The following is a 44,349-nucleotide window of genomic DNA, read 5'->3' as shown; positions in this document are numbered from 1 at the left end:
CCGAGGCAAACTACTACCGGCAACTCGCCAGTCAGGCAGCCACCGTGGAGGCCTGACTTAAACCAAACAGCCTCCACGGAACACGGGGCGGTTCATCCCGCCAAGTTCGATGGCTTGCCTGCACGCGTGATGCTTGCTGCCATCGGCATGCAGGAGTCCGGGTTCTCCTATCGCCAGCAGGTGGGCGGCCCGGCTCGTGGCTACTGGCAGTTCGAACAGGGCGGGGGTGTCCGTGGGGTGCTGACGCATCCGGTCACCTCCGCCTACGCCAAGAGCGTGTGCCAGCTTCGGGCTGTTGCGCCCGTCGAGAGTGACGTCTACGCCGCGCTCCTAACGGACGACCTGCTGGCCTGCGCGTTCGCCCGACTGCTTCTGTATTCGGACTCTGCGCCACTGCCATCCGTGGGCGATATCCAGGTCTCCTGGGCTTACTACCAGCGCAACTGGCGCCCCGGTAGGCCCCATCCGGATTACTGGCCTAGCCATTACATCGCCGCGCAGGCCGCGGTGGCTCCATGACGGTGCCAGAAGCTATGGACCTGACCAATAGTTCCGATGGCCATCTCCACTTACGGCTCGGGCCGGTGGAAAAGTTGGTGGCAGGAGGGCTCACGGCCCTCCTCGTGTTCCTTCTCGGCTGGGTGTTCCACAACTTCGACAACCGGCTGCAGACCCAGGCTGACACCATGAACAAGGTTGTCACCGCCCAGGCTGTCACCAATGCCCAGCTTCAGACATTGAGCACTCAGCTTGCCGATGTCCCCGGGCTCACGCGTCAGATGGCCGAGCTCAAGGTCCAGACCGAGCGAAACACCCAGGACATCCACGAGATCCAGAGCGTGAAGAGGCTCCGCTGATGGAACTGATCACGAACGCTCGCCAGTGGCACCGCCTCTGGTCGATTCGCTTTGCCATTCTGTCGGCAGTATTCGGCGCTCTGGCGACGGCCTACGCTGCATTGCCCGCCGACTGGCTACCGGCCATTCCGTCCTGGGCCAAGTTGGCCATGGCAGGCGGTACGCTTACCAGCTCAGTTGCAGCGGCGGTGGCAAGGGTTGTCCAGCAGTCTAGCCTGGCGACCACGATCACGCCGACCGTACCGCCTCCGGAGAGCAAATGATCCCGGTCAAGCTGTACGTCTACGCCGGCGTCCTGGTCGTCGTCGCGCTGTGCCTGCTCGGCGGCGGATGGTATGCGCACCACGCCGGCTATGCCTCGGGCGTCGCTCACCAGGAACAGGTTGACCAGAAGTCGATCGATGCGGCGAACTCGGCGCGCGGCGAAGCACTGGCCCAGGTAGCTGCATCCGCGCAGGCGCTCCAGCAGGTGAACGCCAATGCTGCGCTAGAGCAACAGAACGCCGCTATCCAACAGGGGCAAGTCGAAGCCGCCATCGAGCAGCTGAGTAAGGACAAGGCATCCGCCCAGTCCGATGCCGCCGCCTGGCAGGCCAAGTTCAAACAGGCATCCACCACCCCAGCCTGCGCAGGCACGCTGAAGGAGGAACTATGCCCCGCCCTGAGCGACTACTGACCGTGCACTGGATCCTTCGCACCCTGATTCTGCTGGCGGTCTGCTTCGTCCTGCTGGCCCTGTTCGGCTGCGCACCGGTGAAGCAGGAGCCAGTGACTCCGCATGTTGTGACTCAAACGGTCACCAAGTACGTGTCCGTTCCCGACGACCTGACGACCCCATGCCCCATCGATCAGCCCAAGGCGCGCACGGTGGCTGAGGCCGTGAGGGTAGCCCGGGCTCGCAAGGACGCCCTGATCACGTGCAACAAGCAGTTGGATGCGATTCGGTCGCTGGGCAAGTGATGTATGGCTGAGGCAAAGAAAGCCACTGATTGGGAGCGCATCGAAGCGGATTACCGCGCTGGCCTCCTGTCGGTTCGCGAGATAGCCGCCACCCACGGCATCTCTCACACAGCGATCAACAAGCGCGCAAAGGCTGAAGGCTGGGATCGCGACCTGTCCGCCAAGATCAAGGCGAAGGCCGAAGCGCTGGTTTCCAAGCGGGAGGTTTCCGCCCAGGTTTCCACTGAGAGAGCGGAAACCGATAGGGCGATCATCGAGGCCAACGCCGAGGTCATCGCCAACGTTCGACTGGCTCACCGCAAGGACATTGGCCGGGCGCGCACGCTCGCCATGAACCTGCTGGCCGAGCTGGAAGCGCAGACCACGGACCGCGAACTGTTCGCGAAGGTGGCCGAGCTTCTGTCAGGCGGTAGTGACGATGACCAGATCGCGTTGCCCGACAAGATGATGGACCTTTACCGGGCTGTCACCAGCCTTCCAGGCCGCACCAAGACCATGAAAGACCTAGGCGACACGCTGCACAAGCTGATCACGCTTGAGCGCGAGGCCTACAACATCGCTGATCCGAAGAAGGTGGAGGTCACCCTCCCGCCGAGCGCGGCGATGCCCACTGACCCGATTGAGGCGGCCAAGGCCTACCAGGAGCTGATGGCCGGCAACAGTTAATGCCGATCCCGTTCCCGTTCGACTTCAAGAACCCGGACTACGTCCAGGTGTTCGAATGGCGGATGGAGCGGCTGCGGCGGATCCGCGAGCAGCCCGACAAGCTGCCCGCACTGAAGGCGTTCTACCGAGACAACCCGGCGCAGTTCATCATCGACTGGGGTGTCACGTTCGACCCGCGAAACCCCGAGCGCGGACTGCCATCGACCATCCCCTTTCTCCTGTTCCCGAAACAGGAGGAGTGGGTGACATGGTTCTTGGAGCGCTGGGTTAACCAGGAGAACGGCATCACCGAGAAGACCCGCGACATGGGTATGTCGTGGCTCACGATGGCGCTGGCCTGCACGATCTGCCTGTTCCGTCCACAGATCACCGTGGGATGTGGATCGCGCAAGGAGGAATACGTCGACGTCATTGGCGACCCGGACTCTCTGTTCGAGAAAGCCAGGATGTTTCTGGCTGGACTGCCGGTGGAGTTCCGCGGCAGCTGGCAGCGCGGCGCGCATGCCTCGTACATGAAGATCCAGTTCCCGGAGACTGGCTCGATCATGACGGGCGAGGCAGGTGATGGTATCGGCCGCGGCGGTCGCTCGAGCTTCTACATCGTGGACGAGTCGGCCTTCCTGGCTCGGCCGCAGCTGGTGGATGCGTCGCTCTCTGCGACGACGAATTGCCGTCAGGACATATCCACGCCGAACGGTCGCGGCAACTCGTTCGCCAATCGACGGTTCAGCGGCAAGACCAAGGTCTTCACGTTCCACTGGCGCGACGACCCGCGCAAGGATGAGGCCTGGTACGAGACACAACGGAACAAGCTGGACCCGGTAACGCTGGCCCAGGAAGTGGATATCGACTACGCGGCCTCAGTGGAGGGCGTAGTGATCCCTTCGGCCTGGGTGCAAGCTGCGATCGACGCACATCTCAAGCTGGGCATTCCCATCACGGGACTCAGCCGCGGCGCGCTCGACGTGGCAGACGAAGGGCACGACAAGAACGCCTTCGCCGGCGGCCAGGGCATCCTGCTGGATGTGCTGGAGGAGTGGTCAGGCAAGGGCGGCGACATCTTCGAGACCGTGCAGAAGGCCTTCCTCCTGTGCGATGCCAACGACTATCCGGTATTCGACTACGACGCAGACGGCCTCGGTGCCGGCGCGCGAGGCGATGCACGAGTGATCAATGAAGGTAGGCGTGAGCGCGGGGAACCGCAGCGGCGCGCTGAACCCTTCCGTGGATCGGGCGAGGTGCACGACCCCGATGGCGAAATGGTCCAGAAGCGGAAGAACAAGGACCTATTCGCCAACCGCAAGGCACAGTCTTGGTGGGCGCTGCGGCTTCGGTTCCAGCAGACCTATCGCGCCGTCGTCGAGGGCATGGCGGTCGACCCGGACAGCATCATTTCCATTTCCAGCCGACTGCCGTTGCTGCAGAAGCTGATTATGGAGCTGTCGCAGCCGACCTACACCATCAACGGAGTGGGCAAGATCGTGATCGATAAGGCGCCGGAAGGCACGCGATCGCCGAACCTGGCCGACTCCGTGATGATCAAATTCAACCCTGGCGCCAGCGCGCTGGATGTATGGACCAGGCTAGCGGCATGAGCAAGAACCGGCAGCGTCGAAATCAGGTCGCCAAGGTTCAGGCGCAGGCATTGGCCCAGTCCGGCAAGCGCTTCATGGTTGGCGACAGCTTCGCCAACTTCGAAGCTAGGGTTGGCATTGGCACGAACAACCAGTCGTCCGGGTCGAGCTATCAGTTCGACTATATCAGCCGTAACCGCGTTCAGATCGAAGCGATGTATCGCTCGAGCTGGATCGTCGGCGCGGTGGTGGACTGCATCGCCGAGGACATGACGCGCGCAGGCATTGACCTGAACACGTCACTGAGCCCGGAGGACCAGACCAAGATCCACGCTGCCTTCGAGCGGATGCAGTTGTGGGATCGGCTGTGCGACAACATCAAGTGGGCCCGCCTGTATGGCGGCTCCATTGCCGTGATGCTGATCGACGGCCAGAAGCTGGATACGCCGCTCAACCTGGACTCGATCGGTCCGGGGCAGTTCAAGGGCTTGCTGGTCCTTGATCGCTGGCTAGTCCAGCCCACGCTGCATCTGCTGGTACAGGAATACGGTCCGGACTTCGGCTTGCCGCAGTTCTATGACGTGGTGGCGGACGCCATGGCGTTGACTCGCCAGCGTATCCACCACAGCCGCGTCATTCGCGTGGATGGTGTGGATCTGCCGTACTGGCAGAAGATCGCCGAGAACCTCTGGGGCCAGTCGGTTTTGGAGCGCCTATTCGACCGCCTCGTGGCGTTCGACAGCACGACCCAGGGCGCAGCGCAGCTGGTCTACAAGGCTCATCTGCGCACCATCAAGGTGGAAGGCCTGCGCGAGGTGATCGCGATGGGTGGCCCGGCGCTCGAAGCCCTGGCCAAGAACGTGGAGATGATCCGCCGGTTCCAGAGCAATGAGGGGCTGACACTCATTGACGCGAAGGACGACTTCGACGCGCACCAGTACACGTTCGCTGGACTCGCCGACATGCTCACGCAGTTCGGCCAGCAGCTGTCTGGCGCGGCAGAGACGCCGCTTACCCGCTTGTTCGGTCAGTCGCCCACGGGGATGAACTCGACCGGTGACGGCGAGATGAAGCAGTACCACGAGAGTGTCGGCTCCAAGCAGGAGCGGCGCCTTCGTCCCGGTGTCACCAAACTGTTGGACGTTGTGTGTCGGTCCGAGCTTGGCATGGCTCCGCCGAAAGACTTTGGTTTCGAGTTCAACTCGCTTGAGCAACAGTCGGACGCGGACAAGGCAGATATCGCCCAGAAGACGACGGCGAGCGTGCTGGATGCCTACGACGCCGGCCTGGTTAGCCAGAAGACCGCCTTGTCGGAGCTAAAGCAGTCCAGCGAGGTGACGGGCATCTGGACCAACATCACCGATGACCTGATCAACGAGGCTGAAGATGCTCTTCCGGACCCCACTGAAAAGGATGCGGGCGACGGATCGCAAGAAGAGTCGGGGGAAGGTACGAAGCCGGAAAGCGGAGACCCAGTACGCCGCGCAGCTTAGGCGTGTAGCGCGCCAAGTCGGGCATCTGATCGATGCCTTTCCTGCGGGTGATCCGACGGTCGTCCCGACCATCACGGACATGTTGCAGCGGTATTCGGAGGCGCTGACCGGGTGGGCAACCCGGACGGCGTCACGAATGCTGGTCGAGGTCGATGTGAGGGACCGCATGGCCTGGGCTGAGCTCGCCGGCGAGATGAGCCGGGAGTTGCGTCGGGAGATTCAGACCGCGCCCACCGGTGAGCTGTTCCAGGCGCTGTTGAACGAGCAGGTCACGCTGATCAAGTCCATTCCCTTGGACGCGGCGCAGCGGGTGCACGAGCTGACGATCAAGGGTCTGGAGGATTCGACCCGGGCCAGCGAGATCGCCAAAGAGATTGGGCGGTCGGGAGAGGTGGCGACGAGCCGGGCCAACCTGATCGCGCAGACTGAAGTGTCTCGGACAGCCTCTACCCTGACCGAAGCGAGGGCGGTTCATATCGGATCGCCTGGTTATTTCTGGCGAACCTCGCATGACAGTGATGTCCGTCCAGACCACAAGGTTCTAGACGGAAAGTTCATCCCCTGGAACCAGCCGCCTATTGCAGATAGGCGAACGGGTCGGCGAGCGCATGCAGGCTGCATCTATGGATGCCGATGCTATCCGGAGCCTGTGCTTCCAGAGTGAAAAGAGTCTGGCCAGGTACACAAGCCTGCGAGCGGGGGCGGAGCCCGCATATTTCATATGCCCCTGAAGAAAGGCAGCTCCAAGTCGGTCATCGAGGCCAACATCAAGGAGCTGATCGCGGCCGGGCACGAGCCTGACCAGGCCGAGGCCATTGCCTACAAGGAAGCCCGTAAGACAACGGACTTCGACGGCGCTGGTCACTCGCGCTACTACACCGTGTCGAAACTCGGCGAGAAGCGCTCGCTGACGCCCGAGGGCTATCTGCTGTGCCTGGACGTGCCGGTGGCTCGCACGGGCGAGATGCTCTACGCCGAGGGCGAGATTGCTGGCGATGACGGCGAGGCCATCCTTGGCGGACCGGACAAGCTGATCCGGGTGTCGCGAGGTGCGGAAGACCTGTTTCGCCCGGAGACCATCGCCAGCTTCGAGGGCAAGCCGGTAACGCTAGGCCATCCCGACGAGTTCGTCACACCCGACAACATCAAGCAGCACGCCGTTGGAACCATGTCCAATGTGCGGCGCGGCGCCGGCATTGAGGACGACCTCATGTTGGCCGACCTGTTGATCACTGATCGCAGGGCCATTGATGCCATCCAAAAGGACGGCATCGAAGAAGTGAGCAACGGCTACGAAGCCGACTACGAACAGCAGCAACCGGGGCGCGCGGCACAGCGCAACATCCTAGGCAACCACGTCGCACTGGTTGAACGAGGCCGTTGCGGCCCGCGGTGCGCAATCGGAGATCAAGACATGCCTGTACTGAAGAAGAAGTCGTGGAAGGACCGCCTGATGGCGGCGTTCAAGACCGGTGACGAGAAGGAGATCGAGAAGATCGCCTCCGAGGTCAAGGACGAAGACGAGTCCGAGGAAGAGCGCGAGGCTCGGGAGAAGAAGGAGCGAGAGTCGAAGACCGAGGACAGCCTCAAGAAGGTGCTCGACAAGCTGACTGCCATGGATGCCGACCTTCAGGAGCTCAAGAAGAAGGTTGAGGATGAAGAGGAGGGAAATCCGGAAGACCCCGACGGCACCATGGACACCGTCATCGAAGCCGAACAGGCTGGCAAGCTCAGCGACGCTGGCGTGAAGCTCTATACGGGCGACAGCGCAAAGAACATTCCGGCCCTGGCCGAGATCCTTGCTCCGGGCACCAAGCTTCCGACCTTCGATGCCAAGACCACGGACGCCCAGCGCGCTCTGTCGCTGTGCAAGTGCCAGCGCAAGGCCCTAGATGCGGCCTACCAGACCGACGCAGGTCGTGCTGCGATCGATCCCTTCCTGGGAAGCCATAAGGCTGACTTCGGTCGCCTGCCGCTGCCTGTCCTGAACGCCGCATTCGTCGGCGCCGCCAACCTGATGCGCGCCAGGAACAACGATGGAACGCACAAGGCAAGCCTGACCACTCGCGACTTCGGTCGCACCACCACTGTCTCCGACATCAACGCGAAGAACCGCGAGTTCTACGCCAAGCGCTGAGGAATCACCGACTATGACTGCTTACCTGTACCGCATGCCGTCGGGCATTCCCGGCATGGTTTCCCGTGAAGAGAACAAGACCATCGAGACGGTCCCGTTCGATTCCGCCGCTCCGTTCTCGGCCTTCGGCCTGTTCGGCAAGATCGTCAACGGCAAGCTGCAGCCCATCGGGGCTGGCGATGTCGCCACGGCCATCTACTGCCTGCTGGTGAAGCCCTTCCCGGCCAACTCCAGTCAGGAAGGCGTGGGCACCGCCGTTCCGCCGACCAGTGGCCCGGCCAATGCTCTCCGTCGAGGCTACGCCACTGTGCAGCTCAACGCCGGCACGGCCGCGCTGAGCGGCACGGTCTATGTCCGCGTGGCGAATGCCTCGGCGGGCAAGCCGATTGGCGGCATCGAGGCCGCTTCCGATACGACCAACACGATCCAGGTAGCCAACTGCACCTTCATGGGTGCCGCTGATGCCTCGGGTAATGTCGAGATCGCCTACAACATCTGATCCCACCCACAAGCTGCCACGCACTGAAACCGCCTTCGGGCGGTTTTTTTGTGGGCGCGTTTCGGAGACCGAACACATGAAAGAACTGATCCTTCCGCGCTCTGTGAAGCGCGCCTACACGCGCGACGGTCTGATGACCTTCGACGCGGCCACCATCGATAGCTCGGGCTCGTTCCTGATCGGCGAGCTGGAGCGTCTCGACCAGACCCTGCACATGCCGCTCGCGGCTGTGACCTGGGGTCGCGACATTCAGCTGCGTGAAGACGTCTCGATCGCCGACGAGGTGTCGAGCTTCACCAATTCCAGCTTCGCCGCTGCAGGTGGTCCGTCCCCGAACGGCAAGAGCTGGATCGGTAAGGACGCCAACGTTATCGCCGGCATCCAGCTGGACATCGGCAAGACCGCCAACCCGCTTACCCTGTGGGGCATGCAGTTGGGCTGGACCATCCCCGAACTGGAAAGCGCCCAGAAGCTCGGTCGCCCGGTTGATCAGCAGAAGTACGAGGGCATGCAGCTCAAGTACAACATGGACGTGGATGAACAGGTCTATATCGGCGACGCGACCCTGGGCTTCACCGGCCTGGTCAACAACGCTGGCGTTTCCACCACCAACGCCGTGACCGGCAACTGGAATAACGGCACCACCACGCCCAACCAAATCCTTCAGGATGTGAACACGCTGCTGGAAGGTGTATGGCAGACCTCCGCCTTCGCCCGCTGCCCGGACAAGCTGCTGTTGCCTCCCGTCCAGTTCAGCTACCTGGTCAGCACCCTGATCAGCTCGGCAGGTAACATCTCCATCCTAGAGTTCCTGAAGAAGAACTCCATCTGCAATAGCATCAACGGTCGTGAACTCGACATCCAGCCGTTGAAGTGGCTGGCCGGCCGCGGCGCCTCGGGCAAGAATCGCATGGTGGCCTACACCAACGACCGCAACCTGGTCCGATTCCCGCTGGTCCCGCTGCAGCGCACTCCGCTGGAATACCGCGGCATCCACCAGCTGACGACCTACTTCGGCCGCCTCGGCGTGGTGGAGGTGGTGTACGGCGAAACCCTGGGCTACGTGGATGGCATCTGATGGCCAGCAAACTCGTCAACATCGTGAAGGACTTCACCCTGACCATCGTTCGCGACGGTCAGTTGGTGAAGGAGGCCATCAAGGCCGGTATCCAGCGCCTGGAAGAGGACGTTGCCGAGCACTGGTACACGAAGGCACACTCGTCGGACGTTCCGGAAGGGGTGACCCAGACGGACGAAGAGGCTGAGGCCGCTGCTTCTACCAAAGCCGCCGCCGCTGCTTCCAAAACCCCGGCCAAGAGCTGAGCATGACCGTTCCCGCCTCCCAGCTACGGACCGACTTCCCTGAGTTCACGGACCCAACCGTGTACCCTGACTCGGCGGTCAACATGTGGCTGGGTGTTGCCGCTGTCACCCTTCCGGAAGATAGGTGGGGTGCATGGTGGCAGCTCGGGCAGGAATTGTTCGCCTGCCATCACCTTGTCCTGGCAGCCCAGGCCGCAGAGGATGTCACCGATGGCAACACGCCTGGTGAGGTGACGGGCGCGACCACCTCCAAGGCGGTCGACAAGGTCTCGGTGGGCTATGACGCCAGCGCCGTCACCCTCACGGATGGCGGCTTCTGGAACATGACCCGCTACGGCGTCCAGTTCCTCCAGTTCGCGCGGATGATCGGTTCCGGCGGTATGCAACTCGGCGGTTGCTGATATGGCTGTGAAGATGACCAAGGACAACGTGGCATCCGTCCTCCGGTCCATCCAGCAGCTGGCATCCAATGAGGTTCTGATCGGCATCCCGGCGACCACCACGGAACGCCAGGATGGCGAAGCCATCAACAACGCCACGATTGGCTACATCCAGGAGCGCGGCTCACCAGTGAACAACCTGCCGGCGCGTCCCTTCCTGGTGCCTGGCGTAGAGAAAGCGCAGGATGCGGCCACGGACGAGCTCAAAAAAGGCGCGGACGCGGCCATGTCGGGCAATGCGATGGGAGCCGATAAGGCGCTCCACCGCGCCGGCATCGTGGCGTCCAACTCGGTGAAGGCGACGATCAATGCAGGTGTTCCCCCGGCACTGGCCGAATCGACGCTGGCTGCGCGTCGGCGCCGCGGACGCACCGGTCAGGTGCCGCTGATCGATACCGGCTCCCTACGGAACTCCATCACATACGTCCTCAGGAAGAAGTAACCGATGCCACGTCTGAACGTCACTCGCGTGCTCAACTCACGCGAGTTCGTCGATCGCACGCTCGTGTGCCGGCGGAATGCGCAGACCGTGGGCAACGATGGCATTGCCGTGGACACGCCGACGGACACGCCGTTCTCGGGTGTCGTGACCAATGACCAGGGCGACATCCTCAAACGTTTTCCCGAGGGCTCGTACGTCACCGGCTCAATCATGGTGCATTCGAAGTTTCCCTTGGTCGCCGGGGCAGACGGACTGGACGCTGACCTCGTGCAGTGGAATGGCGGCTGGTACACCGTGTTCAACATCTCCGACTGGACGACGTACGGGCCCGGTTTCACCGTCGCCCTGTGCACGCCAGTCAAACTCTCTGGCAGCTGATCCATGGCAAACGATTCCTCGACCGGCGGATACATCCTGCCGGCGGGTAGCCCTGCGCCTTTGGAAGACGCGGCGCTTGATGCGCTGTTTCAGCAGGTCGTCGTTGGTGTCACAGGACTGCCTGGGGCCATGGTTCGGCCGCGCTGGCAGCCGACAGCGCCGAAGCAGCCTGAGCCATCCGTCAACTGGTGCGCCATAGGCGTGACCCACATCGACCCGGATGATTATCCGGTCGAGGTGCACGATGGCACTGGAAATGGACAGGACGACTACGCAGTGCATGAAGCGCTGCTCGTCCTAGCCAGCTTCTACGGCCCAAATGCCATGTCCTTCTGCAAGGTCATGCGCGACGGACTCTACATCGCGCAGAACCGCGAGGCGCTGACTCCTCAGGGCATCACGTTAACCGATGTGGGCAAGCCCGTCGCGGCGCCCGAACTGGTCAACCAGCAATGGATCCGGCGTTACGACGTCGAGATCCGGTTCCGCCGCAAGGTGGAGCGCACTTACCCGATTCTCAACATCCTGTCGGCTCCCTTCGAGATCGACACGGATACTCACGCCTAACGGAGCATCCCCATGTCGCAAGGTCTTTCCGTCAGCGATGTCGTCAATGTCACGGTGAACATGTCGCCACTGGCGGCAGCGGTTCGCAACTTCGGCGCTCTCCTGATCCTTGGTTCGTCGCCAGTCATCGATACGGCGGACCGCATCCGCCAGTACAGCGGTATCGATGGCGTTGCCGCGGACTTCGGCAACACGGCACCAGAGTACCTGGCCGCGTCGCTGTTCTTCTCGCAGTCGCCTCAGCCTTCCGTTCTGTACGTGGGCCGCTGGGCCAAGACCCCTACTTCCGCCCAGCTTCTGGGTGGCACCCTGTCTGCTGCTCAGCAGGCACTGTCGAACTTCACGGCGGTAACCTCGGGCGGCATGAAAATCACGGTGGATGGCACGCTGAAGTCACTTTCTGCCATCAACCTTTCTTCCGTGACCAACCTGAACGGCGTTGCGTCCGCGGTGACGACCGCCCTGGCTGGAGCAGCTACGGTGGTATGGAACGCCAACTACCAGCGGTTCGAGGTGACCAGCGCCACGACGGGCACCACGTCGACGCTGACCTATGCCTCCGCTCCGGCTTCGGGAACTGACATTTCGGCGCTACTCGGCCTGGTCCAGGGTGTGGCATCGACCCCTGTCGCTGGTATCGCCGCTGAAAGCCTTTTGAGCGCAGTACAGGCCTGCGCGCCGTTCGGGGATTGGTACGGACTCACCGTGGCGGATGCCACTGTTGTCGCGGCCGATCACCTCAGCGTCGCGGCCTACATCGAGGCAGCCTCCCAGAGCCGCATCTACGGTATCACGACGCAGGATCCGACCGTACTCACGAACGCCACGACTGACATCGCGTCGCAGGTGCAGGCGTTGAATTACAAACGCACCTTCACGCAATACTCGTCCAGTAGCCCGTACGCCGTGGCCTCCTTGTATGGCCGGGCATTCACGGTCAATTTCACGGCCAACAACAGCACCATCACCCTGAAGTTCAAGCAGGAGCCCGGTGTTGCCGCCGAGACGCTGAACGAGACGCAGGCGGCCACTCTTACCGCCAAGAACTGCAACGTCTTCGTGAACTACAACAACTCCACGGCGATCATCCAGCAGGGCGTCATGGCCAATGGCTACTTCTTCGACGAAGTACATGGCCTCGACTGGCTTCAGAACGAAGTCCAGACCAACGTCTACAACCTGCTCTATACGAGTTCGACCAAGATCCCTCAGACCGATGCTGGCACCAACCAGATCGTCGCGGCGATTGAACAGGGATGCGAGGCAGGCGTGAACAACGGTCTGGTCGCTCCCGGCGTGTGGAATGCCAGTGGTTTCGGTGCCCTTTCGCAGGGCCAGACCCTTACCAAGGGCTACTACGTCTACATGCCGACCATTTCGAGTCAGAGCCAGGCAGACCGGGAAGCACGTAAGGCGCCGACGGCTCAGGTCGCCGTGAAGCTCGCCGGCGCCGTCCATTTCGCCAACGTCATCATCAACGTCAACCGCTAAGGAGTCACCATGTCTGCATATAGTTTCCTTGACATTCAGGCGACCATTGCTGGCCCTGGTGGATCTTTCGATCTGGGCTCTGGCGCTGGTGTCGCGGAAGAGGGCATCACTATTGAGATGTCTGGTGACAAGAACACCATGACGATTGGTGCCGATGGAGAGGGCATGCATAGCCTTCATGCCGACAAGTCAGGCAAGGTGACTATCCGTCTGCTTAAGACGTCGCCCAAGAATGCTCAACTCATGGCGATGTATGACCTCCAGGCCACGAGCGCGTCACTTTGGGGCCAGAACATTATCTCGATCAATAGTAGCGCCGTAGGTGACAACAATGGCTGTCGCGAAGTCGCATTCACGAAGAAGCCAAATATCGCCTACGCGAAAGATGGCGGCACGGTGGATTGGGTTTTTGACTGCATCAAGATCGACACCATCTTGGGTACGTACTAATGGAATTCGAGATCAGCGGTCAGACCTACCAGAGCGGCAGGCTCAACGCTCGCCAGCAGTTCCACGTCGCTCGCCGCTTGGCGCCCGTCCTGGGCGGCCTGGCTGACGCCTCCGCCGCGGGTGCCGAGTCCTTCTCGAAGTTCCTCCAGCCCATCGCCGAGGCCATTTCCGGGATGTCGGATGGCGACTGCGACTACGTGCTAGATACCTGCTTGTCCGTAGTGAGGCGTCAGCAGGGCCCCTCGTGGGCCCCCGTCATGTCCAGTTCCAAGGCCATGATGTTCGACGACATCGACATGAGCGTCATGCTCCAGCTTGCTTCGAAGGTGATCCAGGAGAACTTGGGTAATTTTTTTCCCGGAGGCAGCGCCGGCCCACTGAGTCAGGCGACGGCGACAGCGTAGCGTGGGCAAAGCTGCATGACGGCGAGGACTGGCTAATGCGGCCGGTCACGAAGGGCTATTGCCGTTTGGAAAGCCTTCTGGACGGCTCGCTGGACCTAGAAGCCATTGCCTGGGCCAATGACGCTATCGACGTTATGGAAGAGAACCGGATCAAAGCGGAGCGACTGAGGAAATGAGCACCGAGACGATCCGAGAGTTTTTGGTCAGCCTGGGCTTTAAGGTCGACTCTTCGGGCGAGCGCCGTTTCACAGATGGTGTCAAGAACGTCTCCAAGGAGGTTGCAGCCCTTGGTGCTGTCGCAGTGGCTACGGCAACGGCTGTGCTCGCCTCCGTGTCGAAGATGGCGAACGGTCTGGAAGACCTCTACTTCGTCAGCCAGCGCACCCGTGCATCCGCCGAGAACATCAAGGCAATCGGCTTCGCGGCCGATCAAATGGGCAGCTCGGCCGGTGCGGCCCAGGCCTCGATCGAGGCTATCGCTAAGTTCCTGCGCATCAACCCAGGCGGTGAAAGTCTCCTCAAGTCGTGGGGCATTCAGACTCGCGACACTAACGGTGAGCTGCGCGATACCACCGAACTCCTGACCGACCTCGGGAAGGTCTTTCGGCACATGCCGTACGCGCAGGCCTACGCCCGCGCCAACGTCCTTGGCATCGATGAGAAGACCCTCCAAGCCCTGATCCAGGGAACGGACCAGTTCAGCGATCGCTACAAGCAGATCCTTGCTCGATATGGCCTAGACGTCACGAAGGCCACGGAGCTATCGCACAACTTCAACCTTCAGCTGCGCGACCTGAGGGCGAACTTCGAGGTGCTTGGCACGGTTGTCGGCACACGTGTCATTGGCATCCTTAACGAGCTGGAGTTTCGATGGAACTCGCTGGACGATTCGACAAAGAGCAATATCAATACTGTCGCTGAATGGGTCGCCGGCATTGTGGCTGGAACCGCCATTATCATGGGCGGGCCAGTTGCATGGATCGGTGCGCTGGCCGCGGCAATTGCGCTTCTGTGGGATGACTACAAGACCTGGAAGGAGGGCGGCAAGAGCCTGATCGATTGGGGCAAGTGGAAACCGGAAATCGACCTGGCCAAGGCTGGCATCGACCTAATCGGCGATGGCCTGAACAATCTGTGGGCAATCGCGAAGTTCGCGTGGCCTCATATCGTCGAGGGTTGGCATGACCTTACCGCGGCGGTGAAGGAAGCCTACGAATGGGTCATGAAGGTCGTCCACGCTGTCGAGGACAGCAAGTCCTTCAAATGGGTCATAGACAAGACCCAGGGGGCTCGGGACACGGTGTCCGGCTGGTTTGGCTCAGCGGCGGACTGGATTTCCAGCAAGCTTCCCCAGGGAGACTCTGGAAAGGCCTCGGCAGACGCTTCGGCGTTCGGGCATGCAGCTTCGCAGATCTGGGATCAGATCACCGGGAAGCCTTACGACCACGGGAAGCCTGAAACCACGCCGGCGCAGGGATCCGACCAGACACAGCCTATCGGCATTCGTCAGAACAACCCCGGTAACCTTCGCACCGGCCCGGGCGGGTCATTCGGGTCGTATGCCACGCCACAAGATGGCCTTAATGCCCTGAGCAACCAGCTTGGCCTGTATTTCAACGGGCAGTCGGCAGCGGCAGGCAAGAAGCGGCTCGAAACCGTGCGCGAGATCATCTCGACCTATGCACCGAAGAACGAGAACGATACAGGCGCCTATGTGGCTGATGTGTCGGGTCGTCTAGGGGTAAGTCCTGACGCGCAGCTCCATCTGAACGATGTCGCCGAGAGGGCGAAGCTGATGCAGGCGATCGTCCTCCACGAGAACGGCCGCAACCCTTACAGCGACGCTCAGTACCAGCAGGCTGCCGGAGCCAACTTGAGCGCCCAGACCACGATCAATGTCTACGGCACCACCAATCCTCAGGAAACAGCCTCCGCCGTTGGGCGTGAGCAGGATTCGGTGAACCAGCGACTCGTACGCAACTTCCAGACCTCGGCGGCGATGTGAGCATCCTTTCGCAGGTTGGCCTTCTCGTCGCGGGAGAGGTGGCGGACATTTTCCTGAAGTCAGGACGTGCCATTGGAACCATCATTCCTCAGTGCACGATCGAGGAGCGTGCGCGCGACGAGCTGGCCATCACGGAGCATCCGATCCAGACCGGCGCACCCATCACGGATCACGCCTACAAGATTCCATCGACGGTCACAGCCCGATACGGATGGAGTCAATCCGGCGCGATCTTCAACCTGACCAGCGGCGGCATCCTCAGCTCCGATCCAAAGGACGTCTACGACCAGCTGCGAATGCTGCAAGAGAACCGGCAGCCGTTTCAGCTGATCACCGGTAAGCGCACGTACGACAACATGCTGATCCAGACGCTGGAGCAGGTCACCGACAAGGCGACTGAGCATGCCCTGGCGGTGACGATCACGTTCAAAGAAGTGTTCCTTGTCAACGTGGTCGAGGTCCAGGTGGTCGCCGAAAACCAGGCCGATCCGGCGCAGACGGCACCGGTGGTGAATAAAGGAACCGTGCAGCCAAAGCCTGTTCAGCAAAGCGTCCTGAGTTCGATTGCCGGCTTCGTGGGTGGGTGAGATGGCGACTTACGAGATCCCCCTCTCCGGGCAGGCGCAGTCATTCCAGACGACTATCGCCAATGTCACTTACACGCTTACGCTGATCTGGCGTGATGCTGCGTCCGAATGGGTGCTGGATATTGCTGACGCCAACGGCAACCCGCTCGTCCAGGGTATTCCCTTGGTGACCGGCTGCGATCTTCTTGCTCAGTACGGATACGTCGGATTCGGCTTTCAGCTGTGGGTCGCCACCGATGGAGATCCTGATGCTGTGCCGACCTACGACAACTTGGGCACGCAGTCCCATCTGTACGCGGTGACACCGTGACGCAGCAGTACCTACGCGCGCTATCGCTGATCGTCGGTAACCAGGCGCAGGCCTACGACCTTTCGAACCTGCACGTCAGGTTCGAGGTCAAGAACGCGACTGTGCAGACATTGAAGACTCTGCAGGCGCGGGTATTCAACGTCACCGACGAACTGGCCAAGCTGATCCAGAACGAGTTCACCTCCGTAAAACTCAGTGCAGGCTACGAGGGGAACATCGCCCAGATATTCAGCGGCGAGATCACCATGGTCCGCCGAGGCAAGGAATCGGCGACGGACACCTTCGTCGATATCCAAGCGCAGGACGGGGACAAGGCCTTTGGCTGGGCCACCTCAAGCTGGACGATCGACAAAGGCTATACGGCGGACGACATCTATCAGCACTGCCTCAAGGACCTTTCGCAGTACGGCATCGCCGCCGGTTTCAAGCCGGACTTCTCGAACCATCCCGCGCCTGACGCCAAGACAGTCCACGGGCAGACACGCGATGTCCTGCGTACGTTGGCGGATTCTCAGGGCTGCACCTGGAGCATCGAGGACGGGAAGCTCAACTTCATTCCGATCAAAGGTTACTTGCCTGGGGCAGTGCCACAGATCAACGCCTCGTCTGGCATGGTAGGAACGCCCCAGCAGACTATTGGCGGTCTGGTCGTTCGTATGCTGTTGAACCCGGTCATCAAGGCTGGCAGCAAGATCCAGTTGAACAATGCCGACGTCGCGTCACTGACGCTTACCAGCAAGTTCCAGTTGCCGCAGGTCGTTCCCAGTTTCGATGCGGACGGCTTCTACCGGACCTTCCAGGTCGTTCACGCTGGCGATTCGCGCGGTAACACCTGGTACACCGATTGCGTGTGTGCCGCAGTCGATGGAACCGCCCCTCTCACTTCTGGATTCACTCAAGCGGTGCCTGAGAATGGATAGTCGCCAGCGTTGGAGCGATGAGGAGGAAATGCTCCGCGTCGCAATCGATGGCCTGCTCACCCAAGTGTGGACGTCTCTCCCTGGATACATCGTTTCATACGACGCCACGACTAACACCGCGACGGTGCAGCTCGGCGTTCAGGGGCAAATTTCAGGCCCTGATCAGACCCCGAAAAGCGTCAATTACCCGCTACTTTCTGGCGTTCCAGTGATTTTTCCTCGCGGCGGCGGCGGAACGCTGACGTTTCCTATTTCCGCCGGCGATGAGTGCTGGGTATCGTTTGCATGCCGCGCCATTGGTGGGTGGAAGCAGTCTGGCGGGGTACAGCCACCGAACGATGCTCGACGGCACGATTTGTCGGATGCGGTGTGCCACATCGGCCCGATGTCGCAGTCGAAGAAGCTCTCAGCGATCAGCACGTCCACCGTGCAGCTTCGATCAGACGACGGGTTTACCTATGTGGAACTCGACCCGGTTACCAAGAAGGTGAACATCGTTGCTCCTGGCGGGTTCAATGTGAACGGGAATACGGTGTTCACGGGCCAGGTGAAGGCCAATGGCAAGCGCATCGACGAATCCCATACCCACACGGCACAGGGCGCCACAGCGGTTACAACTCCGGTGAACTGACATGCGACTTCGATATCTGGTCTTTTTCATCATGGCGTTCTGCCTCCGAACAGTACATGCCGAAGAGAAGCACGTCATATACACGGACGCGCAGCTCCATGGCATTTGGCTGGGCATCAAGGGTCAGTGCGAGACGCTCGCCAAGGCTGAAGGCAAGCCGCACCTCTATGACTGATGCATCGACTTTCAGAAGGCCGAGTGGAAGGCATGGCACCAGTTGTTTGTCGACCCATCGGTGAGCCAAATGGTGTGGGAACGCTGCGACTACGAGACCGGATTCCGGCAGACACTCGACCTGCATACATACAACCAATGTTTGCGATTAGCCAAAGACCGGCCTGATCTGCAGTGATACAAACCCGCCGAAAGGCGGGCTTTTCTTTGGGGGCATCCGTGCGCTACCGAAAGCTTGATGCCAACGGTGACTACACCTTTGGGCATGGTCAGTCGGACTTCTATCGCGACCAGCCGGAGGCTGTGGCTCAGGCTGTGAGAACTCGCCTGGAGCTGTTCGCCGGTGAATGGTTCCTGGATACGACCGCCGGCATGCCGTGGCGCACGAAGGTCCTCGGCAAGTACACGACCTCGCTCTACGACTTCGCCATCAAGCAGCAGATCACCCAAACCGATGGGGTCCTGTCCCTGGATTCCTACAGCAGCAACCTCGATCCGAATACGCGCGCGCTTAGCGTGAGTGCGGCGATATCGACGATTTACGGGCAGACCACGGTGGAGACCACGCTTTGATCACCACGACCGCGCCGACCCTTTCGGCAACCGGCATCAGTGCCCCCGCCTATTCGGATGTCCTAGCCTTCCTTCAGGCCCAATACCAGGGTATCTATGGTGCCGATGTCTACCTGGAGCCTGACAGTCAGGATGGGCAGTTTCTGGCCATCGTGGCTCAAGCCATCAGCGACGCCAACGCTACCGCCATCCAGATCTACCAGAGCATGAGTCCGGCCACGGCTCAAGGGGCCGCGCTCAGCCAAAACGTGAAGCTCAATGGCATCGCGCGAGCCTTGTTCAGTTACTCGACAGTCGATCTGCTGTTAATAGGACAGGCTGGGTCAACGATCAATAATGGCATCGCTCAGGATACCAATAGCAATCAATGGATCCTTCCAGCTGTCGTTGTCATTCCGCCAAGCGGTCAAATTACGGTGACAGCCACCTGCTCAGTGGCCGGTGCTATCACTGCACCAGCCGGCACGGTGACCATCATCAAGACACCTACGCTTGGCTGGCAGAGCGTCTCAAATCCTTACGACGCCGTGCCTGGTGCCCCGGTCGAATCGGATGCCGATCTTCGATATCGACAAACGGTCTCGACCGCGCTTCCATCCTTGACCGTCATGGATGGCATTGTTGGCGCTGTGTCTTCGATCCTTGGCGTGGCCAGGGTAAGGGCCTACGAGAACGACACGGCGTCCACCGATAGCAATGGCATTCCCTCGCACTCGATGTCGTTGGTTGTCGACGGCGGAGATGCGACGGCCATAGCCAATGCCATCGCGACAAAGAAGACTCCAGGCGCGGGCACCTATGGAACTACGCCGGTCGTTGTGACGGACATCTATGGGCGACCGATCACTATCAACTTCTTCCGGGCGACGGATCAGGCGATCACTGTTTCCATAACGATGAAGGCCTTGGCAGGCTATAGCAGTACTGTGGGTCAAGCAGTTCAGCAGGCGGTCTCCGCCTACGTGAATGCCACGGCCATCGGTGGCGGCACTGCAGGCACGGTGGAATGGGATGGCGCTATTGCGGCAGCTAAGGCCGTGCCGAACAGCAATACCTTCCGCATCACCAGCCTGACACTTACGGGTCCTGGCGGGGCAGGGGCGCCTGACGTACCCCTGGCCTTTAACCAGGCCGCCACCTGCACGCCTAGTGCGGTGACGCTCACGGTGAGCTGATGGCTGACGTCTCGCAGTACACCGGGCTCATCACTTCAGAGCACGCGGACAAGCCAAAATTCAGCGCCATGGTCGCTGCTGTGGCGCAGTGCTTTGTCGATCAGCAGAACGCGCTAGGTGGATTCATACCGGCATTCGACCTGGATCAAGCAGTCGGCGATCAGCTTGACATCATCGGCCTGTGGGTCGGTGTTAGCCGGCGCGTGAATACACCACTGACGGGCGTCTACTTCTCGTTTGATATCACTGGTGTCGGCTTCGACCAGGGGGTCTGGCAGGGACCGTTTGATCCATCCACGGAGGTCACCTTGCTGGATGACGACACGTATAGGACCCTGATACGAGCCAAGATCGGTGCCAACCATTGGGATGGAACACTGGGATCGTCGGCGGCCATCCTCAACCAGATATTCGAAAGCGGAACACACGTCTTCATCCAAGACAACCAGGACATGACGATGACCATCGGCGTGTCCGGAACGATTCCATCAGCCATCCTTCTTGCTCTGCTTAAGGGCGGATACATACCGCTTAAGCCTGAGGGTGTGCTGGTGAACTCATACATAGTCACAAGTTCCACAGGTTCTCCCATCTTCGGCTTCGACATGACCGGACCTTACGTATCAGGGTTCGATTCTGGGTCCTGGGCAAAACCACTCTAGCTAAGTCCCATATTCATTTGCGCAGCCGCCTTAGGGCGGCCTTTTTGTTTGGAGAAAGAACAGCATGGCAACGAACGATTTCCAGGTATTTGCGGGCGGCGCAGGGGCCAACGTCCTCAGTCAAAGCGACTGGCTGGCCCTTGCAGCGCTTGGCGCCGGCTTCTCATCGGGCATGGCTCAATCCGCCGCATGCAATAAGGCCTGGCGGCAGTCATCGATTATGGCTGCTGTTCTTGCCCAGCTTATCGTGGATAACACGGGACAGAACGCCACCGACGACGGAACGATGGCCACGCTGCTGGCCAACTTGAAGAAGGCTGTGGGCGGGCGCCTGCTTGGTCCTCCTCGCATCTTCACGTCGAGCACGACGTACACGCCCACCCCAGGAACAAACTCGATCATCGTCGAGGTACAAGGTGGCGGCGGTGGCGGCGGTGGGGCGCCGGCTACAAGCTCGAGCCAGTACGTGGCCTCAGGCGGTGGCGCATCAGGGTGTTACGCCAAGTCTCTGCTAACCAGTGGATTCTCAGGCGTTACGATCACCGTAGGATCGGCTGGATCTGGCGGTGTTGCTGGAGCCAATAACGGATCTCAAGGTGGAACATCGTCGTTTGGTGCGCTCATTTCGTGTCCTGGTGGCTTCGGTGGTGTAGGACAGATCGCAGTCACTAATGGAACGCCATCGTTTGGACAAGTGACGGGCACCCAGAACAATGCGAGTGGTGGCAACATCATCAATGGCAGTAGCAATACAGCGTCCCTTGGGTTTGGGGCGGCGACGAATGCCATGGTGTCCGGATCTGGATGCGCCTCGCAGTTTGGAGGTGGAGGCAAGGGAATCGTGGGCAGTAGTGCGGCAGGAAACGCCGCCGTTTCATACGGAGCTGGAGGAGGCGGTGCAGCTAATAATTCGTCTGGTTCCGCTTTGGCCGGAGGTTCTGGCGGTCCTGGCGTGGTCATCATCTGGGAGTATGCATAATGGAAACATACGCCATCGTTGAGTCTGGGGTAGTGGTGAACACGGTCCTTTGGGATGGTGGCAACGAATGGAGTCCCCCGAGCGGGTCCGAGGCCATCCTGTTGCCTGATGGATCCCCGGTCGGAGTCGGCTACACCTATAACGGCACGCAGTTCACGCCGCCGTCGGCGGGTTGACGAGTATCGCGAACCGATCCATAGTTCCCCAATGATGGGAGAGTCTATGGATGGGTTCTATGCCATATGGCCTTCGCTGGCCCTCGTTGCTTTTGCTGTCTGCGTAGCGTCGACACGGCCCTTTCGTGCACTTGATCCCGCGCCCGGAGCATCTTCAGGGCGAGACGTGAACCTTGATGGGCTGAGGACCTTTCTAGCCCTCGCTGTGTTCATGCATCACATGTCGATCCGAAGGGCCGCCGTCCTAACCGGCGTCGTGGCCCTTCCTCCATCGCACTTCTACGCCTATCTAGGAAGCTTCGGTGTGTCGGTGTTCTTCATGATCACTGGCTATCTTTTTTGGGGGAAGCTTCTCGATCGCAAGGGAAAAATCTCTTGGATTGATCTATACGTCCACCGTTTCTTCCGCATCGTGCCGCTCTATTGGGCACTGATGGCTATATACATCACCGTCGTGTTGACTCGCGCGGACGGCGGACTCGCCAGCGCGATCGCTTCGGCATGGGCCGGGGCGCTGAAGTGGTTGGCCTTCGGCGCCTATCCGGGGCCGCCTCCGCTGCTGGGCGATACGCGCGCCATGCCGCTGGTCGGCATGACGTGGACTCTGACGTACGAATGGGGCTTCTATGCGTCCCTTCTGGTCACGGCATTCCTCGCCAGGACACGTTGGTCTGGGCCGGTGCTCGCTGTGGCTATCGCGCTCACGTTATGCACAAAGCTTGGACTGAGTGGACCGGTGAGTTATTTCATCTCGCTCTTTCTGTGCGGGATGCTGACGGCGTGGATGGCTCGTGCCTTTCCCAGGTGGCGAGGAGATGGCTACGTGCGATCCATCATCGCTATAGGGTTTGTCATTGCTGCCGTGTGCTTGAGCGATACTGCTTATTCCGGGGTCGGCGTACTGCTGCTCGGCCTATTCTTTCTGCTCATTGCCTCAGGGACTTCGTTGTTCGGGTTGTTGCGGTGCACTGGCGCCATGCGCCTTGGACACGCCAGCTACAGCATCTACTTGTTGCACGGTGTGGTGCTGTGCAGCTTCTTCGCCCCGTCACTTCTGGGTGGGTGGGCAGCTGGCTCGGTTATCCGATATTGGTGTCTTGGCGCGGTGACGACGATGGCGCTCGTGGTGATTGCGTCGCTGTCATATCTTGGCATCGAGCGGCCAGGCATCGCCTTGGGGCGCCGCTTGCTTGGTAGGCGGACTGACGACACTGGCATGCATGGGCATGCCCCCTCTCTCGTCCGGACCCGACCCCGGCCACCGATCCCGCCCCCTGAGACGCCGCCCGCGTAGGCTGGCGGTCATGTCCGAACCTCCGCGCGTCCACTGGGAACAGGTGTTCATGAGCGGTCAGCCGCTCGACCACTGGCTGGCCACGCTGCCCGGCTCGGTCTGCTTCGCCTCCGTGAATATGCGGATCGACGGCACCTGGAAGGTGAACCTCACGCCCAAGGGAAGGGGCCTCAAGGTCATCCCGATCTATTCCCAGCCCTACCGGACCCGCGAGAAGGCCATGGCGCATGTCGAGCGGTGGGCGCAGTACCACTGGCGAAAGGTGCCGCCGGCGGAGCCGAAACCCGGGAGGATGGGGTGGTAGGCCTACTACCAGCACGAGTTGCCCGAGAAGAAGTGAAATGCACCACATCCCTGTGGTGCGGGCCCATCAGTGGAGGAATGGCTTCAGCGCCTCCCAAAGGTGACGTAGCACAGTGAGCCCTTCATCGGCCGCCTATTCGACAGCGAACAGTGCAACGGCCCAGGCCTAGATGGTCTTCGGGTTGATCTTCATTGCGTAGATCCTCGGTCTTGGGAAAAGCCAGCTTTCGCCAGCACCACTATGGTACGACCGGTTTTCGGTGAAGTAAGGAAAGCGCCGGATTCGCGGGGACTGCACAGAAATTCCCCACGAAGGCCCTCAAACGGCGCTGTTGAGCCATTCTCGTCTCGTATCGGGGGCACCAATTCAACCACTTGCGCACTTGATGCGCTGCGTCATCCCGAGACGCGTGCGCCATGGCGGAATGCGCTGGCATGTTCGCCACGCCAGCGGCGCTTTTCGTGGTGTGGTTCAGTCGGTCGATTCGCGACCGCTTTCATCGGTACGGAAGACCCGGCGCAGCCGGCTGCATAGCCGCCGTACGTTGTCGACGGTGCGGATGTCGCCCATGTCGTTGTCGAGCAGGGGAACATCGGTGCCCACCAGCTGGCGCAGTTCCGACCGGGCCAGCGCCAGCAGGCCCTGGGCCGAGGGCAGCAGATCCTTCAGAAGCTCGTCGTGGCGTTGCCTTTGGTGGATGCGTCCAAGGTCTTCAAGCCCTTGCTCCAGGTCTTCCACCCAGGCCAGCAGTACACGTTCGGTCGAAAAAGCCATTACCACGCTCATACAGGTCGTGCGGCAGCTCAAGCCAGCCGGCACGCTCTCCCAGGTGCCACCGGCGGATGTCGTTCCTCGTCAGCGCCATGACGCTGTAGGTCAGCTTTTGGCGAAAATGCCCCGGTCGAGCACCTCGGCCTGTACGTGTCCGGCAACCGCGTCCTGGTCCACCGCCTCGCCGCTGATCTCCTCCTGGGGCACTACAGTGCCATAGATCTGGGCACGCCATGCAACCCGTCCCGGCAGCTGGTCGACTTCGCAAAGCACTTGAAGTTCGTGGTGCGCCTCGTCCACGACGTTGAAGTTCATGTTCATGCGTGAGCGCCCCTGACGCTCGCGGTACGTCTTGCGGTTGATGGTGGAACGGCTCAGCGGGCGGGTCCCATCGAATGCTTGTTCTTGTTCTTCGAGGCGCCATGCTTCGCCAGGTGGCAATCAAGGACCGTGCCATGTGTGGGGAAGGCGGACGCGGCTGGCATCCGATATGGAGCAGGCATGCGCGGCCGGCTAGGCTAGTGCCAACGCCGCCGAGCCCTGAAGCCAAGGATGCCGCCATGCGAATACGCGCCCGCCGGATGTCACTGGGCCTGATCCTGGCCTGCCTGTGCGTGCTGGCGACTTGGCGCGCCATGTGCGCCGACGCGCTTCAATAGGCGCAGTACACGGGCACGCTGGGGCCGCAGCGCATTGGCCTGATCCTCCGCATGGCCGGCCAGCAACCGGAACCGAGCCGTTACTACTACTTCCGCTACCTCGCTGACATTCCGCTGACGGGCGAACGGCGCGATGGCACGTTCGTCCTGCACGAGCAGGGCGCCACGATGACGCTGCACTTCGTGGGCAACGGCAGCGAGGATGGCAAGCCGCTGGATTTCGACAACAGCGTGGGCCTGGAGGGCAACTGGAGCAACGGCAAGATCACCCTGCCGGTGAAGCTGCAGGGCGGCGGCCTGTTCGCGGCCGCGCCGGAAGGGCATTGGTATCAATCCATCACCGATGAAACGGACGAAGCCTTCGAGGCGCGAACCAAGGGCTTTTGCGCCGCCGTGGCCAAGGGCGACAGCGCATCGGCCGCGCGCTACGTGCATTTTCCGCTGCGCGTGAATCACGGAGCGGAAAGGCACGAGCGGATCCGCGACGCGAAGCAGCTGGCCGCCCAATGGAAGCGGATCTTCACGCCGGCTTATGTGGCGCGCATCGCCGATGCCTCGCCGCACAGCATGGCCATCGTGCAGGGCAACGCCATGCTGGGCGATGGCCTGGCGTTCTTCAGCGACAAGGGTGTGGAAGTCCTCAACCTGCCATGACCGCGGCCTGGCCGCGGATGGCCTCAGGCGAGGATGCCGTGCTCGCGCGCGTAGGCGTACACGTCCAGATCGTTCTTCAGCCCCAACTTGTTCATAGCGTCCATCTTCTGCCGGCTGATGGTCTTGACGCTGCGGTTGAGCTGCCCGGCGATTTCGGTGACGGTGAAGCCCGACGCGAACAGCCGCAGCACTTCGGTTTCGCGCTTGGACAGGGCAGGGCGATCGTCCGCGTGTCCGCCGGGGCCACCCTCGTCGATCAGGTGGGTGATGCTGGTGCTGAGGAACGATCGCCCATGCGACACGGCCTGCACGGCCAGCGTGAGTTCCGATAGCGCATCCGTCTTGCTCATCAGCCCGCGCACGCCGGTGGCGAGGATGGCTTTGAGCACGCCGCCGTTGTTCACCATGGTCAACACGACGATGGGCAAGTCGGGTCGACGGCGTCGGATCATTCCTAACATCTGCAAGCCATCGGCAAGCTGGCCGCCCGGCATGCTGAAGTCGGAAATCAGAAGATCGCAGGGTTGTTTTTCCACGGCGTCGATCAGCTCGAAGGGCGAGCCGACTTCGGCGACGACGTGAGCGTTGCTGCCGTTCTCCAGCAGCGCGCGCACGCCGCTGCGAAAAATGGGATGGTCGTCAGCGAGGATGATGCGTAGGCCCACAGTTTGCCCGTCCCGAATGTCCGTATAGCCAACATAGGGTAGCTGTTCGACTTGCAATACCTTGTAAGGTTGTCCTTACAAAGTGCTTGTAGTCTTCATACAGCGCTCATGAAACTGGCGTGGCAAGACATCATTGGAGTCTGCCCGGTTACCGACAAGCGGATGGCAAGCAGGTCGCAACGCGCCCATTTTAAATCCGCAGAACACCCTTTCGTCATTGCGAAATTTTACTTAGACGCCGATTCACAGGCCTTGCACCCTTTCTCGGCTCTAATCGAACGAGGGTGGCGGCCGCATCTGGCGGTTGCGTGTCGGTTGCGCAGGGGCCTATGGAGTGATTCCCGGCTCCGTGATCCGCAATCGTGTTCCGCGACTTTCCCTCATGTCTCGCGCCCGGCGCCGGGCACGGACGCGCGCACGGGGTTTCCAGGTGTTCCCTTGGCATTCGAACAGGAGTGTTCTCATGCGGCCATGGCCTCGCCAAGCGATATCACCGATCCGGGGACGCCTTCTCTGCACCATGCTCGCCGCGTCGTTCGCACCCACGTTGCTTGCGCAGTCCGCAGCCTCCTCGGACGACCTGAAGGCGCAGATCGCCCAGATGCGCCAGCAGATGGAAGCGCAGCAACAGGCCATGCAGAAGATGCAGCAGCGGCTGGACGAACTAGAGGCCAAGGAATCCGCGCAGGACAAGGTATCGCAGGCGCCGGCAGCGACACCGTCCACGACCGCGAAGCCGCAGGCGCTCGCGACGCCCGTCGTAGCCGCGGCATCCGCCCCGGCGCCATCGACACCGCCGCCCTATCGGCCGCCTTCCGCGCTGGCCGGCGTGGCCGAGCCGCTGCCGGAGGGCTACGTGCGCCTGGGCGACACCGGCAACCTGCTCAAGCTCGATCTGGTCGCGCAGCTCGACACCATGATCGACAGCAAATACCTGGGCTCGGCCGATCTGTTCGTGCCTTCGTCCATTCCGGTGCGCGGGCAGCCGTTCTACGACAGCGGATGGCGCACCAATCTCAGCGCGCGGCAAAGCCTGTTCCGCATGGATTTCCGCCGCGATACCGACTACGGCACGCTCAAGGTTGTCTACAAGAACAACTTCTTCGGCAGCGGCTCGGGCGACATGCCCTACAACCTGCAGTTCTTCTACGGCGAGCTGGACAACCCGTACTACACGCTGCTTGCGGGCTACAACAGCTCGGCATTCACCGACATCGACGTGTTCCCCAACACGCTCGATTACGAAGGTCCCAACTCGTTCACCTTCAAATACGGGCCGCAAATCCGCTTCTCGCCGGTGCTCTATCGCTCGGGCGACAGTAAGCTGACCTTGCCGCTGTCGATGGAAAAGCCGAACGCCGACATCACCAGGATCGGAAACTACACGCCGTACTCGCGCCTGGCCGACTTCACCCTCGGCTTGCGCTGGGAAACACCGCTCTGGCATATCCAGTGGGCCAACCTGTTCCGCGACCTGGGCATGCAGGACGCCACCACGGGTCAGACGCAGCGCACCAGCGCGTTCGCCACGCAATTGACCGGCAGCACCAAGCTGTTCGAGCGGGACAGCGCCCAAGGCTGGTTCAGCAGTGGCCATGGCTATGCCAATTTCCTGCAGGACATCTCCGGCCTGGGGCTGGATGCCGCGTTCACCCGCAGCGGCGTGCTGCGCGCCATACGCGCGCGCGGCTGGGGCCTGGGCTACACGCACGGCTGGACGGACAACCTCAGTTCCAGCGCGTCCTACGGCTACCTGCGTATCAGCCCCTCGACGGACATGCTGATCGACCAGGACCTGCCCAAGAGCACCAAGTTCGCCTCGCTCAACCTGGCCTGGCAGTTCAGCCAGCGCGCCATGCTCGGCATCGAATACCTGTGGGGCCAGAACATTTCGCTGGAAGACCTGCGAGGGCAGGGGCAGCGCGTGCAGACCACCCTGCGCTACGACCTCAACCCCTGACGCGCGCCCGGCAGCGGTGCCCGCGGCTAGATGCGGGAGCATCAGCTCTTTGCTGGCCTGCCGCATGCCGGGTGATTCCGCCTCCGCCGCCGTTGCACCGATCCCGCCATTCCCGCCGTTCCTGTCTGGTCAGGTGCCGATGCTGCACCGCGGAAGCGTCGCAAATTCATGCGTTTAGGGCCGTGACCTTTGCCATGCGAGCGCTGGCGGAACCCTATGTAAGCTCGCGGCAAGCATCCCCGGCACGTCATGCCACCGGTTATCCCCACGGCCGGTGCCTTCCCCATGGCGGAGCGGACGAAAAGGAGTTCCTCATGGCAGTACTCGTCGGAATCTATGTGATTCAGGGCGACGCCTTTGACGTCGTGCGCGACGGCAAGACGTTCTGGGTCGGCACATGGACGCTCTACCGCTCCCCGGCCATGAACCGCACCGATTGGCAGTTCCTGACCGGTGGCGAGACGTCGATGACCTTCGCCACGCCGGCGCTGGCCGTGGCAGCTGCCGAGGAAGAAGGCGTGGCCTTTGCCCGCCTGCTGCAGGGCGACGACGGCCTGGAGCCCATGCCCTGGGAGGCCGTGCCAGCCGTCGAAACCTATGCACCCCGGCGAACCTTCGCCGGCGGCCGGTGCTGAACCCGGTGGCATAGCGGTGGACGCCCGGGCTGGTGCCGGGCGTCTTGACCCATAATGAGCATCCACGGCCACGTGCCGGGAATGTGGAAGGCGTAGGGCCGACGATGGCGCGCACCCTGCTAGCGCTGCTGGTGCCGGAAGCGGAGCCGGTCGTCGGCAGCTTCCGCGAGCAGTACGACCCCGCCGCCCGCCGCGGGCTCGGCGCGCACATCACGCTGATCTACCCCTTTATCGACAGCGAACTGCTGACCCCCGGCCTGCTGGCGCGCGTGCGCGAGGTGGCCGCCGACCTGCCCGCGCCGATGTTTCGCCTGGAAGAGGTTCGCACGTTTCCCTCCGTGGTGTGGCTGGCCCCCGAGCCTGCACGCTCCATTGCGCAGATCGCCTCGGCGCTGGAGCGTGCCTTTCCCGATCATCCCAAGGGCGGCGGTGCCTTCCCCGAATACGTGCCCCATCTTTCCGTGGCACGGCAGGTTCGGCAGGAGCAGGCGGTGCTGATCAACGAGCTCGAAGCGCGCATCGCGGATCACGGGCCGATATACGCGTGGTGCGAAACCATGACGCTGCTGGTGAGCGAAAACCGCCGATGGCGGGAGCTGGCGAGCTTTCCGTTCCTGTACTGATCACGACAAGGAGTTTCCATGGCCAGCCCCACCAGCGATGCCGACATCATCCAGAACGCCTACGCGCAGCGCCTGCAGGCCTTGTTCGACAACTACGTTGACGTGGCGCCCTCCGACCCGGACGGTGCGAAAGCCAAGTTCGTCGCAGGCGTGACTTTTCTGCGTGGCGTGCGCGCCGCGGCCTTGCAGGCGCTCCCGGCGGACAGCGTGCCGCTCGGCGCCAGAACGATGCGGCAGGGCAGTGCGCGAAAAGCCGCCACCAAGAAGAAGGCGCGATGACGCAGCGGCGATGTCGTCGAGAGCGAAGAGCTACGACATCGCGAGCGGTAAAACATCGTGACATCGAGTGGTAGAACTACGCGACACGTCGGAAAACCACTGGTTTTCCCGGGTGCGCGCCATTTGAGAAACGTCCCCTGTTTTCACGTGTTCGTGGCTCTCTACTATTTACCCTAGCTGCGTTGATGATCGTTGCCGCCCGAAAACCTCAGGTCATGAGACACCTTCCGGTTGGCAGTCATGCCTCTTTACTTGGCCGGCGTTTCGGCGTGGGGCCGCTGTTTCGCCTCATCGCTGTAGGAGGCGAGTCGGACAAAGTCCTTCTTCGTCGCATCACTGGTGTTTGTGCAGAGACTCGCTGAGTTGCGGGAGAACGTCATGACCGAGAATCCATCATTGCGGGAGTTTTCCGTCGTGCTGTGCGCCGATGGAGACAGCGTGGTCGCCGCGGACACCCATGTCGACGAAGCGCCCGACCTGCTCGAAGAAGACATCGCCAACCTCAGCCAGGCCTCCGTGGCGTGGCGCAGGCCCTATGCCGACGGCGAGCGCGTCGAAGTGGCCGACGTGGAAGAGGTCGAATGGCTGGAGCGGGAATCCGCCCTTGCGGTAGTGCGGGAGCTGTACAGCTTCGGCCACGGCGCCAGGCTGTATTTCCACGCCCCCGATCTCACCTTCTACGCCGCGCTCTACATGGACGAGCTGGTGTGGCGCGCGGTCAAGTCGACGGAGTTCGAACTGGCCGAAAAGGCCTTCGAGGAATTCGTCCTGCAGGTCAACAGCCGCGCGCGTGCCGAAGTGCGGCGCGTGCAGCTGGAAGCCCGGAACGTGCAGCTGAAGCGCCACATCACCGAGGCGGAGGCCAGGGTGGAGCGCCTGCGCGTGAACATGCAGCGCAACGCCGTGCAGAAGCAGCGGGCGATGGAGCGCGACAACAGCCTGCGCAACGACATAAAGCAGCTGGAAGCCACGCGCGTGCAGGCGCAGCTGCACGCCAACCGCACGCTTCGCCAGATCGGCCAGCTTTACTCCAACTGCGCCGCGCAACTGCCGCGTCCGCGCAGCACCAGTTCGGCGTTCCGCCGGCGCTGAGCCACGCATCACGCTGCTCGCCGGCTTGGCAATGCGCGGCCTGGGCAATCTTCCGCCACCATCCTGAGGTGTGGCGCATCGCCATGCGGGCCGATGCGCCACAGGGGCGGATCATCGAACGTTGAAGTCACCCTTCGCCCGTGACCGGGCATCCCGGCATGTCGTCGAAACCCTGGTGTTTGCCTCCGTGGGTAGATTCGTCGCGCGCCAGACATGGCAGCGCCTGCGCTTTGTCGACGCAACGACGCACGAAGCAGCTTCGACCGTATCCTCGCGGCCGCTGAATGATCGGGATATCGGGTGACGTGCCGAAGGGGGACTAAGGCGGGCGCAAACGTGCCGTATGATCAGGCGTAGCCATGATCAACTCCTGGTTAGTTGTTGATGGTCAGTGGGTCGTATGGGCTCCACCCCATGCGGCCCGCGCTACTCACAGCACACTCGCTGCGGCCGCTTGCATGGCCCCAAGAAAGACAGCGCAAGCGACGCCACTACAGTAGCAAACGTTCAATCCATCCATTGTCAGGGTTTTGCCCAACGAATTGCGCGAAAAAAGAGCGCGTGCGCGGCGCGGCGCCTGTTCGACATGCACGCGTCACATCGAATGCGGTTAACAGGCATTTTCCTAGGGAAATGGAGCACGTCCAGGTTGTGCTCGCCGCCATCTTCCATGTCGCGCATCGGCCAGGGCGTAACCCGACGCCGATGCCCGGGAACGCGCGATGCGCTTACCAGCGCATGCCTTCAAACAGATTCCAGCCGTTGTCGCCGCGACGCTCCTTCAGAAAGTAGGAGTAATTGGCGGTCAGCCCAAACAGGAACGCCAGGCCAAAACCCACACCGCGGGAAAGGATATTGCCCACGCTGTCGGGCAGCAGGCTCACCACGATGCCCACCGCGACGGCGATGCCAAACGCCACCAGCGCCCTGCGCCACATGCCCACCGCCAGGAAATAGAACGGCCCGAACAACCACGCCAGCCAGTTGAAGGTGATCTTCCGGCGCTGGCCGCTGGGCAGACCCTTCAACGCCTCCTTGAAGCCCGGGCTGTTGGGCGCGCCATGCTGTTCAAAGAAAGCGAAACGTTCCTGCCATTTCTGCGGATAGGTGGTCGTGCTCGTCGCATCCATGAGTGAAGTCCTGTCGATAGGGAAGTCGGGAGGGCCGTAGCCGGCCGGCGCGAATTTAAGAATTGTCCGAGTGGGCGCCACTATCGATGGATGGACGCAAATGGACTAGTCGACGCTTCCCTGACGACGCGTGGTGATCGACTCACATCGTTGTAGGAGATTGCTTACATACGAGTTGGTATGGCTGACTTGCCAAGGGCACGGCGTTTGGATTCAGACCCATCCGGTGGAGCCGCTCGCGCCCGCTTCATAGGATGTCGGCGTTGCTGGCGAACGCCGGGAAATATCGGTGTGACGCAAGCGTTGCAGGCGCCGCCTTTTCCGATCGGCATAAAGGGTGCGATATCGAGCCGCCGCGCGGCAGTCACTTTTCGTCCAGCACATCCGCAGGCAAGCGGTTTTGGCTTGCCCTTGTCGAGGAAAGGCGCATGGACGAAAGCAAGAAACGACATCACAAGATCATCACCGCTGTCGTCGCCGCGCTGCTGTTGGTCGTGCTGATAGCCCTGTGGTTCGGATGGCACCGGACAGAGCAGGCGGCGGATGTGCCCGCGCCTCCGGGCACGGCCTTCACTTATGAGTACGTCAAGCCCCGCAGCCCCAAGCTCGTGCCGACGTACGACTTGGTGAGCAAGCAGAATGTCTTCGCCCTCATGCCTGAAATCCACGCGGTGGACCGCGCATTTCTCGTGCCGCAGACCATTCATTTCGTCGCCGCGGAATGCGGGGAGGCCAATGCGTTCTATTCGCCACCCAAGGCCGAGGTGGTGCTTTGCTATGAACTGGTCGACGACATCCTCAGCAAGGCAAAGAAGACCGCCAAGGAGCAGAAGCTCGACGATGCGTTCGTCAGCGACTACGTCTACGGTGCGCTGCGTTTCATCCTTCTGCACGAGCTGGGTCACGCCATGATCGACCAGCTCCAACTGCCCATCACCGGGCGAGAGGAAACCGCCGCCGACGAATTCGCCGCCGTGCTTCTTCTTCAATACCTCGATTGGGGCGAATCGCGCGGTGGCGTGGAGAGCAGCCTGCATTACGCCGGCGTCTATCTGGCGGGCGAAGCCGGAAAGCATGATGTATCGGAGTTTGCAGACGAGCATGAAATAGGCGAGCAGCGCTATTTCAACCTGCTATGCATTGTCTATGGCAGTGACCCGTCCGGCTTTCTCGATCTTGTGACCGAACAAGGTCTTCCCAAGGAAAGGGCTGACACGTGCCCTGCCTACACCAGGCGCGTGATGACTTCATGGTACGAGCTTCTGAGCCCGCATATGGCCAAGAAGTATCAGAGCACGCGCCAGGAGTGGCTGGAGCAGGGCATCAAAGGCCGCCAGGCGCAGGACAAGAACGTGGATCAATACCTACGTTGATCGATGCTTCCTGATCAGGCGAGGCACGACGTGCGTTTCCACGCACGCGTTCGTTGAACGAACAGAGGTGAGGAGGAGTAATCATGAAATCATCCAGCACATTGCGCTATCTGCTTCCGCTGCTCCTTGCATGGAGCACGCTGGGCTTGGCTCAAACCGCGGACTCAGCCGCGCCCGCCACCACTGCCGCTGCATCCACATCAAAGAATGCGCCGAAACCCCACAAGAAGGGCTTCCTGACGCCCGTGAACCAGGCGCCGCCTGCGTCGGCGAAGGAGGTCCCCAAATCGGTAAGTCAGTCGATGAAGTCCGTCTTCGACAAGGCGGATACCGACAAGGCCACCAATACAACGACAACGGCCGTGCCGGGCTCGTTCACGGCGGTTCGCCCCAACAGCACGCGCTGTCCCAGCGCATCGCCGGACAACACCGCGTGCAGCGCCGTCGACGGCATCCTCACTGCGAACGAAAACCGCCGCATGGACAACAACGACACCCACCCCGATCCGGCACTCCAGCGCGTCTACGGTGCCGGCGGCTCGCCCGGCAGTTCCAACGGTGTCATCGCAAAAATGCGCCACGCCCGGCCAGAACAAGGGACCATCGCCCCGCGACGGTTCTTGCTGGGCACCCGAGCCCGAGGCGTCGCACTGAATCGCCGCGGAAACCCGGCTTCGGTCTGCAAGTGCCCTACGGTGAACCGACAACGAAACGGGACAGAGTGTGCGGGCTTCCATGGGTTCCGATCGAACCGGGTGGCACACGTCGGGCAACAAAAACCCGCTTTTCAGCGGGTTTCTGTGTCTTCGTGGGTCTCGGTGGTAGTGCCTGAAACCCTTGACTGGTACCGGTGATAGGACTCGAACCTACACTCTGTCGCCAGAAGCGGATTTTGAGTCCGCCGCGTCTACCATTCCGCCACACCGGCATTGCAAGCGGGACATTATGCCGGGTTCAGTGGACGGGGTCGAGCCCCAGTTGGCGGTCGGTGCGCTGGTACTGGTTGTGGCCCAGGGGCTGGAACACGGCGCAGTGGGTCATGGGGCCGGAGTAGATGTGCAGGCTCACGGCGACGGCGTCGTCGCTGGGGTTGCGGATGGTGTGGTATTCGTGGGGCGGGATCAGGCTGCCGGCGGAGCCGGGGCCGGCCTGGATGGAGCCCACGGGCTGGAAGCAGTAGTGGCCGTTCTCGTCGGCCAGGCGCTCGTACTGGACCACTTCCAGCGCGCCGCTCCAGACGCCTTCCACGCACCACATGCCGCAATGATCGTGGATGGGGGTGCCCTGGCCGGGGCCCCAGGTCATGGCGACCACGCAGTAGCCGTGCTCTTCGCTGCGGTACAGCTCGCGGCGGGCGTAGCGGCCCTCGGCCGTTTCGAACACGCAGTCGGGAAGCTTCACTTGCTGGCCGCGGATAAGCGCGCACAGGCTGTTGCGCAGGCTGTCGGTGACGGCGCGGGTGTTGTCCTGCGACACGGCGTGGTCGATGGCGTCGATCAGTTGGCGGGAGCCGGGGAAATCCAGGGTGAGCATGGCGTTCTCGGTAAGTCGTGCAGCCGGGCCATCTTAGCAGCGCCGGCCGCGGGGTGCTGTCGGGCCGTTCAGAGTCGGCCGAGAAAGCCGCCGATGGCGCGGCTGTAGTTGGGAATGTCGACCAGGAAGGCGTCGTGGCCCTGCGGGGAATCCAGCGCCACGAAGTCCACGGCGGCGCCCGCGGCGCGCAGGCCGTCGGCGATCTGCTCCTGCTGTTCCAGCGGAAACAGGATGTCGGTGCTCACGCCGATCACCATGGCCTTTTCGATGCGGATGCGCTTCAGGCCTTCCATCACGCTGCCATTGCCGTATTCGCTGATGTCGAACCAGTCGCTGGCGCGCGAGAGATAGAGGTAGCTGTTGGGGTCGAAGGTGTGCACGAAACGCTGGGCGTGACCTTCCAGGTACGACTCCACTTCGAATTCGTGGCCGAACGGGTTGTCGTCGCGTTGCTCCGGGTCGAGGCGGATGCGCGCGAAGCGGCCGTTCCATTCCATGGCGGAGCGATAGGTGATCACGCCGAGCTTGCGCGCGATGCTCATGCCGTCGGTGGGGTAGTCGGTGTCGCTGTACTGGCCCTGGTTCCAGTGCGGATCGAGGCGGATGGCTTCGCGTTGCAGGGAGCGGATGGCGATGGCGAACGGCTGCGCCTGCGGCGCGGTATCTACGCTGATGTGCGCGCGCACGCTGCCCGGGTGCAGCACCATGTAGGCCAGCGCGCTCATGCCGCCCATGGAGCAGCCGATAAGGCAGGCCAGTTGCTCGATGCCCAGGCTGCGCACGGCGACGTGCGCGGCATTGGCCACGTCTTCCAGCGAGAGTTCGGGAAAGTCGAGCCGGTACGGCTCGCCGGTGGCCGGGTTGATCGACGCGGCGCAGGTCGAGCCTTTGTCGCTGCCCAGCGAGTTCACGCAGATGACGAACCAGCGCGAGGTGTCGATGGCCTTGCCGGGGCCGATCATCGCCTCCCACCAACCCGGCGAGGGATCGTCCGCGTTGGATGCCGCATGCGCGCTGGGCGAGAGGCCGGTGAGCAGCAGCACGGCGTTGTCGCGTGCCTCGTTCAATGTGCCCCAGGTTTCGTACGCCACGCGGGCTTGGTGCAGCTCGCCGCCGCGCTTCATGGCGAAGGGCGAGGGCAGGGCGCAATACCTGCGGGCGTCGTGTGTCATCAGTGAACCTTGTCGATGCTGATGCGGATGGGCGTGTGCGTGTTCACATCGACCACGCCGGCATCGCCTTCCAGGTCGCCCGGCTGGGCGATGGCCTGGCCGCTCTTGCTGATGCGGGCGCCGACGAACACGCGCGACGCCGAGGATAGTTTGAGTTGCGGCGTCATGCCCATCCCGTCGTTGAGGGTGACCGTGGCGGGCAGGGCGGAGGCGTCCAGTTTCGCCACGGCCAGCGGCATCGGCGGGCCCTGTTCGGCGCGGGCGTAGACGAACAAAGTGTCGCCCGGCGCGAGCTTGTCCTTCAGCGAGGGCGACAGCGCGACCTGCACCTGCAGCGACGGCTGCGCGGCTTCCGCGGTGGGCGTTTCCGGCGCGGTCTTGCCGCCGTTGGCGCGGGCCTCGGCCACGGCGATCTGCTCCTGCACGGCCTTGGCCACGTTGGAGCCGGGATCGAGCTGCGGTTGCAGCGTGCGCCAGGTGGCGGCCGCTTCCGCGTACTGGTCGTGCTGGAACTGGCTGATGCCGAGCAGCCACAGTCCGCGCTGGCTTTGCGGGTCGATCTTCACCGCGCGCTCCAGCAGTTCCTGCGCGCGTCCTTCGATGCGGTGGTCTTCGCGCAGCAGCGAATCGGCCTCGGCCCAGCCGACCATGGCGACGCTGTTGTCCTGGTCGAGCTTGAGCGCGTGATCGTAGGCGTCGCGTGCGTCGGCGGCCTTGTGCATCACGCTGTAGGTCTGGCCCAGCAGCATCCAGCCTTGCAGGTCGTCCGGCTTCTGCGTGAGATGGGTTTTCAGTTCAGCCACGGCCTGGTCGATGCTCATGCCGGCGTCGGCCTTGGGCACGCCATCCAGCGCCACGGGCGTACCCACGGCGAGGTAAAGCCCGATGGCGGCGACGGGCAGGCAGAACGCCACGAGCATGGCCAGCGCGAACACGCCGCGCGGGCGGCCCTGCTGGCGTCCGTGGCGCACCAGCGGCCACAACACGAGGAGCAGCGCCGCGACGATCATCGACGCGGTGATCAGATAAAAAGCCAGCCTCACCAGTCGTCCCCTTCATCGGCCGGTCTGTCGTCCATGGCGGCGTTGGCCGGGCGCGCGCGCCGGCGCACCGTGACCACGACCACCGCCGCACCGGCCAGCAAGATCACCAACGGCCCGAACCACAACAGCAGCGTGCTGCCCTGCACCGGCGGGTCGTACAACACGAAATCGGAATAACGGTCGACGAGGTATTGCTTGATCTCCTCGTCGCTCTTGCCCTGCTGCATCAGGTTGAACACTTCGTGCCGCAGGTCGCGCGCAAGGTCGGCGTTGGAGTCGGCCAGGTTTTCGTTCTGGCATACCAGGCAGCGCAGTTCACGCGTCAGGTTCTGGAAGCGCACTTCCTGCGCGTGATCCTTGAAGGGCAGCGGGTCGATGGCCTGTGCGATGGCGATACAGGCGAACAGGCACATCGACACCAGCAGGAGCACGCGCCTCATGGCGACTCCTTCGCCAGGGCGGCGATGGCGGGTTTGAGTTCCTTCTCGATGGCTTCGGGCGTCAACGGGCCGATGCGCTTGTAGCGGATGATGCCCTTGCCATCGACGAGGAAGCTCTCCGGCGCACCGTACACGCCGAAGTCGATGGCAGTGCGGCCCTCGCGATCCACGATGACCATGTTGTATGGGTTGCCGTGCTGCGCCAGCCAGTTCTTCGCGTCGCTGGCGTCGTCCTTGTAGTTGTAGCCGATGACGGGCACGCCGATGGATTTGCCCTGGGCCATCAGCACCGGATGCTCCTCGCCGCAGGCGACGCACCAGCTGGCGAACACGTTGATGAGATAGGGCTTGCCGAGCAATGCATCGCGGCTCACGGTCTGCGCGGGGTCGTCCAGCTTGGGCAGCACGAAGGCGGGCGCCGGCTTGTTGATCAGGGGCGAAGGCACTTCGCGTTGATCGTGCTGCGTGTTCCACCAGATGCCGAAGCCAAACAGCGCGACCAGCAGCAGGAAGCCGAAGAAGGGAATCAAGCGGCTCATGCGCGCGACTCCTGCAAGGCGGCAGCGGGCACCGCTTCCGTCTCCGCTATGCGCTTGGTGCGGAAGCGGCGATCCGCGGCGGCGAAGAAACCGCCCAGCATCATCAGCAGGCCGCCGGCCCAGATCCAGCGCACGAAGGGCTTGTCGTACAGGCGCAACGCCCAGGCGCCTTCCGGCTGCTTGGGATCCATCGGTTCGCCCAGCGCCACGTACAGGTCGCGGAACAGGCCGGGGTTGATGGCCGACTCGGTCTGCACCTGGCCGCGCGAATAGGTGCGCTTCTGCGGGTGCATCACGGCCACTTCGCTGCCGTTGCGCAGCACGGTGATGGTGCCCTGGTCGCCTTCCCAATTCGGGCCCCGCGTGTGCTGCACGCCATCGAAGCGGAACTGGTAGCCGCCGATGCTTTCCGTCTGGCTCGGCGCCACGCGCACGTCGCGTTCCACGCTCAGCGCATTGGTGAGCAGCACGCCGGCAAGGAACACGCCCACGCCGAAATGCGCGAGCAGCATGCCGGCCATCTCCGCCGGGTAGCGACGGCCCGCCGGCATCTCGCGCCAGCGCTTGAGCACGTAGAGCAGGGTGCCGAAGCCGCACCACACTGCCGCTGCGGTGCCGGCGATGGCCTTGGCTTCGCCGCCGGTGGCGAGGGCCGCGACGATGGCGCAGGCAACCGCCGCGAGGCCCGCGCGCCACAGCACCTTCTTCAGCACCGGCACGTCGCTCTTGCCCCAGCGCAGGTACGGGCCGAACGGCAGCAGCAGCACCACCGGAATCATCAGCAGGGTGAACAGGAAACCGAAGTAGGGCGGCCCCACCGAAATCTTGCCCAGGTTCAGCGCATCGCCCAGCAGCGGAAACAGCGTGCCCAGCAGCACCATGGCCGCCGCCACGGTAAGCATCAGGTTGCCGATCAGGATGGCGGTTTCACGCGAGACCACGCTGAAGGGTTTGCCGCCCGCCACCTTCGGTGCGCGCATGGCGTACAGCAGCAGCGAGCCGCCGACCACCACGGCGAGGAAGCACAGGATGAACAGGCCGCGGCGCGGATCGGAGGCGAACGCATGCACCGAGGTGAGCACGCCCGAGCGCACCAGGAAGGTGCCGAGCAGCGACAGCGAGAACGCGAAGATGGACAGCAGGATGGTCCACGCGCGCAGGCCGCCGCGTTTCTCCGTCACTGCCTGCGCGTGGATTAGCGCCGCACCGACCAGCCACGGCATGAAGCTGGCGTTTTCCACTGGATCCCAGAACCACCAGCCGCCCCAGCCGAGTTCCGCATAGGCCCACCAACTGCCCGCGACGATGCCGGCGGAAAGAAAACCCCAGGCCACATTGGTCCACGGACGCGCCCAGCGCACCCACGCCTGCTCCAGTTCGCCGCCGAGCAAGGCCGCGATGGAGAAGGCGAACGCCACCGAGAAGCCGACGTAGCCCATGTAGAGCACCGGCGGGTGGAAGGTCATGCCCGGGTCCTGCAATACCGGGTTCAGGTCGCCGCCATCCGGCGGCATCGGCAGCAGGCGTGCGAACGGGTTGGAGGTGAAGATGATGAAGGCGAGAAAGCCCACGGCGACCAGGCCGAGCACGCCGAGCACGCGCGCCACGAATACCTCGGGCAGGTTGCGGCTGAGCGTGGCGAGCGCGAGCGTCCACAGGTTGAGGATGAAGATCCACAGCAGCAGCGAACCCTCGTGCGCGCCCCACACGGCGGCGATGCGGTAGTACCAGGGCAGCGCCAGGTTGGAGTTGTCGGCGACGTACTGCACGGAGAAGTCGAACGACAGGAAGGCCAACACCAGCAGCACGAAAGCCAGCGTGACGAACACGGCCTGCCCCGCCGCGGCGGGCCGCGCGATGGCCATCAGCGCGCGGTTGCCGCGCCAGGCACCGATCAGCGGCAGCACACCCTGCGCGAAGGCGAGCAGCAGCGCGAGGATCAGCGCGAGTTGACCGAGTTCGGGCGTCATTGCGGCTTGTCCTGTCCGGCTTCCTCGTTCACGTGCTTGCCCTCGTGGGCCTTGGCCATGGCGTCCTTCAGCTCCTTGGGCATGTAGGTTTCGTCATGCTTGGCCAGCACTTCGGTGGCCATGAAGCGGGCGTTGTCCATGTGGCCGGTGGCGATCACGGATTGGTTGTCACGAAACAGGTCCGGCAGGATGCCGTTGTATTCCACCGGCATCGAGCCGCTGGCATCGACCACGGTGAAGGTGACCTTGAGCGAATCGTTGCTGCGCTGGATAGAGCCGGCCTTCACCATGCCGCCGAGGCGGAAGGTCTTGTAGCCGTTCGCTTGCCCCGTCTGCACCTGGCTCGGCGTGAACAGGTAGTTCATGTTCTGCTGCAGGGCGAACACGATCAGGCCCACGGCCACGGCCGCCGCGGCGACGATGAGCAGGACGATGGTGAGCCGGCGCTTGCGTGTAGGGTTCATGCTCATTCGCGTAGGTGCGCTCAGGGCGGTGTCGGGTTGCGTTGCTGGCGTGCGGCCTGCCGCGCCATGCGGCTGCGCAGTTCGCGCAGGTTGCGGCGGCGGCGCAGCGACGGGTTGAGGTAGTCGGCGATCAGCACGATGAAGAACACCGCATACGCCGGCCACACGTACATGGCGTAGCCGCCCATGGCGAGAAAGGCGCTCATGCCTTGCTCTCCTTCTCTGCCGCTCCTGCGCGTCCTGCGCTCGCGGCACTGGCACTGCCGTATGCGTCGGCAATCTGCTTTACCCAGTCCTTGCCGCTTTCCATCGAAAGCAAGTCGGTGCGCACGCGGCCAAACAGGCTGGCGATGTAATAGAACTTGGTCGCGGCCATCATGGTGAGCAGCGGCCACAGCATGTCGCCGCTGATCTTCGAGGGCCCGAGGATGCGCACGGTGGAACCCTGGTGCAGCGTGTTCCACCAGTTCACCGAGAAATGCACGATCGGCACATTGATGATGCCGATGATGGCGAGGAAGGCAGCGGCGCGCGCGCCTTGCCGGCGATCCTCGAAGGAGTGGTACAGGCCGATCACGCCGAGGTACAGAAACAGCAGCACCAGCTCGGAAGTGAGGCGCGCATCCCACGTCCACCATGTGCCCCACATCGGCTTGCCCCACAACGAGCCGGTGACCAGGGTGATGAAGGTGAAGGCCGCGCCGATGGGCGCCGATTCCATCGCCACCACTTCGGCCAGCTTGATGCGCCACACCAGCGAGATGAACGAGGCGACGGCCATCACGCCATAGATGAAGAGGCTCATCCACGCGCTGGGCACGTGGATGAAGATGATGCGGTAGGCATCGCCTTGCTGGTAATCCGCCGGCGCCAGGACCAGTCCACCGTAGAGCGCGACGGCGCCGGTGATCAGCGCAAGGGCCAGCGCCCACGGGCGAACCACGCCGGCGAAACGGTAGAAGTTCGGCGGCGAGCTGAGCTTGTGAACCCAGAGCGGGATCCAGTTGGCCATTGTCTCAGGAACCTGTTTATGCCTGTTCCATGCCCCGCGCCGGGATCTGTTTGCGCGCAGGACAAGGAAGAACGAAGGACGTGTATGTCGATACACGCCTGAGCGACAACGCGGGGTATGGAACAGGCATAAACAGGTTCCTATGCATCCAGAGCTATGCGGAGGGCGGTGGCACAGGCCAGGGGGGCGAGCACCAGCGCCATGACCAGCGCGGCGCCCAGCCAGGCGATGGGCGCAAGCCACGGCAGCCCCTGTTGAGCCGCGGCGACGGCGCCTGCGGCAAAGATCACCACGGGTACGCAAAGCGGCAGCAGCATCAGCGCCAGCAGCATACCAGAGCGTCGCGTGCCGGCCGTCAGCGCCACCAGTACCGCGCCGAGCAGGCTCAGCAAGGGCGTGGACAGCAGCAGCGCGTAGACCAGCACCGGCATCACCGCCGTGGGCAAATGCAGCATGCCGGCCAGCAACGGCGCAATGACGATGAGCGGCAGGGCGGTGGTGATCCAGTGCGCCAGGATCTTCATGCCCAGCATCAGCGCCAGCGGCTGCGGCGACAGCATGAGTTGCTCCAGCGAACCGTCTTCGATGTCGCTGCGGAACATGGCGTCCAGCGCCAGCAGCATGGCCAGCAGCATGGTCACCAGCACCGCGCCGCCGGCGATGCGCTGGAGCAGGGCCTCTTCCGGCCCCAGTGCGAACGGAAACAGCGTGATCACGATCAACGCATACAGCACCGGCATGACGATGTCGCCGCGACGACGCCAGGCCAGGGTGAGGTCGCGGCGCAGCACGGCGGCGCAGGCGGAAGCGAGCGGCGCGTGGCTCATGCGTGCATGCGTACCCGTTTCGGTTCGCCGGCGAGAAAGCTCACCGCGCCGTGGCTGGTCACCAGGGCGGCGCCGCCTTCCGCCGCGTGCTGCGCGAGCAGGCGATTCACCAGTTCGATGCCGGTGCGGTCGAGATTGGCGTAAGGCTCGTCCAGCAGCCACAGCGTGGCGGGCAGCAGCAGCAGGCGCGCGAGCGCGGCGCGTTTTTTCTGGCCGGCGGAAAGCCGGCGCACGGGCTCGTCTTCGTAACCGGCGAGACCGATGTCGTTGAGCACGCCACCCACCGAGCGTCCATCGCGCGCACCGTAAAGACCTGCGGCAACGGCGAGGTTCTCCCGCGCACTGAGATCGGCCTTGAGGCCGAGGTGATGGCCGAGGAAGAGCGTGTCGCCGAGATGCTCCACGCGACGCCACGGCTGGCCGCGCCAGGCGAGCGAGCCTTCGTCGATATGCAGCAAACCGGCAAGGATGCGCAGCAAGGTCGTCTTGCCGCTGCCGTTGTCGCCCTCCACCAGCGCCACTTCACCTTCGTGCAGACAGAAATCCAGCGGGCCGAACACGGGTTCGTCCTGGCGGTAGAAAGTGAGCGCCCGGGCCTCCAGCAGAGGCGCGGCGACGGCGTGAGGGGCAGTCATCGGCCGATTGTCCGCAAAGCCCGGCGGGCTTGTCCATGCGGCGGGGTGCCGCCAGCGGAATGTGTCCGCTTCGCCCTTTTCATACGTCCGTGGCCGGCGCGCCGAGACCGGGCACAAGGCGCAGCCGCGCGGGCGATGCGGCCTCGCCGTGCACGTAGCCGAACTGTCCGAATTGGCGGGCCAGTTCATCGAGCGCGGCCACATCCGGGCCGACCACCCACAGGCTCGCTTCCCGCCATCGCCCATCCGGGCTGGCGCCGACGCCGGCGCGAACCTGCACGGTTTGCGGCAAGGCGCGCAACGTCGCCAGCAGCGTGCGCTGCGCCGCGCGGTTGTGGGCGAGGGAAGTCGGCCGTGAAAGCGGGTTCCAGGCCGTGATGAAACCCCAAGCGCGGTTCCCGCTCAAGGCAAGCAAGGCGGGTGGCAGGGCGTGATCGATGCGGATGGTGGCCCAGCCGCCGCGTGGCAGGCGCACCCGGTAGTCGGTGGCCCGGTACGCGGCGAGCAGCGCCTCATCCATGCCGCAGATCGGGCAATGGCGGCAGCGTGGCGCGAAGCGCGTCGACGGCGGCGCCCAGGTCCACCGCCGTGGCGTCGGCGGAGCCGCGCAGCAATTGATCCAGCAGCACGTCCTGCGCGCGGCCGCGCTCGTAAGCGTAGGCGTAGGGCAGGTGGGTGAAGGTGACCATGCGGTAGCGCGCCATGAAGTGTTCCGGCGCGCGTTCGGCCAGCAGGGCGCCCAGCGCACGCTTGGCAAGGTAGTGCGGGTCGGCGACCGAGTCGCGCATCTCCACGTAGTTTTCCAGCGCCATCGCGGCGATGGCGTCGCTGTTCGGTTGGCGGATGCGCTGGAATTCGGCGAACACGTCGCCGGTGTCGCCTGGCGCCTCGGCAAGCAGCGCGGCCAGCACCACGGTGTCCTCGAAGCCGCAGTTCATGCCCTGGCCGTGGAAGGGCACGATGGCGTGCGCGGCGTCGCCGACGAGCAGCGCGCGTCCATCCAGATGCCAGCGGTCCAGATACAGCGTGGACAGCGTGCCCACGGGATGGCTGTCGTAGTCGTTGGCGAAATCGGGGATCAGCGGCAGCAGGTCGGGGAAGTCTTCCGCGAAGAACGCACGCGCGCTGTCCGCGCCGCCCAGCGTGTCGAAGCTCGGGTGCGGCCCATGCGCCGGCAGGAACAGCGTGACGGTGAAGCTGCCCTCGGTATTGGGCAGGGCGATGCACATGTAGCCGCCGCGCGGCCAGATGTGCAGCGCATGCGGTTCCAGCGCGAACTGGTCGTGCCCACCGCTGCGCCCGACCAGGTCGGCGGGCAGCCCGCCAGCCGGCGGGATTTCCAGCTCCTTGTAGCCGTGGCCCAGCGATTCCACGCGCTCGCCCAGGGGGGCATGGGCATTCA

The 44,349-nt window shown here is 62.9% G+C and carries 58 protein-coding genes and 1 tRNA gene (1 of these 59 cut by a window edge); 40 read left to right on the top strand and 19 right to left on the bottom strand.

Features of this window, described 5'->3' with window-relative positions; all coding sequences use genetic code 11:
• The 26 genes from BDW41_RS06005 to BDW41_RS05885 form a co-directional block, all read left to right on the top strand.
• On the top strand, positions 1-519 hold a 519-nt coding region (locus BDW41_RS06005; RefSeq protein WP_233496783.1), incomplete at its 5' end, for a hypothetical protein.
• Positions 516-857: a hypothetical protein gene (locus tag BDW41_RS06000; RefSeq protein WP_146217315.1), complete on the top strand. Its 342-nt coding sequence runs from the start codon at positions 516-518 to the stop codon at positions 855-857. The genes BDW41_RS06005 and BDW41_RS06000, both read left to right, overlap by 4 nt.
• On the top strand, positions 857-1,120 hold the full coding sequence (locus BDW41_RS05995; RefSeq protein WP_074550717.1) for a hypothetical protein: 264 nt from the start codon (positions 857-859) through the stop codon (positions 1,118-1,120). The genes BDW41_RS06000 and BDW41_RS05995 overlap by 1 nt, the downstream gene beginning before the upstream one ends.
• A complete protein-coding gene (locus BDW41_RS05990) occupies positions 1,117-1,533 on the top strand; it encodes a hypothetical protein (RefSeq protein WP_074550719.1) in 417 nt (138 codons plus the stop codon). Before BDW41_RS05995 ends, BDW41_RS05990 begins: the two co-directional genes overlap by 4 nt.
• On the top strand, positions 1,509-1,817 hold the full coding sequence (locus tag BDW41_RS05985) for a hypothetical protein (RefSeq protein ID WP_083337737.1): 309 nt from the start codon (positions 1,509-1,511) through the stop codon (positions 1,815-1,817). The genes BDW41_RS05990 and BDW41_RS05985 overlap by 25 nt, the downstream gene beginning before the upstream one ends.
• A gap of 3 nt (positions 1,818-1,820) precedes the next feature.
• A complete protein-coding gene (locus BDW41_RS05980) occupies positions 1,821-2,483 on the top strand; it encodes a hypothetical protein (RefSeq protein ID WP_074550721.1) in 663 nt (220 codons plus the stop codon).
• Positions 2,483-4,078 (top strand): TerL protein, encoded by a 1,596-nt coding sequence (locus BDW41_RS05975; RefSeq protein ID WP_074550723.1) that lies wholly within the window; start codon positions 2,483-2,485, stop codon positions 4,076-4,078. The genes BDW41_RS05980 and BDW41_RS05975 overlap by 1 nt, the downstream gene beginning before the upstream one ends.
• The gene (locus BDW41_RS05970; RefSeq protein WP_083337738.1) at positions 4,075-5,550 is read left to right on the top strand and encodes a DUF1073 domain-containing protein; all 1,476 of its coding nucleotides are present in this window, start codon (positions 4,075-4,077) and stop codon (positions 5,548-5,550) included. The genes BDW41_RS05975 and BDW41_RS05970 overlap by 4 nt, the downstream gene beginning before the upstream one ends.
• Before the next feature lie 136 nt (positions 5,551-5,686).
• The gene (locus tag BDW41_RS05965; RefSeq protein WP_233496782.1) at positions 5,687-6,214 is read left to right on the top strand and encodes a phage minor head protein; all 528 of its coding nucleotides are present in this window, start codon (positions 5,687-5,689) and stop codon (positions 6,212-6,214) included.
• 57 nt (positions 6,215-6,271) lie between these two features.
• Entirely contained in the window at positions 6,272-7,687 is a 1,416-nt protein-coding gene (locus BDW41_RS05960; protein ID WP_083337739.1) for a DUF2213 domain-containing protein, read from the top strand.
• 13 nt (positions 7,688-7,700) lie between these two features.
• Positions 7,701-8,186 carry a hypothetical protein gene (locus BDW41_RS05955; protein WP_074550726.1) on the top strand — a complete coding sequence of 162 codons (486 nt, stop codon included), beginning with the start codon at positions 7,701-7,703 and terminating at the stop codon, positions 8,184-8,186.
• Positions 8,187-8,262: 76 nt separating this feature from the next.
• A complete protein-coding gene (locus BDW41_RS05950; RefSeq protein WP_074550728.1) occupies positions 8,263-9,264 on the top strand; it encodes a DUF2184 domain-containing protein in 1,002 nt (333 codons plus the stop codon).
• Positions 9,264-9,509, top strand: coding sequence for a hypothetical protein (locus tag BDW41_RS05945; protein WP_074550730.1), 246 nt, complete (start codon positions 9,264-9,266; stop codon positions 9,507-9,509). The genes BDW41_RS05950 and BDW41_RS05945 overlap by 1 nt, the downstream gene beginning before the upstream one ends.
• A gap of 2 nt (positions 9,510-9,511) precedes the next feature.
• Positions 9,512-9,910 carry a DUF4054 domain-containing protein gene (locus tag BDW41_RS05940; RefSeq protein WP_074550732.1) on the top strand — a complete coding sequence of 133 codons (399 nt, stop codon included), beginning with the start codon at positions 9,512-9,514 and terminating at the stop codon, positions 9,908-9,910.
• 13 nt (positions 9,911-9,923) lie between these two features.
• On the top strand, positions 9,924-10,391 hold the full coding sequence (locus tag BDW41_RS05935; RefSeq protein WP_233496781.1) for a hypothetical protein: 468 nt from the start codon (positions 9,924-9,926) through the stop codon (positions 10,389-10,391).
• Positions 10,392-10,394: 3 nt separating this feature from the next.
• The gene (locus tag BDW41_RS05930) at positions 10,395-10,769 is read left to right on the top strand and encodes a hypothetical protein (protein WP_074550738.1); all 375 of its coding nucleotides are present in this window, start codon (positions 10,395-10,397) and stop codon (positions 10,767-10,769) included.
• Positions 10,770-10,772: 3 nt separating this feature from the next.
• Entirely contained in the window at positions 10,773-11,336 is a 564-nt protein-coding gene (locus BDW41_RS05925) for a hypothetical protein (RefSeq protein ID WP_074550740.1), read from the top strand.
• Between the two features lie 12 nt (positions 11,337-11,348).
• Complete coding sequence (locus BDW41_RS05920) at positions 11,349-12,827, top strand: DUF3383 domain-containing protein (protein WP_074550743.1); 1,479 nt, start codon at positions 11,349-11,351, stop codon at positions 12,825-12,827.
• 9 nt (positions 12,828-12,836) lie between these two features.
• Positions 12,837-13,277 (top strand): phage protein, encoded by a 441-nt coding sequence (locus BDW41_RS05915; protein ID WP_074550745.1) that lies wholly within the window; start codon positions 12,837-12,839, stop codon positions 13,275-13,277.
• Positions 13,277-13,681 (top strand): phage tail assembly chaperone, encoded by a 405-nt coding sequence (locus tag BDW41_RS05910; protein ID WP_074550748.1) that lies wholly within the window; start codon positions 13,277-13,279, stop codon positions 13,679-13,681. The genes BDW41_RS05915 and BDW41_RS05910 overlap by 1 nt, the downstream gene beginning before the upstream one ends.
• A 35-nt stretch (positions 13,682-13,716) precedes the next feature.
• Complete coding sequence (locus BDW41_RS23660; RefSeq protein WP_233496780.1) at positions 13,717-13,857, top strand: hypothetical protein; 141 nt, start codon at positions 13,717-13,719, stop codon at positions 13,855-13,857.
• The gene (locus tag BDW41_RS05905; protein ID WP_074550751.1) at positions 13,854-15,686 is read left to right on the top strand and encodes a hypothetical protein; all 1,833 of its coding nucleotides are present in this window, start codon (positions 13,854-13,856) and stop codon (positions 15,684-15,686) included. The genes BDW41_RS23660 and BDW41_RS05905 overlap by 4 nt, the downstream gene beginning before the upstream one ends.
• Positions 15,683-16,273 carry a phage baseplate protein gene (locus BDW41_RS05900; protein WP_110301536.1) on the top strand — a complete coding sequence of 197 codons (591 nt, stop codon included), beginning with the start codon at positions 15,683-15,685 and terminating at the stop codon, positions 16,271-16,273. Before BDW41_RS05905 ends, BDW41_RS05900 begins: the two co-directional genes overlap by 4 nt.
• Position 16,274: 1 nt before the next feature.
• Positions 16,275-16,583 (top strand): hypothetical protein, encoded by a 309-nt coding sequence (locus BDW41_RS05895; RefSeq protein WP_074550758.1) that lies wholly within the window; start codon positions 16,275-16,277, stop codon positions 16,581-16,583.
• Positions 16,580-17,503, top strand: coding sequence for a hypothetical protein (locus BDW41_RS05890; protein ID WP_074550761.1), 924 nt, complete (start codon positions 16,580-16,582; stop codon positions 17,501-17,503). Before BDW41_RS05895 ends, BDW41_RS05890 begins: the two co-directional genes overlap by 4 nt.
• Entirely contained in the window at positions 17,496-18,134 is a 639-nt protein-coding gene (locus BDW41_RS05885) for a Gp138 family membrane-puncturing spike protein (protein ID WP_074550763.1), read from the top strand. Before BDW41_RS05890 ends, BDW41_RS05885 begins: the two co-directional genes overlap by 8 nt.
• Here the strand turns inward: BDW41_RS05885 and BDW41_RS22970 are convergent.
• Positions 18,115-18,435 (bottom strand): hypothetical protein, encoded by a 321-nt coding sequence (locus BDW41_RS22970; RefSeq protein ID WP_146217314.1) that lies wholly within the window; start codon positions 18,433-18,435, stop codon positions 18,115-18,117. The two genes, BDW41_RS05885 and BDW41_RS22970, sit on opposite strands and share 20 nt — an antisense overlap.
• Before the next feature lie 92 nt (positions 18,436-18,527).
• On the opposite strand from BDW41_RS22970, the gene BDW41_RS05880 reads away from it, so the two are divergent.
• The 6 genes from BDW41_RS05880 (at position 18,528) to BDW41_RS05860 (ending at position 23,471) form a co-directional block, all read left to right on the top strand.
• Positions 18,528-18,881, top strand: coding sequence for a hypothetical protein (locus BDW41_RS05880; RefSeq protein ID WP_074551090.1), 354 nt, complete (start codon positions 18,528-18,530; stop codon positions 18,879-18,881).
• A complete protein-coding gene (locus BDW41_RS05875; RefSeq protein WP_074550765.1) occupies positions 18,878-20,056 on the top strand; it encodes a hypothetical protein in 1,179 nt (392 codons plus the stop codon). The genes BDW41_RS05880 and BDW41_RS05875 overlap by 4 nt, the downstream gene beginning before the upstream one ends.
• Positions 20,056-20,718 carry a DUF2612 domain-containing protein gene (locus tag BDW41_RS05870; protein WP_074550767.1) on the top strand — a complete coding sequence of 221 codons (663 nt, stop codon included), beginning with the start codon at positions 20,056-20,058 and terminating at the stop codon, positions 20,716-20,718. Before BDW41_RS05875 ends, BDW41_RS05870 begins: the two co-directional genes overlap by 1 nt.
• A gap of 64 nt (positions 20,719-20,782) precedes the next feature.
• Positions 20,783-21,697, top strand: a complete 915-nt coding sequence (locus BDW41_RS22965) for a hypothetical protein (protein ID WP_074550769.1) — start codon at positions 20,783-20,785, stop codon at positions 21,695-21,697.
• Between the two features lie 54 nt (positions 21,698-21,751).
• Positions 21,752-23,167, top strand: a complete 1,416-nt coding sequence (locus BDW41_RS05865) for an acyltransferase (protein ID WP_146217313.1) — start codon at positions 21,752-21,754, stop codon at positions 23,165-23,167.
• Positions 23,168-23,177: 10 nt separating this feature from the next.
• The gene (locus BDW41_RS05860) at positions 23,178-23,471 is read left to right on the top strand and encodes a hypothetical protein (protein WP_074550776.1); all 294 of its coding nucleotides are present in this window, start codon (positions 23,178-23,180) and stop codon (positions 23,469-23,471) included.
• A gap of 471 nt (positions 23,472-23,942) precedes the next feature.
• Here BDW41_RS05860 and BDW41_RS05855 read toward each other — a convergent pair whose 3' ends face one another.
• Together BDW41_RS05855 and BDW41_RS22960 are read right to left on the bottom strand one after the other, a co-directional pair.
• Positions 23,943-24,245: a hypothetical protein gene (locus BDW41_RS05855; protein WP_074550780.1), complete on the bottom strand. Its 303-nt coding sequence runs from the start codon at positions 24,243-24,245 to the stop codon at positions 23,943-23,945.
• Positions 24,246-24,347: 102 nt separating this feature from the next.
• Complete coding sequence (locus BDW41_RS22960) at positions 24,348-24,563, bottom strand: hypothetical protein (RefSeq protein ID WP_146217312.1); 216 nt, start codon at positions 24,561-24,563, stop codon at positions 24,348-24,350.
• A 389-nt stretch (positions 24,564-24,952) separates the two neighbouring features.
• Between BDW41_RS22960 and BDW41_RS05845 the strand changes: the two genes are divergently transcribed.
• Positions 24,953-25,555: a hypothetical protein gene (locus BDW41_RS05845; protein WP_074550786.1), complete on the top strand. Its 603-nt coding sequence runs from the start codon at positions 24,953-24,955 to the stop codon at positions 25,553-25,555.
• Between the two features lie 23 nt (positions 25,556-25,578).
• Here BDW41_RS05845 and BDW41_RS05840 read toward each other — a convergent pair whose 3' ends face one another.
• Entirely contained in the window at positions 25,579-26,220 is a 642-nt protein-coding gene (locus tag BDW41_RS05840) for a response regulator (protein ID WP_074550789.1), read from the bottom strand.
• Between the two features lie 463 nt (positions 26,221-26,683).
• Between BDW41_RS05840 and BDW41_RS05835 the strand changes: the two genes are divergently transcribed.
• From BDW41_RS05835 to BDW41_RS05815, 5 genes are all read left to right on the top strand, one after another.
• On the top strand, positions 26,684-28,180 hold the full coding sequence (locus tag BDW41_RS05835) for a DcaP family trimeric outer membrane transporter (protein ID WP_233496779.1): 1,497 nt from the start codon (positions 26,684-26,686) through the stop codon (positions 28,178-28,180).
• A 314-nt stretch (positions 28,181-28,494) separates the two neighbouring features.
• Positions 28,495-28,815 carry a hypothetical protein gene (locus BDW41_RS05830; protein WP_074550795.1) on the top strand — a complete coding sequence of 107 codons (321 nt, stop codon included), beginning with the start codon at positions 28,495-28,497 and terminating at the stop codon, positions 28,813-28,815.
• Between the two features lie 104 nt (positions 28,816-28,919).
• On the top strand, positions 28,920-29,438 hold the full coding sequence (locus tag BDW41_RS05825; RefSeq protein WP_074550798.1) for a 2'-5' RNA ligase family protein: 519 nt from the start codon (positions 28,920-28,922) through the stop codon (positions 29,436-29,438).
• Positions 29,439-29,456: 18 nt separating this feature from the next.
• Positions 29,457-29,717: a hypothetical protein gene (locus BDW41_RS05820; RefSeq protein WP_074550802.1), complete on the top strand. Its 261-nt coding sequence runs from the start codon at positions 29,457-29,459 to the stop codon at positions 29,715-29,717.
• Between the two features lie 378 nt (positions 29,718-30,095).
• Complete coding sequence (locus BDW41_RS05815; protein WP_074550804.1) at positions 30,096-30,809, top strand: DUF2968 domain-containing protein; 714 nt, start codon at positions 30,096-30,098, stop codon at positions 30,807-30,809.
• 728 nt (positions 30,810-31,537) lie between these two features.
• On the opposite strand, the gene BDW41_RS05810 is transcribed toward BDW41_RS05815, so the two are convergent.
• A complete protein-coding gene (locus BDW41_RS05810; RefSeq protein ID WP_074550807.1) occupies positions 31,538-31,939 on the bottom strand; it encodes a DUF2628 domain-containing protein in 402 nt (133 codons plus the stop codon).
• Between the two features lie 428 nt (positions 31,940-32,367).
• On the opposite strand from BDW41_RS05810, the gene BDW41_RS05805 reads away from it, so the two are divergent.
• Both BDW41_RS05805 and BDW41_RS22955 read left to right on the top strand, forming a co-directional pair.
• Entirely contained in the window at positions 32,368-33,312 is a 945-nt protein-coding gene (locus BDW41_RS05805; RefSeq protein ID WP_074550809.1) for a DUF4344 domain-containing metallopeptidase, read from the top strand.
• An 83-nt stretch (positions 33,313-33,395) separates the two neighbouring features.
• Positions 33,396-34,166: a hypothetical protein gene (locus tag BDW41_RS22955; protein WP_146217311.1), complete on the top strand. Its 771-nt coding sequence runs from the start codon at positions 33,396-33,398 to the stop codon at positions 34,164-34,166.
• On the opposite strand, the gene BDW41_RS05795 is transcribed toward BDW41_RS22955, so the two are convergent.
• The 14 genes from BDW41_RS05795 to BDW41_RS05730 form a co-directional block, all read right to left on the bottom strand.
• Positions 34,155-34,240 (bottom strand) — tRNA-Leu (locus BDW41_RS05795). The genes BDW41_RS22955 and BDW41_RS05795 overlap by 12 nt on opposite strands.
• A gap of 26 nt (positions 34,241-34,266) precedes the next feature.
• Positions 34,267-34,845 carry a cysteine dioxygenase family protein gene (locus BDW41_RS05790; protein ID WP_074550813.1) on the bottom strand — a complete coding sequence of 193 codons (579 nt, stop codon included), beginning with the start codon at positions 34,843-34,845 and terminating at the stop codon, positions 34,267-34,269.
• 68 nt (positions 34,846-34,913) lie between these two features.
• A complete protein-coding gene (locus BDW41_RS05785) occupies positions 34,914-36,017 on the bottom strand; it encodes a homoserine O-acetyltransferase (RefSeq protein WP_074550814.1) in 1,104 nt (367 codons plus the stop codon).
• Positions 36,017-37,060 (bottom strand): tetratricopeptide repeat protein, encoded by a 1,044-nt coding sequence (locus BDW41_RS05780; protein WP_074550816.1) that lies wholly within the window; start codon positions 37,058-37,060, stop codon positions 36,017-36,019. The genes BDW41_RS05785 and BDW41_RS05780 overlap by 1 nt, the downstream gene beginning before the upstream one ends.
• The gene (locus tag BDW41_RS05775) at positions 37,057-37,500 is read right to left on the bottom strand and encodes a cytochrome c-type biogenesis protein (protein WP_074550818.1); all 444 of its coding nucleotides are present in this window, start codon (positions 37,498-37,500) and stop codon (positions 37,057-37,059) included. The genes BDW41_RS05780 and BDW41_RS05775 overlap by 4 nt, the downstream gene beginning before the upstream one ends.
• Positions 37,497-38,039: a DsbE family thiol:disulfide interchange protein gene (locus tag BDW41_RS05770; RefSeq protein WP_074550820.1), complete on the bottom strand. Its 543-nt coding sequence runs from the start codon at positions 38,037-38,039 to the stop codon at positions 37,497-37,499. The genes BDW41_RS05775 and BDW41_RS05770 overlap by 4 nt, the downstream gene beginning before the upstream one ends.
• Positions 38,036-40,009, bottom strand: coding sequence for a heme lyase CcmF/NrfE family subunit (locus BDW41_RS05765; protein WP_074550821.1), 1,974 nt, complete (start codon positions 40,007-40,009; stop codon positions 38,036-38,038). The genes BDW41_RS05770 and BDW41_RS05765 overlap by 4 nt, the downstream gene beginning before the upstream one ends.
• Positions 40,006-40,473 carry a cytochrome c maturation protein CcmE gene (gene ccmE, locus BDW41_RS05760; protein ID WP_199535279.1) on the bottom strand — a complete coding sequence of 156 codons (468 nt, stop codon included), beginning with the start codon at positions 40,471-40,473 and terminating at the stop codon, positions 40,006-40,008. The genes BDW41_RS05765 and ccmE overlap by 4 nt, the downstream gene beginning before the upstream one ends.
• A gap of 20 nt (positions 40,474-40,493) precedes the next feature.
• Entirely contained in the window at positions 40,494-40,679 is a 186-nt protein-coding gene (ccmD, locus tag BDW41_RS05755) for a heme exporter protein CcmD (RefSeq protein ID WP_074550825.1), read from the bottom strand.
• Complete coding sequence (locus tag BDW41_RS05750; RefSeq protein WP_074550827.1) at positions 40,676-41,485, bottom strand: heme ABC transporter permease; 810 nt, start codon at positions 41,483-41,485, stop codon at positions 40,676-40,678. Before BDW41_RS05750 ends, ccmD begins: the two co-directional genes overlap by 4 nt.
• 140 nt (positions 41,486-41,625) lie before the next feature.
• A complete protein-coding gene (gene ccmB, locus BDW41_RS05745) occupies positions 41,626-42,312 on the bottom strand; it encodes a heme exporter protein CcmB (protein ID WP_074550829.1) in 687 nt (228 codons plus the stop codon).
• On the bottom strand, positions 42,309-42,947 hold the full coding sequence (gene ccmA, locus BDW41_RS05740; RefSeq protein ID WP_074550830.1) for a cytochrome c biogenesis heme-transporting ATPase CcmA: 639 nt from the start codon (positions 42,945-42,947) through the stop codon (positions 42,309-42,311). Before ccmA ends, ccmB begins: the two co-directional genes overlap by 4 nt.
• 79 nt (positions 42,948-43,026) lie before the next feature.
• Complete coding sequence (locus BDW41_RS05735; RefSeq protein WP_074550832.1) at positions 43,027-43,467, bottom strand: DUF3293 domain-containing protein; 441 nt, start codon at positions 43,465-43,467, stop codon at positions 43,027-43,029.
• Positions 43,460-44,349, bottom strand: the 3' portion of a protein-coding gene (locus BDW41_RS05730; RefSeq protein ID WP_074550834.1) for an NAD(P)/FAD-dependent oxidoreductase. 511 nt of this gene lie beyond the right edge of the window; 890 of the gene's 1,401 nt are visible here — the last part of the coding sequence; its start codon lies off the right edge, out of view — the gene reads right to left on this strand; it ends in the stop codon at positions 43,460-43,462. Before BDW41_RS05730 ends, BDW41_RS05735 begins: the two co-directional genes overlap by 8 nt.

This window comes from Dyella sp. AtDHG13 (genome assembly GCF_003201105.1).
In the GTDB taxonomy this organism is placed as follows: domain Bacteria; phylum Pseudomonadota; class Gammaproteobacteria; order Xanthomonadales; family Rhodanobacteraceae; genus Dyella; species Dyella jiangningensis_B.
This window is presented reverse-complemented; position numbering and strand designations above follow the sequence as displayed.

Bases quoted from the DNA above. Each gene is read 5' to 3' on its own strand.
- BDW41_RS06000 (WP_146217315.1), top strand. From the start codon at position 516: ATGACGGTGCCAGAAGCTATGGACCTGACCAATAGTTCCGATGGCCAT.
- BDW41_RS05995 (WP_074550717.1), top strand. From the start codon at position 857: ATGGAACTGATCACGAACGCTCGCCAGTGGCACCGCCTCTGGTCGATT.
- BDW41_RS05990 (WP_074550719.1), top strand. From the start codon at position 1,117: ATGATCCCGGTCAAGCTGTACGTCTACGCCGGCGTCCTGGTCGTCGTC.
- BDW41_RS05985 (WP_083337737.1), top strand. From the start codon at position 1,509: ATGCCCCGCCCTGAGCGACTACTGACCGTGCACTGGATCCTTCGCACC.
- BDW41_RS05980 (WP_074550721.1), top strand. From the start codon at position 1,821: ATGGCTGAGGCAAAGAAAGCCACTGATTGGGAGCGCATCGAAGCGGAT.
- BDW41_RS05975 (WP_074550723.1), top strand. From the start codon at position 2,483: ATGCCGATCCCGTTCCCGTTCGACTTCAAGAACCCGGACTACGTCCAG.
- BDW41_RS05970 (WP_083337738.1), top strand. From the start codon at position 4,075: ATGAGCAAGAACCGGCAGCGTCGAAATCAGGTCGCCAAGGTTCAGGCG.
- BDW41_RS05965 (WP_233496782.1), top strand. From the start codon at position 5,687: ATGCTGGTCGAGGTCGATGTGAGGGACCGCATGGCCTGGGCTGAGCTC.
- BDW41_RS05960 (WP_083337739.1), top strand. From the start codon at position 6,272: ATGCCCCTGAAGAAAGGCAGCTCCAAGTCGGTCATCGAGGCCAACATC.
- BDW41_RS05955 (WP_074550726.1), top strand. From the start codon at position 7,701: ATGACTGCTTACCTGTACCGCATGCCGTCGGGCATTCCCGGCATGGTT.
- BDW41_RS05950 (WP_074550728.1), top strand. From the start codon at position 8,263: ATGAAAGAACTGATCCTTCCGCGCTCTGTGAAGCGCGCCTACACGCGC.
- BDW41_RS05945 (WP_074550730.1), top strand. From the start codon at position 9,264: ATGGCCAGCAAACTCGTCAACATCGTGAAGGACTTCACCCTGACCATC.
- BDW41_RS05940 (WP_074550732.1), top strand. From the start codon at position 9,512: ATGACCGTTCCCGCCTCCCAGCTACGGACCGACTTCCCTGAGTTCACG.
- BDW41_RS05935 (WP_233496781.1), top strand. From the start codon at position 9,924: ATGACCAAGGACAACGTGGCATCCGTCCTCCGGTCCATCCAGCAGCTG.
- BDW41_RS05930 (WP_074550738.1), top strand. From the start codon at position 10,395: ATGCCACGTCTGAACGTCACTCGCGTGCTCAACTCACGCGAGTTCGTC.
- BDW41_RS05925 (WP_074550740.1), top strand. From the start codon at position 10,773: ATGGCAAACGATTCCTCGACCGGCGGATACATCCTGCCGGCGGGTAGC.
- BDW41_RS05920 (WP_074550743.1), top strand. From the start codon at position 11,349: ATGTCGCAAGGTCTTTCCGTCAGCGATGTCGTCAATGTCACGGTGAAC.
- BDW41_RS05915 (WP_074550745.1), top strand. From the start codon at position 12,837: ATGTCTGCATATAGTTTCCTTGACATTCAGGCGACCATTGCTGGCCCT.
- BDW41_RS05910 (WP_074550748.1), top strand. From the start codon at position 13,277: ATGGAATTCGAGATCAGCGGTCAGACCTACCAGAGCGGCAGGCTCAAC.
- BDW41_RS23660 (WP_233496780.1), top strand. From the start codon at position 13,717: ATGCGGCCGGTCACGAAGGGCTATTGCCGTTTGGAAAGCCTTCTGGAC.
- BDW41_RS05905 (WP_074550751.1), top strand. From the start codon at position 13,854: ATGAGCACCGAGACGATCCGAGAGTTTTTGGTCAGCCTGGGCTTTAAG.
- BDW41_RS05895 (WP_074550758.1), top strand. From the start codon at position 16,275: ATGGCGACTTACGAGATCCCCCTCTCCGGGCAGGCGCAGTCATTCCAG.
- BDW41_RS05885 (WP_074550763.1), top strand. From the start codon at position 17,496: ATGGATAGTCGCCAGCGTTGGAGCGATGAGGAGGAAATGCTCCGCGTC.
- BDW41_RS22970 (WP_146217314.1), bottom strand. From the start codon at position 18,435: ATGCAGGTCGAGTGTCTGCCGGAATCCGGTCTCGTAGTCGCAGCGTTC.
- BDW41_RS05870 (WP_074550767.1), top strand. From the start codon at position 20,056: ATGGCTGACGTCTCGCAGTACACCGGGCTCATCACTTCAGAGCACGCG.
- BDW41_RS22965 (WP_074550769.1), top strand. From the start codon at position 20,783: ATGGCAACGAACGATTTCCAGGTATTTGCGGGCGGCGCAGGGGCCAAC.
- BDW41_RS05865 (WP_146217313.1), top strand. From the start codon at position 21,752: ATGGTGGCAACGAATGGAGTCCCCCGAGCGGGTCCGAGGCCATCCTGT.
- BDW41_RS05860 (WP_074550776.1), top strand. From the start codon at position 23,178: ATGTCCGAACCTCCGCGCGTCCACTGGGAACAGGTGTTCATGAGCGGT.
- BDW41_RS05855 (WP_074550780.1), bottom strand. From the start codon at position 24,245: ATGGCTTTTTCGACCGAACGTGTACTGCTGGCCTGGGTGGAAGACCTG.
- BDW41_RS22960 (WP_146217312.1), bottom strand. From the start codon at position 24,563: ATGAACATGAACTTCAACGTCGTGGACGAGGCGCACCACGAACTTCAA.
- BDW41_RS05845 (WP_074550786.1), top strand. From the start codon at position 24,953: ATGGCCGGCCAGCAACCGGAACCGAGCCGTTACTACTACTTCCGCTAC.
- BDW41_RS05835 (WP_233496779.1), top strand. From the start codon at position 26,684: ATGCGGCCATGGCCTCGCCAAGCGATATCACCGATCCGGGGACGCCTT.
- BDW41_RS05830 (WP_074550795.1), top strand. From the start codon at position 28,495: ATGGCAGTACTCGTCGGAATCTATGTGATTCAGGGCGACGCCTTTGAC.
- BDW41_RS05825 (WP_074550798.1), top strand. From the start codon at position 28,920: ATGGCGCGCACCCTGCTAGCGCTGCTGGTGCCGGAAGCGGAGCCGGTC.
- BDW41_RS05820 (WP_074550802.1), top strand. From the start codon at position 29,457: ATGGCCAGCCCCACCAGCGATGCCGACATCATCCAGAACGCCTACGCG.
- BDW41_RS05815 (WP_074550804.1), top strand. From the start codon at position 30,096: ATGACCGAGAATCCATCATTGCGGGAGTTTTCCGTCGTGCTGTGCGCC.
- BDW41_RS05810 (WP_074550807.1), bottom strand. From the start codon at position 31,939: ATGGATGCGACGAGCACGACCACCTATCCGCAGAAATGGCAGGAACGT.
- BDW41_RS05805 (WP_074550809.1), top strand. From the start codon at position 32,368: ATGGACGAAAGCAAGAAACGACATCACAAGATCATCACCGCTGTCGTC.
- BDW41_RS22955 (WP_146217311.1), top strand. From the start codon at position 33,396: ATGAAATCATCCAGCACATTGCGCTATCTGCTTCCGCTGCTCCTTGCA.
- BDW41_RS05790 (WP_074550813.1), bottom strand. From the start codon at position 34,845: ATGCTCACCCTGGATTTCCCCGGCTCCCGCCAACTGATCGACGCCATC.
- BDW41_RS05785 (WP_074550814.1), bottom strand. From the start codon at position 36,017: ATGACACACGACGCCCGCAGGTATTGCGCCCTGCCCTCGCCCTTCGCC.
- BDW41_RS05775 (WP_074550818.1), bottom strand. From the start codon at position 37,500: ATGAGGCGCGTGCTCCTGCTGGTGTCGATGTGCCTGTTCGCCTGTATC.
- BDW41_RS05770 (WP_074550820.1), bottom strand. From the start codon at position 38,039: ATGAGCCGCTTGATTCCCTTCTTCGGCTTCCTGCTGCTGGTCGCGCTG.
- BDW41_RS05765 (WP_074550821.1), bottom strand. From the start codon at position 40,009: ATGACGCCCGAACTCGGTCAACTCGCGCTGATCCTCGCGCTGCTGCTC.
- ccmE (WP_199535279.1), bottom strand. From the start codon at position 40,473: ATGAACCCTACACGCAAGCGCCGGCTCACCATCGTCCTGCTCATCGTC.
- ccmD (WP_074550825.1), bottom strand. From the start codon at position 40,679: ATGAGCGCCTTTCTCGCCATGGGCGGCTACGCCATGTACGTGTGGCCG.
- BDW41_RS05750 (WP_074550827.1), bottom strand. From the start codon at position 41,485: ATGGCCAACTGGATCCCGCTCTGGGTTCACAAGCTCAGCTCGCCGCCG.
- ccmB (WP_074550829.1), bottom strand. From the start codon at position 42,312: ATGAGCCACGCGCCGCTCGCTTCCGCCTGCGCCGCCGTGCTGCGCCGC.
- ccmA (WP_074550830.1), bottom strand. From the start codon at position 42,947: ATGACTGCCCCTCACGCCGTCGCCGCGCCTCTGCTGGAGGCCCGGGCG.
- BDW41_RS05735 (WP_074550832.1), bottom strand. From the start codon at position 43,467: ATGGATGAGGCGCTGCTCGCCGCGTACCGGGCCACCGACTACCGGGTG.